The following is a 57671-nucleotide window of genomic DNA, read 5'->3' as shown; positions in this document are numbered from 1 at the left end:
GCGACTGCTCGCTACCTTTTGCTAGCCGCGCTTAATCCGGTTTCCTCCAGTTCGGATTGTTCCCCAATGTCGGATATCGCCTGACCAGCGTGTGCAGTGCGTCGGCCAATGCAACCGGGTCTTCGCGCAATGCCCTGACAATGTCAAGGAGTCCCCCTGGCAGGGCCGCTCCCTCCTTAAGCTTTTTAAGAAGATTCTGTATGCGTCGTCCATGCTCTTCCATGGGCGGGTCGTAGGTCTCCTCGACCCCGGACACCAGGTTCGCAACTTGCGCTACCAAGTCTGAATTGAGGCTCAGGCCCCCACTGAACTGCAAGAACTTTTCATCGCCCCCTGCCTGGGCCACCCGGATTTCGAGGTCGACATCCGCCGCGAGTTGCCGCATCTGTTTGAACATGGGGTGGCCTGCGTATTGCTCGATGCCATCGCCAGGCCGCGCGGCTGCGCCGGGTTCGCATAATGCGCCGCGATCCGGTTCTGGATCTGCTTAATTTCTTCAGCAATATCGTCGCTACCGCCAACCGCCCTTTTCCCGAGTGCACGCTCACTCATGCGCGTGAGCAACTTGAGTGCTGATTTATGCTCGGCATGGAGGGCTTCATTATTGAGAATGGGGCCAATGGTATCGAGCAATGTGTGCGCCATCCCCTGCATCTTCAACAGCATGCGAGTTTCCAGGCCCGATCGCTGTGGCCGCGTTGGCTGTGACGTCGTTGGCCGCGATGGGGTTGGCCGTGACGTTGGCCGTGATGGGGTTGACGGGCGCGACGGGCGAGGCTGCAGCCCCTGCAATGGCGACTGATTCGGCAAGGGTGTCGATGGGGCCGGCCGCTGCGGCGTGCTCTGGGGCGTGGGTTCGTGCTGCGTGTAGGTCACGTGCGTGTGGGTGCCACTGACATTGTTTGAAAGACAGTTTCCCATCGATTTTTCCCACTACTTCAATCATGGGCGGCGAGTACATCAGAGCCAATCCCGGCACTGCGCAAGCAAACGCGAATGGGCGGTTGTGGATCCGAAGCTACGCCCGGATGGTCAGCAATGCAGAAGAACCCCTTCGCAAAGCACGCGCCCAGCTGCCGTAGGCGGGCAGGCGATGCAGCGGCTGCGTAACGGGTGGGAGCAGGTGTCTGCGACTGCGGGTGGATGGCAGCGGTGTCAGGGTGGGTAGGTGGCTCAGGTTGGCAGACGTGAGGGCTTGGTGCATCTGCCCGGCTGTTCGTGATGTGCCGCTAAGGCGCACAAGCCGTGTGCTCCACCCGCTGCTCAAGAATCGCGCGCACCGCGTTGGCGGCGTCGAAGATGGCCTGGCCCAGGGTTGGCAGCGTCTGTGCGTGCAGGCACTGTGGGGCGCTCATGGCGATCACGTCGCCGTGGGCGGCGATGGTGCGCATCAGGCGCTCGAGTTGGTCGATCTGGTCCAGCGTGAGACAAAAGACGGCGGCATGCGGGTGCATTGCGTGATCCTCTGCGAGGCGGCGAGGCGCGTGCGCACGCGGCGTGGCATGCGCGCAGCGCGCCTGAAGGGTGGCCGTGCACCTGCGGTGCGGCACGCGCACGGTGGGGCCGGTCAGTCTGTGGGTGCCACACTCACCACCAGCTCGCCATCGCGCAGGCGGATGTGCAGCTTGCTGCCGATGGCAAAGCCCAGTTGTTCCAGCCAGCGGCCACGCAGGCGCAGCGTTGGCACGCGTAGGTCGCTGGCGGGGTAATAACCGTAGCCCACGGTGCAGTGTGTTGGGGCACGCGGGTGGCCGGGGCGTGGGGGGCGGGGTTCGGTGCGGGGTTGGGGGATGGGGGTGCGCTCGACGTAGGGCCGCGGCTTGATCGAGGGGTCGAGCGAGTGCCAGCCGATCTCGCGGGGCGGCGGCTCCGTGGCGCGCTTGCGTGCTGATGTGGAACGGGACGTGGATCGACGCATGGCAAAGCCCTCCTTGACGAACAGGCCCCGTTGCACAACGCAACGGGATGTCGGGAGGCTAGAAACCACAGACAGACTTCTGAATTGTTTTCCCAAACAACTTTGCATTAGCCGCACCCCGACATAGGCATCGCGTCGGCTGCACTCGTACAAAAAATTTAGGCACAAAAAACCCACCGGCTTGACGGAGGTGGGTACCGCTGTCTGAGGAGTTTCTAGGCTCCTTGCAGCCGAGATTGCTACCTGTTTGGCGATGTGTCAACTGGTAACTAGTGCGTCATTGCCGCCGCGCGTCTATTCGAAAAAATTACGTGCAAAGCCCCACATCTACACGCCGGGCACCGCTTCAACTTGACCCAACTCACCGCCACACGCACACTTCCGCTCGGAGCCTAGAAACTCCACACAGACAGCGGTGCCCACCTCCGTCAAGCCGGTGGGTTTTTTGTGCTCGGCCATTTGGCCTGGCACTGCTCGGCGTTCCTACGCCGGGAGGGCGGCGAATACAACACCCGCAAGGGGAATAAGCCCGCCGGCTGTCTGCGGTTTCTAGCCTCCCGGCATCCCGCTGCGTTGTGCAGCGGGAGCTGCCTCACGGCACGGAGAGCGGCATGCGCGACGAACCCGGCTACTGGATGTCCGAAGGCACGCAATACCAGCTGCTGCGCGTGCGCGATCAACTGCGCCTGCTCTCCACCCTAGCCACACCGCGCTCGCGCGACGAAGGCACGTTGAGTACACCGGCGATTCCACTGCAGCAATGGGCGCACTGCCTGCAACACCTGGCCGAGCAAGTGGACGATGTGCTTGGGGAATTAAGCACCGCCCCCTAAAGCTGCGCTTGTCTCGGTCAGCGTGTCGGCTCAGTAGCCGATGGGCTGGCCGGTTTGGACGTGGGCGAGTACCTTGGCTTGTATCAGCGCGCCGCACCGGCATACAAGACAACTATGACCAGCTTTCGCTCATTCATGCTGCTGCTTTGCTTGGCACTTACCTCGGTGCTTTCGATCGCGTGCACGCGGCCGTCTGAGAAAGCGAGCGATCTGCCTGCTGCTCCATCGCCCACACCCGCAGCACCTTCTGCGCCAACCACCGTAACGAAGAATGCCGCTCTCGACATCCAGCAGATTGAAGCCGGGCTTTTGAGATTTGCAGCGTCGCTGGAACAACCCGGCGACATGAGCCACAAGCGGGTGGAGGAAATGCTTGGCATCAAATTCGACCCGCCGAAGGATCTTGCGGTGTCACGGCGTGTGCTGAGAAGCCTTCCTCTGGCGAACGGCTATACGTTGTATGTGTCGCACAGCCCGGAGAAAAAGGGGTTTTCCTTTATCAACCTCCTGATCGGCTTACCAGACAAGCAAGACCCTACGCGGATCCCGGCTGCCACATGCATTTGGGATGCGGCTGATTTTTCTGCAAAGCTTGGGGCCATGGGTTACAAGCGCGGTGGGCAGCGCCCATTCCAGGGCGGCACTCTTCGGCAGCATTGGCGCGCCATCCAGAAGAGTGATCAAGGCTTCTCGGTTGCCTTGTTGATTTACGAGACCACTGCCGACGGCGCAAGGCGCGAGTGCGTGTATGGCGCACAAATTGACGGAGGTGATGCATGACGCCGGAGTCATATGGAATAGCGCCAGTTGCGTCAGTATCCAAAGGTATGGCCGATGATTTGCTAGATTACGACGGTCCCACTTCAGTGTATGGATTATGTCAATGAGGCCTACCAAAGCTGCAATGCTATTGCTTACCTCGCTATGCGGAACTACGCTCTGTGCTTGCGCGCACACAACGATCGAACCCACAAAGCCAATTTCGAAGGAATACGGCGCAATGACTACATCTGAGACCGACATGGTCAACCCCACGCTCGGTGCTGATGAAATCGGCAAGAGGTTCTTGAAGTTGCTGGAAGGCTTGGAATCTAGGAAGGATTTAACCGTTGATAGAGTGCGCGAAGTTACCGGCATCTCCCTCAAAGGAGTTACCTTCCCCTCCGAGAATCTTGAGTCCTATATCCATGGTCAAGCACTGAGCAATGGATGGAATTATTCTTTGGAGCTGACTCCCGAGTCTCGCTCTCTCAAACAGGGTATCAGCCTATCCTTCATCAATAACAACGATGAATATTCAAATTTGGAAGGCAATTGCATTGATTTCGAGAAGTACAAGAGTTCACTAGTCCAGATGGGATTTGTCGACTCGCCGGTGTACGGGGAAATTGGTCAATTGCAAAGCTGGCGGCTTGCTAAGTACGCAAAAGATGGCAGCGGTAAAGATATCGTGATCTCAATCGTTCCTCAGAATGAAGCGCCTGGTTCGCCTGGTCGGCTCTGCGTCAAATCAATTGGAACTTTGAACTGACCAAGGATGAAAGCTGATGGCCAACCCCAGCCCACAACTCGAAGCAGCTTTAGCCCGGTTTGCTGCGTCTGGAGGCAACCACGATCAGGTTGCGCAGCTTCGTGGTGCGCTGATAGCTGACCCTAAGCTACTGCAGCAGTTCGATCAGGAAGCACAAGCAGGTCATCTTCGAGGCTTTGCGTTGCAAGCAGCGAACAGTTCAGCGCCGAATCTCGCTGGAACTTACAACATACAAAGTGGTCTCGTTACGCTCCCTTCAACAAGCATCCAGCCGACGGGAACATTAGCAAGTAGCGACCTAAAAGCCACTCTGCAAGTTCAACAGATGTCGGTAGCGTTTGCACACAGCACTTACCAAGACTCTGCAAGAAGTAGTCATCCTGTTACACAAGATATGGTCGACAACCTGCAGTCAACCATCAATGGCTCACCGTTCTTAGCCGACGAGATCAAGAAGTCCGCGACTACGGTCGACCCTTCGGACAGGCAGCGCCCCCTGAGAGCACACCTCGAAGGTTTTGGCTTTTTGGGACCGGGCATAGCGGCTGGTGGTACGTACGACGGTAGCAACAAGATAATGAATTTGCCGCCGCTCGGCCTCCAGACAGGCTCGGCTGCTAACCCTCTCGGGACCTTTAACGATAGAGACATGACATTTGTGCTCGGACACGAGATCCAGCACAGTTTTAACCATGCATCTAAAAATCAGGCTACGAATAAATTTCTAGCGGATGTTGAAACCCAATCAAAGGCCCGAGGGCCTGTACATGACTACACGGACGAGCTTCGCAACTACATACAGGCTGGACGTGAGGACGAAGCCAAGGCGGAGATCGCCGGCTGGAATGCATTGCTCAGTAAGCAACAGCAACTCAATCCCAGTGCAGGCCTGAAGGAAATGCACGGAACGCAAATTGACAGGGTCAATGATTTTGTCAAAAAAGATCCATCCACAGGCCTTATCACCGGCAAGCCGGGTTTGACGTTCAACCAAGACGGTAGCCTCTCTCAGACGTCCGGAAATATTACGGCTATGGGGCACCATTATTTTGATAGACCCTCGCCGCTCTATTCGCAGCCTGGCCAACGCCCAGTTGGCATCGGCGAGCACCGCAATTCGGCGGGCGCGCTCCAACCGACGGCCGACTATCCCAATTACTACGGCACTTGGGGGGTGGAGCAGATCCTTCAGGCAGAAGATCGCGCAAACGTACTGCATCAGGGCGTCCGTCCACAGGTGACGATCGATATGGCCGCGTTGGGGCTGAAAGAACATCTGATCGAGAACGAGGGCCTGGACCGGGGGCCGAACAAAGCGCCATTTCCGTATCACGACAGCAGCACCGCGCCACCCTCGCTGCACCATTTCGACCACACCCAGGATGGCAGCGTGAATCGGGCGCACGACCATACCTACGTGCCGGTGGTACCCAGCGCTCCTGCAGCAGCGGGCCCGCGCGGCCCGGACGATCCTGCGCACCCCGACCACGCCATGCTCGAGCAGATTCGTGGTGGCGTGCGCAAGATCGATGAGAGTGTGGGCAAGCCCTATGACGACATGAGCGAACGGGTGAGCCGCAGCCTGCTGGCCGCGTGCAAGGACAACAGCGAGGCACATCCGCATGTCACCGGCTATGCGCTGGCCAGCAACGCGCTCAGCCGTGTTGACCATGTGGTGATGAGCAAGACCGGCAACGTGTTCGCGGTGGAAGGCCGGATGGACGATCCTGCGCATAAGCGCGCGCATGTGGAGATCGATCAGGCGATCCATATCCCCGTCGAACAGTCGGACCAGAAGTTGCTGGCCGCCAATCAAGCGATCGCGCAAGAAAGAACGTTGGCGCAGCAGCAAGAACTGGCGCGCGGCATGAACGAGCCGAGCCCAGGCGGCCCGGCTAGATAGGTCTCACGCTGACCAGGCGCGACGAAACTGCATACTCAATGGCGCGCGATACCACGCCGTTCAATTGCGACCAATACCGCACGCACCCACATCCGGGCATGGCTCGCTACTGCCAAGGCATCGAGAACATGACGTTGCGTAACGAAGCGCATCGGCAGGGGCGCGCGGCTCCGTCGGATTCCATCGTTGCGCTGCCTTGGCCTCGGCACGGCAGGCCAAGCAGCTGGGCGATGCATGCGTAGGCGGGCAGACGATGCAGCGGCAGCGTAACGGAAGGGAGCAGGTGTCTGCGGCTGCGGGTAGATGGCAGCGGTGTCAGCGTGGCTAGGTGGCTCAGGTTGGCAGGCGTGAGGGATTGGTGCGTCTGCCCGGCTGCTCGTGATGTGCCGCTAAGGCGCACAAGCCGTGTGCTCCACCCGTTGCTCAAGAATCGCGCGCACCGCGTTGGCGGCGTCGAAGATGGCCTGGCCCAGGGTTGGCAGCGTCTGTGCGTGCAGGCACTGTGGCGCGCTCAGGGCGATCACGTCGCCGTGGGCGGCGATGGTGCGCATCAGGCGGTCGAGTTGGTCGATCTGGTCCAGCGTGAGACAAAAGACGGCGGCATGCGGGTGCATTGCGTGATCCTCTGCGAGGCGTGGCGAGGCACATGCGCACTTCGCGCAGCATGCGCGCAGCGCGCCCGAAGGGTGGCCGTGTGTCGACTCCCCGTAATTCAATGCCAGCCAAAATTAGAGGTCTGCGGTTGATGTTGATCACGGAACTCGGCGGGCGTTAGCCCGCCCAGGCTGTCGTGCGGGATCTGCTGGTTGTAGTCGGCCAGCCAGTGTTCGGTCTGTTCGCGAACCTCGCTCAGCGTGCGGAAGAGATGCATGTCCAGCACGCCGCGCCGGTAGCTGCCGTTGAAGCGTTCGATAAAACCGTTTTGCATTGGACGCCCCGGCTCGATGAAGTCCAAGGCGATGCCTTTGCGCTCGGCCCACTCGGCCAAGGCCAATGCGACAAACTCCGGGCCATTGTCCAAGCGAAGTTTGGCGGGGTAGCCGCGCCAGGCTGCGATGCGTTCCAAGGTGCGGATGACGCGGGCGGCCGGGAGATTCAAGTCCACTTCGATCGCCAAGGCTTCCCGACTGAAATCGTCGATGACATTGAACGTGCGGAAGCGTCGACCATCCCACAACGCATCGGACATGAAGTCGATCGACCATCCAGCATTGGGTCGCTCTCCGCATGCCAGCGGTTGTGGATGACGCGTCGGGACCCGGCGCCTGCTGCGACGACGTTGATTGAGTTTCATCAGGCAATACACGCGCCACACCCTTTTGTGATTCCACACATGTCCGCGACGGCGGATGATCTGAAAGAGCTTTCCAAAACCACGCTCGGGAAAACGCTCGGCCAATTCGGACAACAGCGCAATGACCTCCTCGTCGCGATCGGGACGACGCCGATAGCGCACTGTCGAGCGAGCCACGCCAACGACCGCACAGGCCCGGCGCTCGCTCCAGCCATGCTGCTCGACGAGCCAGGCAAGAAGCGGGCGTTTGTGCGCCGGGTCTACAGCTTTTTTGCGATGACATCCTTCAATGCATGGTTTTCCATGGCGAGCTCGGCGTACATGCGTTTGAGCTTGCTGTGCTCGGTCTCCAGGTCGCGAAGGCGCTGCACATCGGCTGCCTCCATGCCACCGTACTTGGACTTCCAGACGTAGTACGTCGCATCGGAAATGCCCAGCTCACGGCACACATCCTTGACCTGGCGGCCGCCCTCAACCTGCTTCAGCGTGGCGACAATCTGGCTTTCGGTGAACTTGCTCTTGCGCATCGTTGGTCTCCTTGGTGGCTAGTGTGCCCGGAGACCTCTAGTTATGGATGGATCAATTTTACGGGGAGTCGACAGGACGGGACGTGGGTCGACGCATGGCAAAGCCCTCCTTGACGAACAGGCCCCGTCGCCGGCCGGCGACGGGATGTCGGGAGGTTAGAAACCGAAGACAGACGGCGGGCGTATTCCCCGAAGGGTGTTGTATTAGCCGCCCTCCCGACGCAGGCATCGCGTCGGTTGCACCTGCAAGAAACTACAGGCACAAAAACCCACCGGGATTTCGGAGGTGGGTACCGCTGTCTTAGGAGTTTCTACGCTCCTTGGAGAATAGATTGCTACGCGTTGGGTGGCGTGTCAACTGCTTGAGGCTGAGCTAGCATCGCTCTCACCCAGTTGCGACCTGCGTCATTTCGTCATAGTGTTTTTGTCAACTTCTTCCAGCCACTGGAGGATGCTTCCAATGACGCTGTGACTTTCTCCTGCTAGATTTTCCGACGATTCTTCCGTTATTTCGATAACATCACTGTGGGAATACTTATTGATGAATCTGTAAATCTTCTCTTTAAGCTCAGGTGTCGTAATGGTGCAGCCTTCTAGGCCAACGTCCATCAGAGCACTGATATCGCTTCTCCGCTTCGGATACTTAAAAGTAAAAAACGATTCAATCAGTTTTCTGGCGAGATTTGCAGTCAAAAAGGCTTCATCTCGATTAAGCGTCGTGTGCGCCCTATATCCATATAGCTTTTTGAATATGTAGTGATACTCTGACCCATAGTTTTTTAAAGAATCATCGGCGTCTACAAGCAGTGAATGTCGTGGGGAGCCTGGCGGCGCATCAAGTCGATAGAAGAAGCAATTTTGCGGCTTCTCCTTTTTTCCCTGTTTCTATTAGTGATAGTGAACCAATCTCTCACTAACTTGAAGTACGTAAAGTTGTGAGTCAGAACGAATAGTTGTCGGGCATTTGTACATTGGGTACGAAGAAACGAGTACGCGTGGAATAAGTGATTTGAGTCAAAGCTTGATACGGGGTCATCAACGACGACAATGGAGTCTTCAACCTTGTTGCCATTTTCTTTTAGCTTAGTGATGAAATAAACAAATGCAATCGCGGTCTTCTCGCCTTCACTCAGATTTCCATCGTGCTCCCCAACTCCGTTCCTGATGATCTCATAGCCCTTCTTCTTTTGATTGAAACTCAGGCAAAGCTCAGAGCGCCCAATGAAGCGATGCAAGGTGTCATTAAATTCCTTGGCTCCAACCGTTTCGTTCGAGAGCTGCACCTCTATCGCACTTACCTCTTGCCTTATCTTTTCAAGTTCTTTGAGATCATTGGTCGCTTGCGCTTCAAGGTCACCGCACTTCTTCTGGCTGCCTGCATAATTAAATTCCTGAACCTCCGCTGCAGCGAAGTGAAGCTCAAGTACAAGCTTGCTTTTCGATGTCTCAAATTTAAAGTTAGAAGTTTTATTGTTGTGCTTTTCGACTAACGCGGAGATCGACTCAAGCACCTCGTTGAATTTGATGACATCGTCTTCAACAACATCTAAAATAATAATATCGATCCTTTCCGGATCCGTTATCTTTGATTTCAATGCATATCGCCACCCATCTATCTGCTGCTCGATTTTATTGGCAACAGACTTGTATTCCTTCTCAAGCCTCTCTGCGTCAGCCAAAAATTCTTTATAGAAGCTAGTCTCCGGGGGCAGATGATTGGAAGGCGCACCTTGAGACTCTATCCAAATCGCCGCGCTCTGAAGACGAGATTGAAAGTCCGTGAATGCTTTGCTGAAGTGTGCGCCAAGTGCCTGAGCACGAGTCTGAGTAAATGGTGAGCCACAGAACTCGCAGGACTGGGATTCGTGATGCTGATGTATATCTAAGCCTGCCTGAACCCAGTCTCTGATGTCGGGATTGTCAGCTAGTCGCTGAATAGCTTGGTTGATCGCTGTAGTCGCTATCAAGTCTCTGATCCGCACTGCCGCCTTCTTAAAATAGTCCGACTCGATAGCGGTCCCGGCGAAACTTATGCTCGGAAGCTGGTCGGGCCTTGCAGCGTTAGTTAGGTCTATAACTCTATTATCTGAAAGAACTGAATCTTTCTTAATGATGGCTTCTGAATTCTTCTGAATGAAAGCAGAGAGCTTGCGGCGATCGTAATTTAGATAGTAATTGTCGCTTGTGTCAATCGCTTGCAGTCCAAGCTTCATCTTCTTTGCAGCTTGAGTCAGGAACCTGTCCAAGGCTTCTCGGCATTTTCGGATGTCGCTCCTCTTTTCGTCGTAGGACTTGCTTTTTGACTTAAGATCTGCCTTCAGCTTTTCCAACTTTTGCAAGTCATCGATTTTCTCTTTCGCAATTAGAAGTATGCTCTTTACGGATTTGTCCCAGTCGATGTTCTCGTGAACAAAATGCTGATTAAAAACATGTATATTTAGCTGTGATCCAGTAAGAGTTTCCTCCGTAATGGATGAACCATCCTCCAACTCGATTGAGAACTGAGCTGCACTGAAGCGGGGTATCATCGCGCGAAGCTCAAGGCACGAAAATAAATTAGAAAGAGTAGACTTTCCTGTTCCATTCCATCCATAGACAAGATTATACTTCCCAAACTTCTGAATTTTGGTGCCGTTGAAATCGTTAAATATTCCAAATTGCTTAAGGCGATTAATGCTAGTTATCACGAGGCCCCCTAATTCAATTTTTATAGAAAAATTTTCAGCCTAATCCTTAGCGTGGCCGACTCTAAGCACGTCAGCGAAAGAAAAAACCTGTAATAGCTTAACAATCAGGACTAAAGCGATGAGGGCTCATATCGGTACTATCGTGCCAACTCGTCGGCGTGCAGCATAAACCTGATCCGGCCTCATCACTTATGTTCGGCTGAGCGTTAGAACAGCTTCTTCCGAATATCTGCAGCAGCGTTTCGACCTGCACGCCAATCGCTACTTGTCCTAGAAAGGATAAACGGGAATCTCTCGTCCTTCCTGAAGATCAGTTTATAGTGCTTTCCATCTTCTCCCACATCGAAACCAAGACCTTCGAGTTCCTTTCTTACAGCAGGTGTCATTGAGTCGTATTGGCTGAGGACCTCTTTCAGTTTAGCGAGGATCATCTCCCGCTCGTCTTCATGCTGATTCTCAGCAATTAAGGTGTCCAGAAGATGGCGTCTCCTAGAGTTCTCTTCAGCGGACTCAGACGCGCGACCAAGCGCCTCAAGCACAACAGATAGGTGTTCCCCCTGATACAAGTCCTGCTCAGCGGTCACCAAGTCGACTGTCTTGCCGCCACCATCTTCCCGCTCTACGGCGTTCCATCTGGAAAACTTCACCTTATTGAGCTCAGCCTCGAGACGCCGGACTTCCTCTCGGTAATCAGCCAACTCTTTGTCGAAGTACGCGATGTAGTCCTCAACCTTGCCTGAACCAGACTGGCGAAGTTCTTCAAACTTTTGACGTGTGATGGTCTCCTGCAAAAATGCCCATGTGCACTCGCGCTGTACCTTCTGAAAAAGCAACGACGACCTAATTTTTCGAGCAATAGCGCCCTGAAGCGCAGCTGGGGTTTCCCAACGATCAGGCAGATAGAGCCAGCGTCCCACCCCGTCTGACCAAAATATCGCCACGGCTCCTCCGTAAGGATTCTCGCCATACACCTCACGGGACAGCTTGGTCGAGAACGTCCGCGATGGCTCCACGACAACATGCGCCATTGCAGACACCCACTCAGCCAATTGATCGGCGTCAACTGCTAAACTCCCATTCTCGTGACGACTCACGTATACAACTGGCATTACGCTGGAAACTTTTGCGCAGATAATGTCGGCCGCAAGGTCCTGCTGAGTCTCGGCAATGTGAATTGCTTTGTCGTGGACAGGCAGCGCACCATCCATCCCACCGCCCAACCTCTGCATAAGAAGTTTCACGATGTAAGGCCGACGTCCGCGCCCAAGGCTCTCCACAGGAAGTTCGGAATCAACACTAAGCTGGACCGCTACCAAGAAAGCGCCATCTGTTTTGCATGCGACGACGTCTGTAGACCAGTGGATGCCTTCCGAATCAGTTTTCTCGTAGCGAACGCCCCCAATGATCTGACCTTCTACCTGCGTTCGCAGGAGCTCTGCCTTCTCTCCTTCTACCTCGAAGACGCCCTCTGGGGGCTTGCCGGCAAGCAATGCTCCAAGCTGCGTATACGGACTGCCAGAAATCCACTCCTTGCAACACTCCAAAAAGCTCGACATCTCGAGCTCGCTGCGAATCGGAAATTGAGTTTTAAATGTAAGCATTACTTCCCCTGTTTTTCCTTAGCGATGCCATAAGCAGCTAGGCTTGTTTGCATCACTTATCAATTTAATCTGCTCGCCTTACGCAAACCGCTCCACCTATTTTGTTTAGGTGCCGACGCAAAAAAGCTTCACCCCATCCGTGCCACGGCGCGCGAGCAAGCCGTACATCTTGTGCGTGACGCTGACCTCCACTTGCTGACGTTCCATTGTTTGCATTGCACCAGGATGCGACCGATGTCTTTACGCAGAATCAGGTCGATGCCACCGTCTTCGCGGCCCAGATCGGTCTCTTTACGGTATAGCCTTGGCGGCTGAATGCCTTGCGCACCAGCAGTCGGAACTGTCGCCAGCTACTGGTGGCTAGGTCATCTAGTGTGGTGCGGGTATCCAGCAATTTGCGACGTTGATAACTGCCAACAAACGAAGCGAGCGCGGCCACGCAGCACATTCCAAGCACCATCCGTGCGATGGGCGCGATTACCGCGCTGATCCCTTGATTGAAACCTCGTGCGATTGAGCCGCTTTGCTGCGACAGCAGCCACGGCGCACCGTTGCGGATGGCGAAAAATCACCAACCCCCACAGCAAGCCCAAGCGGCCATGGTAATGACAGCACAGCCGTAAACCCGGTACTTCCCCGTCTGCTTCCCATGCATGAAACCCCCGTTCCAGTCTGCACCCTACCGTTATGTAGTGGTTTTGTCAGCGGGGTACCCGACATTTTGTGCCAGCGGTGTCATCCGTTGTGATTGCACGCATTAAATTGCATGGTGAGAGGCGCTCGTCTTTGTGCGAGCGCCTCTACCATTTATTGCAGCGTTCGCTTATTTCTTCTTGCCGCTTTTATCCGGCGTTTGACTTAAAGCGGACCCGGCCGCTGTTTTTGAATCCTTGCCGGTGCTGCCGCTACGCAAGACCTTGCTTGCGGCCTTGGCCGCTTTGAGGCCGGTTTTCTCGTTGGTCGCCATGCGTGTGACCTCCTCGCCACCCCAGTGGTGGCATGGCGAAACTAGGCCGATTATCTTGCCCGCACAAGTCTGGTTGCAGCGCGCGATACGGCAGAGACTGCAATACCGTCGGTGCGTTATCTGGGCCAGTTATCTGGCGATATGCGCGGTGCTGTGTGCCTGATGTTTTAAGGCCGGCGTGCCACAGCAGTGTGCCAAGCCATCACTGCGGCGAGGGTTTGGGCAACGGCTGCCGCGCCTGGCCCCAGGTAAGTATTGCGTCCAATGCGGGGCACAGGGCCTGGCCCCATGGCGTGAGGCGGTAGTCCACCTGCGGCGGTACCTGCGCGTAGACGGTGCGCAGCACCAGACCGTCGCGTTCTAGCTGGCGCAGCTGTTGGGCCAGCATCTTCTGCGAGATGGCGGGAATCAGCCGTTCCAGGTCCGAGTAGCGCTGCACCTTGCCGTCGAACAGGTGGAACAGCAGCAGCAGTTTCCAGCGGCCTTCGATGAGGTTGAGCAGGGCTTCGACATCGCACGCGGCGGTGTCCGGGGTGTGCGGCTTTCCCATGGGTGCGTGACTTACCTTTGCGTGCGTTCTTGCGGCAGGCGATGCCGCTGCCGATCATGGCATACACGTTTCGCACCGGAGATCGCTGCCATGTCGCTTGCCCTGCCCGCCGCCATTGCCTGCTTCTTTGCCGCCAGCAATGCCGGCGATGCCGCCGTGCTGCTGCCGCACCTGGCCGACGATGCGGTGGTGCACGACGAGCACCGCCAGCACCGTGGCGTTGCTGCGATTGCGGCGTGGCTGGCACAGACGCAAGCCACCACGCCGTATCGCGCGGTGCCGCTTGGCGTGCACACCCAGGGCGAGCAGGTGCGCGTTACAGCGCAGGTGTCGGGCGAGTTCCCGCAGAGCCCGCTGCAGCTGGAGCATGTGTTCCAGCTGGTGGGCGGCAAGATTGCGGCGTTGGAGATTCATTGACCGGGTGTGCCGGCGCCATGCTTCATCCACCAAGGCGTTGATCCTGGAAACATCCGCCTGACACGATCGCCGAAGAAGATGCCCGGCAGGCAACTACGCAGATGCGCTGTTACCGGTGGCGATGCTGTGAGCGGCATCGACATCGAAGTGATCGCGCCAGGCGACAGTGCAGTGGCTGTTCTTGCCAGTGCTTTCCAGACACGCTCACCCGTTGAGCGTGCGGCCGCCGTCGACGATGATTTCCGAGCCCACCGTCCACTTGGATTCGTCGGAAGCCAGGTACAGCACGGCCTTGGCCACTTCGTCCGGGGTGCCGAACCGGCCCAGCGGGATGGTGGCGGCAATGTCCTTGTTGACCTGGTCGCGGTAGGCGTCGGGGATGCCGAGCTTGTCGTACAGCGGGGTTTCCACCGGGCCGGGGCTCACCGCGTTGAGGCGGATGCCGCGCGCCAGCAGTTCGCTGGAGAGTGTCTTGGTCATGCTCAGGAAGGCCGCCTTGGTCGCGGCATATACCGACGAGCGGGCCGCGCCCACATGCGCATTGATGGAGGTGTTGAGCACCACCGAGGCGGGGTTGGCGAATACCGGCAGCAGCGACTGAATGAGGAAGTACGGGCCTTTGACGTTGATGGCGAAGGAGGCATCGAACGCCTGCTCGCTCCAGTCTTCGATCGGCGCCCATACCGAGACGCCGGCATTGAGGAAGGCGATATCGAGCTGGCCGTAGTGCGCCTGCACCGCCTGCGCGAGTTGCTGCTGCGCGGCGACGCTGGCCGAATCGGCGCGTAGCACCAGCACCTCGCTCCCCAACGCGGCCTTGGCGTTGGCGATGGACTCGGGGTTGTTGCCGGTGACGATGACGCGGGCGCCTTCGGCAAGAAACTGCCTGGCGGTTTCCAGGCCGATACCGCTGGTGCCGCCGGTGATGAGGGTGCGTTTGCCTGCTAAACGGGACATGGGGTGCTCCTGAGCGAGGCCCGCCGCGCGTGGCCGGCCTTCGAGGTGTGCAGCGTGCACCCATGCCGAATTTGCTAGAAGACCTTGGCGCCACATACCATTCATGCGACCTGCGCATGAATGAAGGGCTGGCAATGGACCGGTTTCTGCTGATGACCTGCTTTGCTCGTGCGGTGGAAACCGGGAGTTTTTCTGCGGCCGGGCGGGATCTGGGCTTGGGCCAGCCCAATGTCAGCCGCCACGTGGCAGCGCTGGAAGAGCACCTGCACACGCGGCTGCTCAACCGCTCCACCCGCAAGCTGGTGCTGACGCCGGAGGGAGAGCGCTACTACGCGGAGGTGCGCCGCATTCTGGATGCGGTGGGCGAATCGGAAATGTCGCTGCGCGATAACGTGCAACCTTCCGGGTTATTGCGGGTGGCCTGCCCCACGGCGTTGTCGCATCAGTATGTGATGCCGCTGGTGCCGGAGTTTTTGCGGCGCTTTCCGGGCCTGGAGCTGGATCTGCAGATCAATGGCCGCTTCGTCAATCTGCTCGATGAGGGTGCGGAGCTTGCCATCCGCATCGGCCACCTGGAAAACAGTGCGCTGCGTGCTAGGCGGATCGGGTCGTTCAAGCGCGTGTGCGTGGCAAGCAAGGACTATCTTGCCGAGCGCGGCATCCCCACCGTGCCCGACGACCTGCGCCAACACGATTGCGTGCTGTACACCTTGTTGGCATCCGGGGCGAGCTGGCGCTTCAAGGAGGTGGACGTGCCGGTCACCGGCAGGATCCGGGTCAATTCGCCGGAAGCCGCGCGCGAGGCGGTGAGCGCAGGCCTGGGCATCGGCCAGGGGCCGGAATGGTTGTTCGAACAAGGGCTCAACGCCGGGCATCTGCAGATCGTGCTCAGTGCGTTCTCTGGCCCTGCGGTGCCCATGCACATCATGTATGCCGCCAACCGCCTGGTGGCCAGGCGGGCGATTGTGTTTATGGATTTTATTGCCGAGGCGTTTGCGAAGATTCCGCAACTCAACGCCCCCTCCTGCTCGCAGCGATAGACGTTTATTCCAGCGGTCTTGGCGACGGGCGCTGGTATTTGGAAAACGTCTTGTGGAGTGAGGCGGCGCGCTCATCGGCAACGACGTTTTCCACACTGCTCAACCCACGCGATGCGATGACGGCCGAGGCTTTTGCATCGCCCAATAGGTAAGCCAGGCGCAGATACGCCAGACTGTCGACCAGGTTTTTGTTGTTGGAGTCGCTGGCGTACACATCCGACAGCCCGTAATAGGCATACAGATTTCCGGCCACTGCGGCGCGCCGCAATATATCGATCCCCTTATAAAAGGGCCCAGTGAGTGCGGTCTTTTTGCCGTAAATCACGGTGGCGGCCTTGTTGCCTGCTTGCGACTCCGCTTTGAGCTGGTCCAGGTTCAAGGTTTCCAACCGGGCGAGTTCGTTCTCTGTCGGGTAGCCGTGGGTCCACAGCCACTGCGCTTCTGCATCCGAGTTGGCAACCAATGGCCCACTGACCCTGCAGGCATTGGGACCTTGCGGGCATAGATAGCGTCTTGCTTCCTGGCTCACAGAAGGCGGCTTGATGTTGGCCGCGTGATCGGGCGGCATTGCTGCGGCGTTGCGGTCGTCAGTGGCAGTTGTGGGTGTAGCAAGGGCAGACGTTGACGCCTTGCCGGTTTGCGTTGGTTGGTCTGTTTTTCCGCAAGCGGCAAGTGCAATGCACAGTGCCGCCAGGGACAGGAACGTTTTTACGCGCATGGTGCCATCCGTTGCAGGCTGCAGTGGTCGAGCGTGATGGTGCTTGATGTTGGCCTGCGATGCGAATGCGTCCTTTGATTGCTGGCCTCTGATTGCAGGCCTGCGCTGGCAGTCAACACACACAGCCTCCTCCGTACCCTCACCCCCGGCCCCTCTCCCGATGGGGGAGGGGAGTGTTTGCCACGTCTGTTGGGCAAAGCAGACCGACTCCGCCGCCTTTGGCCTGCACTGCTCGCAGCCCGCACTTGGCGGGCTGCAGATGACGGCGGTTGAGGCCGCACAACGCAAGTGGCGCGTGGCCGGATGCGGCGTGTCGCTCCCTCCCCCGGTTGCACGTTTTGGCGTGCGGTTGGGGCCGCAGGCCGCACCCGCCCAGCTGTCCTGGCTGCTGGCGCAAGAGAGGGCAAAACAGGCCACACGGTGCGCCCCGCGCGTCGGGCCGCCATATGCCGCCGAAGGCCAGATCGCTTGCTGCGTAAGGCTTTCGAGCGAGTGACGCGATCTGATTTGCATGAAATTGGAGCGCCTGAGACGAAATGCATCCCTGGTCTGAATTTTCCGTATATCGTGCGTTACGTCACATTTAAATGTGACCAACGTCGCAATTAACCGGCGAGAAGGATCTGGGCATGACCGACAACACGATAGGGCTGCACCCGCAGCCATTGGGCGGGCGTGGTGTGGCAGGACAGGGATGGGCGGTCATGCCGCCGTCGTTGACGTCGTCGTTTGGTCATCGCCGCATGGCCGCGTTGCCACGCGTGCCGGTGCCGCCCGACATCGACGCCAACGCCAGCAATAGCGCCAGCGCCAGGGACACCCAGTCTCAAACGGCTGCTGCGCAAGGGCGCGCGCAGCCTGCTGAGAACACTGCCCTGGCGGCACCAGGACCGGCTCCACTTTCTGCATACGTTCGGGCGGCTGCCGGATCTGTACGCGCCGAAGTGCTTCAACGAAAAAATCCTTTACCGCAAATGCGTGCACGGCGATTACCCGCTTTACACACGTCTGGCAGACAAGTTTGCGGTGCGCTCCTATGTGGCGGCCAGGATCGGTGAGGCGCACCTGGTGCCGTTGCTGATGGACAGCACTGACCCACAGGCGTTGTTGCAGCTGCCACGCTGGCGGCAGACCGTGATCAAGGCCAACCACGGTGCGGCCATGGTGCAAGTGGTGCGCGACGAGCCGGATGCGGTGCAGAAGCGCCGCATCATCGAGCGCTGCGGCCAATGGCTGCGGATCGACTTCTCCAAGATGGTGCGCGAGATCCATTACCGCGATATCCCGCCGCGCATTCTGGTGGAGCGGTACATCGGCGAGGCGCAGCAGGTGCCGGTGGATTACAAGTTCCACATGTTCCGGCAGGCGGATGGCAATTTTCATTACGTGCTGCAGGTGATCTACGGCCGCTTCGACACACCGAAGCTGGCGATGACCTTCTTCGTCGACAACCTGCACACGGCCTTCCACCGCATCCGCGACGACGGGCGCACGCCGCCCTGCGCGCCGGCGCTGCTGGAGCAGGCACTGGAACTGAGCAAGGTGCTGGCAAGCGACTGCGATTACGTGCGGGTGGACTGGTATATCCAGCGCGGGCAGATCTATTTCGGCGAACTGACCTTCACCCCGGGCGCGGGGCTGGTCACCGGGCTGGACCGCGGGCTGGACCGGATGATGGGCGATATGTGGGTGCAGCGGCGCACGCCGGTGGAGCCGTGGTTTTCCGGGGAAGGCATCCGCGTGCGCGTGCCGGTGAGGTGATGTAGCGGCCGAAGCACGCTACCCTTGCACGCTCAAGCAAACGTCCAATCCAAACGGCACCCTCCGGGATGAAGTGGTGACGTTGCTTCACCGTCGATTCTTCCACTTAGTACAAGGACGTCACCGTTGTCGAACGTTTTCCTGCGCGCCTTCTTGCCGCTCACTCTCCTGTGTGTGCTGTCTGCCTGCAATGGCGGCGGCTCTGCCGCCACCAGCGCGCCGCGCCCGGAGGCCGAACACTTCAATCTTGCTGATCTGCAGCAGCTTGGCTGCACCGTCACCGCCACGCCCAAGCGCAACGTGAGCAAGATCCCGTTGATGGGCGAGGTGGATGGCTATGGCGTGACCAGCACCACCGCATGCGCGACCCAGTTGGTCAGCCTGCTGCAGCCGATCAAATACGAAGACGCGGTGTGGGAAGGCGCACGGACGGCAGCCGGCAACTTCGCCAAGAAGCAAGGCTTCGAACGCGAGAGTTTTGAAGGCCAGCTCGGCGAGTACAGCGAGATCGAGGTGTTCAGCCGCAGCGGCAAGCCGGTGGGCTTCGAGTACAGCGTGCAGGCCAAGGGCCAGCTGCATTCGGTGATCGTGGTCTCCGACAGCATCGCGCCGGATGCAGCGTTCGAAGCGGTGTTGAAGAAGAAGCTGTGAGGGCGGGCGCTGCTGTTTTGGGTTGAATGCGGTGGCACTGCGTCGAGGCTGGTCCGGTGCAGATCCTGTGCATCTACGTGCCGTTGTTGCCAGCCAGGCATCCCATCGTAGGGGCAGATGGTTACCTTGCCCGGCCACTGCGCAGCTGGGGCAGAACGGAACGGACAACCATTAGCCGGCAAACCGATTAATGGTAAAGTGAAGCCACTCACTTGTTAGCCGGAGAGCACGATGGCGAATCTGGTCAAGCTGGCGACCGCTCGCGCCCTGGTCGATGCCAGTGCGGTCAGACAGGCTTCGGTCGTCGGGGAGGCCGGTGCCTGGACCGTGCAGCTGCAGACCCATAACCAGACCCGTGTGCTGGCCACCAAGGCCAATGCGCCGCGCCGGTTTGGCAGCTTCGAAAGTGCGTTGAAGGTATTGCGCGAGATGGGCATGCCATTGGACGTGCTTCACGTGGATGCTGCGCAGTGGGACGCCGAAGGCGACACTGCGAAACGCCGGCCGGATCGCTCCGAAGCGATGAAAGTCAAGGAGATGGACGCGCGCTATGCGGTCTCGCTACGCACTCAGACCGAGCACGCCCTGGCCGACCCCCGCCCTGCGCTCTCCAGCGTGCAGGCGAAGCAGCAGATGGAGACACTCAAGGCGCAGCAGCGTGCAGTGCTTGATGCAGCACTGCGTGCAAAGGGCACGCGTGCGTGAGCGTGGCCTGGAAGCAGACCGCGCTGGATGCGCGCACCGCGTTGCTCGCTGCAGCATTGGCACGCGCGATCGAGATCCCCGACCCGCAGATGTATTTCGCAGCGTGTGAACAGGACGACCGGATCGAAGCCGAAGGCGACGCGCTGGATGGTGCCGCCATCTATCTCCCCGGGCCCACGCCGGGAACGCGTTTATACACGTGCCAGGACGGCAAGTATCTGTTGATCTACACACGCGACGGCGACGATGTGCTGATCCTTGCACTCGTCCCTGCGCGCTCCGATTGGAAGCCGACGTAGTAAAAGCGATCTACAGCTCCACGACGTGTCGATGCTACCGCGCGGAGAGGCGCGACCGGTCGACGACTCGACAGCGCGCCCTACACCCCACCCAACGGCTGCAGGCACAACCAGATCGCGCACCAGTGCGAGAGCGCACCGCCCAGCACGTGGGCGTGCCAGATGGCGCGGTTGTAGACCAGCGATTTGCGCACGTAGAAGGTGACGCCCACGGTGTAGAACGCGCCGCCGGCGGCGATCAGCCACAGCACGGTGCTGTCCAGGCCGGCGACGAACGGCTTGATCACCACGATGCCGGCCCACCCCAGCAGCAGGTAGATGGCCACCCAGAAGCCCTTGGCGATGCCGGGCAGGAACAGTTTGGCGAACACGCCGAACAAGGCCACGCTCCACACCGCCACGATCATTGCCCAACGCCAGGTGCCGTCGAGGGCGACCAGCAGGAAGGGTGTGTAGGAGCCGGCGATCATGACGAAGATGCCGGCGTGGTCGAACTTGCGCAGCATCGGTTGGCGCTGCGGCGGGGCGAAGTTGTAGGCCGCCGAACAGCCGAACATCACCAGCAGGCCCAGCGCGTACACGCAGGTGGCCAGCAGCATGGTCTGGCTGGCGTGCGCGCGCCAGACCATCCAGGCGCCGCCGACGATGGCCAGAAACAGGCCCGCGGCATGCACCGCGACATCGGCGCGGCGGGCGGAAGCGGTCTTGTAATGCGGAGCAATGGCGCTGGGGGGCACGGGCACGGCGGTTCTTCGAGGTGGGGGAGCCCACAGCGTGCAGAACAACGGTGACGCGGCGGGGGCAACAGGATACCCGGCTTGCTGAATCCGCTCAGTGACGCAGGGTCGCCGGTTTGGCGCTGGTGTCACGAACACTCAGTGTGCCCTGACCACCACGACGATGGACTTGGTCAAAGATGGGACTGCCCCCGCGGCCACGTTGCGTTGGCTCATCGGTATCAAAGGATGTTTTAACAACACGCCCGCTTATTAAGGCATCCTTTAATAGCCCGCATTGGTCGTAAAGGATCCTTGAATGACACGTGTCACCGGCGCATATGCCGTCATCAAGACGCACGACGAGACCGTGCGGGCATTCGTTCCGGCTCCACTGCCTCCGGCCGCTCCCGTGCTGGATCCGGCCGCCTACCTGGAGCGTAATCGCCTTGCAGAAGTTGCACTGGCGCGGCTGACGGGGATGGCGGGCCTGGTGGCGTCGAGCGAGTGGCTGATCTACAGCGCTGTTCGGCAAGAAGCGCTGCTGACTTCGCAACTCGAAGGCACCCAGGCAACCCTGACCGATGTCTTCGATGATGAGGCGGGGCTGGCGGTGACCAATGCTGACGATGTGGAAGAGGTCACCAACTACCTGCAGGCGTTCAAGTTTGTCCGCGAGCAGCTGCACGCGCCAACAGGACTGCCCATCTCGCTGCGCTTGCTTGCCGAGGCTCACAGAATTCTCTTGGCTGGCGTGCGTGGAGCTCACGCACTGCCGGGCAGCATGCGCACCAGTCAGAACTGGATCGGCGGGACCCGGCCGGGGAATGCCGCATTCGTGCCACCGCCGGCCGATCGCCTGGCCGAGGTGTTCGGTGATCTGGAGCGCTTCATCCATGACCCGCAGCCCACGCTGCCACCGCTGGTACGGATTGCGTTGGTGCACGCGCAGTTCGAAACCATCCATCCGTTTCTGGACGACAACGGCCGAATCGGGCGGTTGTTGATCGCGGCCCTGCTGGAAGACTGGCAACTGCTGTCAGAGCCGTTGTTGTATGTGTCCGGCTACCTCAAAGCGAACCAAAACGACTACTACCGGCACCTGTCAGCCATCCGCACGCATGGCGACTGGGAAGCGTGGGTTGGATTCTTTCTGGAGGCTGTGGAGGCTTCTGCCGAACAGGCACAGCGCAGCATTGTGGCAATCGCTGCATTGATCGCGGCCGATCGCAAACGCGTGCTGAGTACCGGCAGCAGTACCCTGCAAGCGCTACGACTGTTCGAGTTGTTGCCCACCATGCCCAAGCTCACCGTCGACCGTGCCCAGCAAGCGCTGGAGGTGTCCTATCCCACCGCGCGCGCAGCCGCGACGACCTTGCAGGACATCGGTGTGCTGGTGGAAACCACCGGCCGCGCACGCGGGCAGAGCTTCAGCTACCAAGCCTATGTGAACTTGCTGCGGGCTTAGAGCAACAGCGTACTGGCAATGACGGCACGCGTTACTGAATCCGCTCAGTGAGGCAGTGTCGCCGGTTCGGCGCTGGTCTCATACCCTGAGACACCTCCCCTGTCTCATGCCCCTCTTTGGGAGTTGCCGTATGCCTCCGTTTGCCCTCGCTCCCCGCACCGAAACCGCCGAACGCGCGCTGGCCACCACCGATGGCCGGCCCAGCCGCGACGGCGCGCTGCTGACCGAACGCCTGGAACGGCGTTACCACGACCGCATCACCGGCAGCTTCACCCTGCCCGGGCGCGAGGGCCGCTATGCGCCGATCCCGGACGATGTGCCCAGCGCGCTGCGTGATGCCTTGCATGCGCGCGGCATCACGCAGCTTTACAGCCACCAGGCCGAGGCCTGGGCGGCAAGCCAGCGCGGCGAGCATGTGGCGATCGTGACGCCCACGGCCTCGGGCAAATCGCTGTGCTACACGCTGCCGGTGGTGAGCGCGGCGATGAGCTCCGGGGCCAAGGCGCTGTACCTGTTCCCCACCAAGGCGCTGGCGCAGGATCAGGTGGCCGAGCTGCTGGAACTCAACCGCGCCGGCGAGCTGGGAGTGAAGGCCTTCACCTTCGACGGCGATACGCCCGGCGATGCGCGCCAGGCGATCCGCCTGCATGGCGACATCGTGGTGAGCAACCCGGACATGCTGCACCAGGCGATCCTGCCGCATCACACCAAGTGGGCGCAGTTCTTCGAGAACCTGCGCTATGTGGTGATCGACGAGATCCACACCTATCGCGGCGTGTTCGGCAGCCACGTCACCAATGTGCTGCGCCGGCTCAAGCGCATCTGTGCGTTCTATGGCGCCAACCCGCAGTTCATCCTGTGCTCGGCCACCATCGGCAACCCGCACGCGCATGCGCAGGCCCTGATCGAAAAACAGGTGCATGCCATTACCGAATCGGGCGCGCCCACCGGCGACAAGCACGTGCTGCTGTGGAACCCGCCGGTGGTCAATGCAGACCTGGGGCTGCGTGCGTCGGCACGCTCGCAGAGCAACCGCATTGCGCGCATTGCGATCAAGAGCGGGCTGAAGACGCTGGTATTTGCGCAGACACGCCTGATGGTGGAAGTGCTGACCAAATACCTGAAGGACATCTTCGACCACGACCCGCGAAAGCCGCCACGCATCCGCGCGTATCGCGGCGGCTATCTGCCCACCGAGCGGCGCGAAGTGGAGCGTGCGATGCGGGCCGGCAACATCGACGGCATCGTCTCCACCTCGGCGCTGGAGCTGGGCGTGGATATCGGCGCGCTGGATGTGGTGATCCTCAATGGTTACCCCGGCAGCGTGGCGGCGACCTGGCAGCGCTTCGGCCGCGCCGGGCGGCGCCAGCAACCGGCGCTGGGCGTGCTGGTGGCCAGCTCGCAACCGCTGGATCAATACGTGGTGCGGCATCCGGATTTCTTCGCCGATGCCTCGCCCGAGCATGCGCGTATCGCGCCGGACCAGCCGCTGATCCTGTTCGATCACATTCGCTGCGCCGCATTCGAATTGCCGTTCATTGCCAGCGAACCGTTCGGGCCGATCGACCCGCTGGTGTTTCTGGAAGCGCTGGCCGAGAGCGAAGTGATTCACCAGGAAGGCGACCGCTGGGAGTGGATCGCCGACAGCTACCCGGCCAATGCGGTGAGCCTGCGCTCGGTGGCCGATGGCAACTTTGTGGTGGTGGACAAGACCGACGGCAAGCAGCAGATCATCGCCGAGGTGGATTATTCGGCCGCAGCACTCACGCTTTACGAAGGTGCCATCCACATGGTGCAGAGCACGCCGTACCAGGTGGAGCGGCTGGACTGGGAAGGCCGCAAGGCCTACGTGACCCGCACGCACGTGGACTACTACACCGACAGCATCGACTACACCAAGCTGAAGGTACTGGACCGCTTCGATGGCGGCGTGGCCGGGCGCGGCGATTCGCATCACGGCGAGGTGCATGTGGTGCGGCGCGTCTCCGGCTACAAGAAGATCCGCTATTACACGCATGAAAACATCGGCTACGGCCCGGTCAATTTGCCTGATCAGGAGTTGCACACCACGGCGGTGTGGTGGCAGTTGCCGCAGGCCACCCTGGGCAAGGCGTTTGCGTCCAAACAGGATGCGCTGGACGGATTTCTGGGTGCGGCCTACGCGCTGCACGTGGTGGCCACCGTGGCAGTGATGGCCGATGCACGCGACCTGCAAAAGGCCGTGGGCAACGGCGATGGCGCGTGGTTTGCGGTGGCCGACCAGACCGGGCGCGGGCAACTGCGCGGCGTGGAGGAAGGCGAAGAAGGCGCGGTGGAATTGCAGCAGGCGTTCGTGCCCACGGTGTATCTGTACGACAACTTCCCCGGCGGCGTGGGCCTGAGCGAGCCGCTATGGCTGCGCCAGGCCGAGTTGCTGCAGCGCGCCGATGAGTTGGTACGGCGTTGCGATTGCAGCGCCGGCTGCCCGGCCTGCGTGGGCCCGGTGCTGGCCGCGCACGAAGAAGGCAAGGGCGAGTCGCCCAAGTCGTTGGCATTGACGGTGCTGGCGCTGTTGTTCGATGCGGATGCGCCGTTGCGCCACGCCACCCAGGTGGACGAGGACCTGGCGCTGGACGTGCTTGCATGAGTGTGAGTGCGGACCGGCTGCGCTTGCTGCGCCGGCAGGCGGGGCATGCGGATATGCGTGCGCCGGTGACGATTGCAGACGGCGATGCACCGGATGGCGCGCAGGCAGCGGCTGCGGTTGATACGAATGCCGGACCTGTTGCTGGAGTGCCCCGACTGCATTCCAATGCAGGCGCGCGTGTTGCGCCGCATGCAGCGATGGCACGCGCGGTCGTGGATGCTGCTCCTACTGGCGACGTTGCCGCACGTGAGGTGCGTCGTGGTGCATCTTCGCCCTGCGATGCGCCGGCGATCGCGCAAGCCGGCGTGGACGATGAAACCTCAGCGTTCGCGACCGAATGCATGATGCTTTCGCCTGCACAACAGATGCACTCCGCAGTGGTCGGACGAACATCTGGTGAAGCAGTTGTTGTGGGTGTTGTTGTGAGCGATGCGCGCACGCGTGCCGCAAGTGAAATGTCTGCAGCGGCACAGCCGACGCGTGACCCGGCAACACCGGTCGCTGGTAGCGGCCCTGGTGTCAGCGCAGAACGTCTGCGCTTGCTGCGCCGTCAGGTCGGCGGGCTGACGCCTGCAGCGCGCAGGGACGATGCGGTGATGCCCACGCGCGCGCAGCGTCAGCCTGTGCCAGGTGCCACCTCGCAGGGGTGGCGCTTGGCGCCACGCGATGCTGCTGCGCCAAGCGCGCAGGCAGGCAACGTGGACGCTGGCAGTGACCGGCGTGCCCAGGCACAGACACTGGCAATGACGCGCCGTCCCTTGCAGGCACCGGGTGCTGCAACGCCAGCGCGCGATACCTCCGTGTTTGCCTGGGTGGAGCACGACGTGCGCCACCGGCCGGTATCTCCGTTGCAGTCGCCATCGCAATCGACTGCACATGCCGATGCCGATACAAATGTCGCTGCCGCTGCTGCGAAGCATCTGCCTGCATCGCATGAAGCGTCCATCGCACCGGCGCCCCTTTCGCAGCGACGCACCGATATCGCCGGCTTGCGCAAGATGATCGGCCTGCGCGAGCGCGCTGTATCGGCGCACACGCCGGTGCGTGCAGCGTCCACCGATCGCCATCTGCCCGGCAACGAGATCGCGCCCGGCCTGCATCTGATCGAAGACTTTCTGCCGCAGCCGATTCCGCACGAAGCCTTGTCGCTGGCGTTCGCCAAACGCGAGGACGCAGTAGACCCGATGGATCTGCTGTTCTTCGATACCGAAACCACCGGCCTTGCCGGCGGCACCGGCACGCGCGCCTTCATGATCGGGGTGGCCGATTGGTACATGGACGATGCGCACGGCAGCGGCCTGCGCGTGCGTCAGTTGATGATGTCCACGATGGCGGCCGAGAGCGCGATGCTGGATCTGTTCCGCAGCTGGCTGTCGCCGCAGACGGTGCTGTCCAGCTACAACGGCCGCTGCTACGACGCACCGTTGTTGAAGACGCGCTATCGGCTGGCACGCCGCGGCGACCCGATCTCCGCGCTGGATCATGTGGACCTGCTCTTTCCCACCCGCCGCCGGTATCGCGGCACCTGGGAAAACTGCAAGCTGGCCACCATCGAACGACAGCTGCTGCGCGTGGTGCGTGAGGACGACCTGCCCGGCTCCGAAGCCCCGGCCGCCTGGTTGAGTTACCTGCGCGGCGGCAGCGCGCGCAACCTGCGCCGCGTGGCCGAGCACAATCATCAGGACGTGGTGACCTTGTCGCTGTTGCTGCAACGCCTGGTGGCGGTGGACGCGCAGGACCGCGAGGTGATTCCGATGCTGGAGATGCCGTAACGCTGGACCAGGCGCTGCGCCAGTGTCACTGCTCCGGCTCGATCTGTTTGGCTTGCTCGTTGAGGTAGTGGGTCACCGGTGCGCCGCGGTACTGATCGGTCAATCGCCCCAGCGATTCGGCGCGTGCATCCGCCGCCTGCCTTGCTGCGGCGGCGTGCGGACCTTGTGGCGCACGATCCAGACGGCGGCCTTCGCGCACTGCCGCTACATGGGCCGGGTCGGCTGGCTTGGACGCGGCGCGGAACTCGTTGGTGCGCTGCTCCACGATCGCCGCATCGCGTGCGGTGTCGATGGGGGTTTCCGGCGGCAGGTCCAGTTCCATGCCGGTATGGCCACGCGCCAGCGTGCGGTTTTCCAGCAGCGCGAGCAGTTCTTCTTCGGGCTGGTCGGTCAACAGGCTTTCACCGGCGTCGCGAAAGGCACCGGCGGTGGTGCGCTGGATCCCAAAGGCTTCGCCGCTGAGCTTTTGCATCTCGCCGAAGTTGCGCCAGACGTAATAGTCCTTGTCGTGGTTGGCGCGCGGCAGGGAGAAATCCTCATACCGGTAACCGGACGAAAATGCCGCCTGCGCGTAAGCCGAGTCCGGCTGACGCAAGCGTGTGCGTGTCAGTTCCATGGCCTTGCCCGCAGCGCTTTGCTGATCGGTGGCCACCGCCTCCACGATGACCGGGCGCATCTTGTTCCAGCTTTCCAGCCATTGCACTGCGGTCTCGGCCAGCCCCTCGGGGCCATCGTTCTTGCCCGGGAAGAAATCGCGCAGCTGCGGGTCGGCCAGCATGCCCTGGCTGAAGACCGGCACCACATTGATCTTGGCCAGCAGGCGATCGAGCGCGGCACGGCGGGGCGCGTCCTGCGAGTGCATCGGATTGATCTGGTAGTGCTTGTACAGATTGGACACAAATTGATCGAAGCCGCCCGTGTAGTACTTGGCATACAGCTTGATCGCGGCCCCCTGGCGCAGATCCGGCCGGCGCATCAGCAGCATCGCCACCGCCTCGGCGGTGTCTTCCTTGCAATCCAGCGCCACCGACATCGCCTCCGGCTTTTGCAACGCGTGCTCCAGCGCCTGCTCCACGGCGGCAATGGTCTGATCGGTCTTGATGAAGTTGCCATCGACCGGGTTGCGGATCACCAGCGGCATGTCGCGCAACTGGGCGAACGGCACCTGCGAGACCAGCTTGTTCTGCGGGTCGTCGGTCATGCGGCCAATGCTGAAGTCGTGCATCAAGACCGGCACGCCGTCGGCACTGACTTCGACATCCAGCTCCAGGTTGCGATACCCCTGTGCGTAGGCGCGATCGATGGCGGCAAGCGAGTTCTCCGGAATGCCGGCGTGGTTGTCGAACAAGCCCCGGTGCACCATCACGTCCTTGCCCAGCGCGCGCGTGCTCGGCGCCTGGAAATACGTGTCGTGAACCAGCTCCTTGCGGTGCTTGCGCAGCAGCGCGTCCTTGCCGGCCACCAGATGATGGTCGTTGGCCTTGAAGAACGCTGCACCGCCGTCGCGCGCCGGCACCTCGTGGCCGTGGTAGCGCGCGGCTTGCTGCAACTTGCGGCGCGGCTGCTTGGAGGCGGCGGGCTGCAGCCAGTGTGGCGTTGTCAGCCCGTGGCCGGGCAGATCCAGCGCCTTGCGCAATGCGGTGTGAGCTGCGTCGCTGAAGGTGTCGCCAGGCGCAAACGCGCGCTGCAGATCGAAGATGATGCGGCCTTGCTGCGCATCGACCAGCACCGGGCCTGCCGCTGCACTGGCGCAATCGGGTAGCGCCTTGGCCATGGCTTTGAACGCGGCTCTATCCAGATACACCGGCTGCAGCGCTCCAGCTGCAAGCTTTGCTGCAATGCTGTCCTTCTCGGGCGCGATGCCGGCCTGCGCGAGGTGGGTAGCCAGCTTGCTTTGCAGCGCTTGCACCGTGATCTGCCTTGCCTGCACTTCAGCCAGCCGCTGCTCCGAAAACTCGCTGTCCAGCGCCACCAACGCCTGCTTGCCGGTCATGGCGCTGTCGTTCAATGGCACCAGCGGTGGTTGCATGAGGGCCTGGCGACGAGGCCGTGCACGCAAGGGCAGATTGCCGTCTGGCGCGTGCGGCACCTCCATCGGGGTGATGGCACTGGTGTGCGTGGGTGTTGCCAGCGCGGTGGTGTGCGTGGCGGCTGGTTGCAAAGGACCAATACGCATGACGACCTCAAGAGCACTGCGAGCGGCCAGTAAAGCGCGTGGCATATGACAGTTCGCAACCGAGGCGAAGTCTGCCGCCGCAATGCGAAACGATGCCCCCGGCGCACCGCATCACGTGGTCCCGCGCCTGCTTTAGAACAGCGTTTCCTTGAACGGCAGCATGGCCGCGCCCAGCACCGTGGCGTGTGCCTGCACCTGCCCGACCAGCAATGCCGGATACGGCGATGCGACGCCGCGCCGTGGTGCGGATTCGAAGGCGATACGGGCGATCAGCCGTTGCGCAAGATCTGCCGGCAGGCGCGCGCCGAAGACGATGACGCGCGGGTCGATCAACGCGATGATCGCCGCCACCGCCAGCGTCACGGTGGGTTGCACCGCATCCAGCCAGGCCTCGATCTGCGGCCAGGCCGGATCGTAGTGCTGCAGCATGGTGTGCAGGTCCGGCAGCGCATGGCCATCGGCGACCAGCGCCTGGCGCAGGCTTTCCAGCGTTGGCCGTGCCATGCCGGTGATGGCCGAAATGCGCCCCAGCTCGCCCACGTTGCCGTGCGCGCCGCGGTGCACCTTACCGGCGGCGATCACGCCCGCGGCGAAGCCGTCGGCGATCGTCAGATAGACCAGATCCGGCGATTGGCGGCCGACCCCGTACAAGGCCTCGGCCAGGGCGGCGCAATGGGCGTCGTTGTCCATCCAGACCGGCAACTGCAGGCGCTCGGCGATGAACCGGTCCAGCTCCACCTGCATCCATTCGGCCGCCAGCGAGAGCGGCGGATTGACCCGTGTACCGTCGCCGATGCGCGGGCCGGTCATGCTGACGCCCACCCCGAACAGCTGCTGCCGGTCCACCCCGGCCGCCTGCAACAACTGCTCCAGCAATTCCGGCAAGCGCGCCGCGAGCAGATCCAGCGTCAGCGGGAAGGCCGTGAGCTGGCGCATGCCGCGGACCTGCCCGGCGAAGTCGATCAGCACCACCGCGATGCCATCGACCATCACCGAGACCCCCACGCTGAACGCGTAGCCGGGCACCAGACTGAGCTGCACGCTCGGTTGGCCGCGACCACGCCGCAGCGACGGGCCGAGCTGGAGCAGGCCCTGTGCGACCAGCGGGTCGATGATGCCCTTGGTGCCGGGAACGCTGAGCCCGCTGGCGCGAGGCAGATCGGCACGCGCCAGCTGGCCGTTACTGCGGATCAGATCCAGCAACGCGCGCTCGCTGGAACCGGCGGCCTGCCCGTCGCTACGACGGCGGTAATGCGAACGAATGGCCGCGTGGGCGAAGAAGGAAGACATAGGGGGCAAAAGGGCAGTGGTTGTCACATAAAATTAAATTAAGCAGATTAATTTAATCCGCCTGCGGCACCACGTTGGGGCCGCCCGACATCGCGGATCGTGCCATGCGTCTGTTTCATCCCTCTTCCTCTGGCCCTGTGTGTCTGCCCGGTCCGGCCTGCGGCCCGCAGCGTCGCATATTGTCGCTCGCGCTGGGCATGGCCGTGGTGGGCTGGATGCACGCGCCGGCGCAGGCTGCCGAGGCGCCCGCCGATGCCGCGGCGCAGACCCTGGATGCGGTGCAGGTGCGCACCTCGTTCCAGTCGCAGAACACGCGTGCCATCGCCACCAAACAGGCCGCGCCCACCATCGTGGACTCGGTCGCCGCCGACAGCATCGGGCAACTGGCGGACTTCAACGTGGGCGATGCGCTGCGCCGGGTCACCGGCGTCAGCACCGTGGAGTACCAGGGCGAGCCGCGCTACGTGACGGTGCGCGGCCTCAACGGCAACTACAACAGCATGCTGATCGACGGCTTTGCGTTCGCCAGCAACGACATCGGCAGCCGCCAGGCGATGATGGATGTGCTGCCGGCCAACTTTGTCGACCGCATCGATGTGGTGAAGTCGTTCCTGCCGGAAAACGACGGCGGCGCGATCGGCGGCGTCACCAACCTGGTCACCGCCACCGGCTTCGGCCGCCCGGACGGCCTGCTCACCTTCTCGGCCAAGGGCGGCGCCAACCTGATGGGCAGCCGCTATGGCGGCAGGACGCCGGTTGGCGAGGGCGACCTGAAGTGGGGCAAGCGCTTCGGTCGCGACGGGCAGTTCGCCTTTTTGGGCGCTGCCAGCCAATGGCGGCGCGAGATCTCGGTGCCGCAGCAGGAAAACGGCGGCGGCTTGAACTGGTACGCAGCCAATGGCACGCGCGATCCGGTGGCCTATGGCGGCACCGGCGATGCGGTGCCCAGCGAGCGGCGCTGGTACAACTACGACAACACCCGCGAACGGCGCAGCCTCACCGCGCGCGTGGACTGGCAGCCGGAGGGCCCGCTCAGCGGCCATGTGTCCGGTTACAGCTTCCGCCAGCGCGAGGCCTCGGACCGCTATACCCAGAACGCCCAGGTGCAGAACAGCGCGCGCCTGAGCCGCACCGGCCCGCAGAGCGGCACGCTCGACAACGTGAATCAGTACGTTGAGTTAGGGCAGTTGCGCTGGAAGCGCGCGCTGTCGGGCATCAACGGCGAACTGCTGGCCGAGTTGCCGGCGCAGTGGCGCGCCGCGCTGCGCGCCAGCACCTCGCGCGCCACGGTGGACAACCCGCAGACCTGGGACCGCTTCCAGCAAAATCGCCTGGCCTACGGCTTCGACTGGAGCGGCACGCTGCCCGCCTTCACGCCCCTGGCCCCGGCCCTGGCCGACGACCCGGGGCGCTACGCAAACCTCTATCACCAGCAGGAACGCACCGGCTACGCCGAACGGGTCGGGGACCTGCAGCTGGAGCTACGTCGCAACATGGACGAGGACAGCCGTGGGCTGGGGCTGGCCGTTGGCGCGCGGCAGGTGCGCACGCACATGCGCACCGACGTGCAGCGCACCACCTGGAACGGCTTGCCTGACACCTTGGCCGACGTGCTGGGCAGCCCCACCTGCGCGCTGGGCTGCAACAGGCAGATGATGACCATCGACCCGGCATTGGCGGATGCGCGCTGGGATGCGCTCGCCGGCCAGGCGCGCGGTGTGGTGGACACCACCGCGCAGAACAGCGGCAGCTACAGCGTCGACGAGCAGGTGCGCGCCGGCTTTGCCCAGGCGCAATGGCGCGGCGAGCGCTGGCTGCTGGCCGGCGGCATCCGTCTGGAACAGACCCGCTTTGCCAGCGCCGGCCAGCAGCTGAGCGGAACCACCTGGACGCCGGTCAGCGCGGTGCGCACCTACCGCAACTGGTTGCCATCGCTCAGCGGGCAACTGCAGACCAGCGCCAACGGCACGCTGCGCTTTGGTGCCTCGCGCTCGATCGGCCGCCCGCGCCTGGACCAGATGGCACTGAACGGCGGCGTGCTGCAGCTGGGCAGCACACCGCCCACGCTCAACCAGGGCAACCCGGACCTGCAGCCACGCCACTCGCAGAACCTGGACCTTGGCCACGACTGGAGCTTCGACGACGGCGGCAGCCTGCTGTCGATCGCGCTGTTCCACAAGACCATCGACGACGAAATCTTCCGCTACGGCCAGATGGACAGCATCGACGGCGAGCAGGTGCTGGTCACCCAGCCACGCAATGTGGACCGGCCGGTGCGCCTACGTGGCGCCGAGCTGGGAGCCATCAAGGAGCTGGGGCCGTTGCTGCCTGCGCTGGACGGCTTGTCGGTGTCGGCCAATGTCACGTTCCTGGACGTGGAGTACCCGGTGGTGCTCGGCGATGGCACCCGCACCACCCTGGACGTGCTGCCGCAGCAGCCCAGGCAGCTGTGGAATCTGACCCTGAATTACGCCCGTGGGCCGCTGCGCACCACGCTGGCCTGGAGCCGCACCGGCGAGCTGTGGGATGACCGCTTTCCCAATTACAGCAGCCTGCCCGAGTTCTATCGCAACCGTTACCAGCAACCGCTGGACCGCATCGATCTGAAACTGGGCTGGGATGTGTCGCCGGCGGTGTCGCTGAGCCTGGACGTGCTCAATCTGGCCGGCCAGGGCTACCAGTACCGCATCGGCCGCGATCAGGAATATGTGCAATCGGCCTGGAAGATGGCCCCCACCGTGATGGTCGGCGTCAATGTCAAACTTTGAGGAGCTGTATATGTCGCCATGTCTGGATACCACCTTCAGCCGCCGCCGGCTGCTGGCCGCTGCTGCCGGCGCCTCGCTGTTGTCCACCGCGTTGCCGGTGCTCGCCGATCTCGCCGATAAAGCGCCGCCGCCGGATGTGGGCCGCAAATTCCTGCGCTCGAAACGGCCGATGCCGTTTGCCGGCAATACGTTTGTAGGCCATCTCGAACAGCAGGGCGATGGCTACCACAGTTTCGACCGGGTGCTGGAGATCTACCGCGAATTGCCCGAGCAACGCTTCGCCAACAAGCTGGCCGTGTTGCCGCCGAGCAGCTATCACGTGACCTTGCTGGGCGGGGTCAATGAAACCGACCGCGCGCACGGGCCATGGCCGAGCGATCTGGCGCGCGATGTGGCGTTGGCCGACATCAACGCCAGCTTCCTGTCGCGGTTGCAGCAGCGCGATGCTCCACCGCTCGGCGCGTGCCGGTTTCTGGTCGACCCCACCGCGGCCAGGACCGGCAGCCACGACAATCTGCTGATTCCGTTGCTGCCTGCCGATGCGGCCACCGCGCAGCGGTTGGAGACGGCGCGTCAGGCATTGATGACGTTGACCAACTTGCAGCGCCCGGATTACACCAATTTCCGTTTCCACATCTCGTTGGCTTACCTGTGCGAGACACTCGATGCGGCCGAGCAGGTGGCCTATCGCCTTGCGGTGGGCGATTGGTTGAAGCGGCTTGCGGCGGCAGGCCCGATCACGGTGCCGCGTTTCCACTTTTGTACCTTCAAGGACATGGACGCGTTTCGTGAGGCGTATGAGGTTTGAAGTTGGGCTTATATGGCGAATACAGAAGCCCTCTCCCTCCGGGGCGATAAGGCACGGCTTGCGTGCCACTGGCGCGCGTGCCTTGGAGCGCCCGCGCCGCAAGCGCGGGCCGGGGCGCGGAGCAGGGGTTGGGGTGAGGGTACGCAATCTCACCAACTCACAATCGCCGGCGTATTTGCCCTATCGAAAGACCGAATATTTCGTTTAAGCAGGCGTTTGCAGCACGTTGAATTTTGTGTGTGATGGCGACACCTGTGTGCGTGGTTGATGCCTGTTGCACAGTATCGGCGAGCAGACAGGCACCAGCGTATCCAGCTTGTCCGCGCACGATGGCGACACGATGCGACTAACCGGAGACCCGTGTCACCAGACCACGGTCCAACGCCTCGCGCAGCACCTTCAGCGCTTCGCGCGTGGCGAGCTTGGAGGCACCGGCCTGCTTGGTCGCCAACGCGGCCTGCCTGTCGGCCAATGCACGTTGCTCCCTGGCCAATGCCTGCAGCGCCTCGGGCATCGCGCCCTGTTGCGAGGATGCAGATGCAGCGGCTGACGGCGTGCGTGTCGAGGCCTGGAGCGCACGCGGCTCGGTCTGCGCAGAGAGCTGTGCGGCCAGTGCGGCTTGGCGCTCGCTCAGCGCATGCTGACGTGCCGCCAAGATGGCCTGGGCGTCGGCCAGTTGCTGGCTGCGGACATGCGCCGCGCTCAGCCGATGCATCAGCGTCGGATTACGCACCAGGTATTGCACGCCATCGGCGCGGAACCACAACACGCGCTGTCCATTGCCGGCATAGGCGCGAGCGGTCTGCAGATCGCTGCGCGAGCCATGCATCACCTGATGGTCGCCGTGCACCAACACATAGGCATCGCCTTCGTCCTGAGTGATTGCGGTGGCTTTGCCGCACGCTGCGTTTGCTCTGGCTCGCGGTGTTATCTGGGCTGCTGCTGCAGTAGGTGCCACGGGCGCGGTGGGAGCCAAAGGCGCTGTTGGCGCAATCGCGGTTGGCGCGACGGGAGAAACCGCAGGTGCGGGCAGCGCCGGTATGGCAGGCGATGCGGGCACGGCAGCCAGCACAAGCGGATGCAATGCAGATGCGGTTGCAGTTGCCGTTGCTTGCGATCAGCAAGGGACCAGCGAGTGCGGCGGTAGCCAGCAGCAACGCGGTGCGTAGGCACAGCAGTGGGGAAGCGGTCTGGATCGCGAGAGATCTCCACGAAGGTCACAGCTCGGTAGGTGCCGCCTGCGCAGCACACGCAGACGGGTTGGAACACAGCGATCACGCGGCCACGGCGTTGCCGACGCTGCGCAGCGTCGTCACGCAGGAAGTGCCGGGCTGTGGCGAGCCCGTGTCGATGCAGGTGCTGCCTGGCGCGATGCGATCGCACGATGCCGGCAGGTGCCTGGCAGGCAGGAAGTGCTTACCGCTGCCACAGGTCTGCCGGCCGTGCACGGCCAGGAGCGGATCGGTGACTGCACGCCACACGTTGCCGAGGCGTGGCCGCTAGAGACGATGCTGACGCGACGTGCGGCCTGCAGCGAGCCCGCGAGTGCTGGCTCGCTGTGTTCGACAATCTGGGGTCGCCGGCATGAGGGAGCGAGCGGCCGTCAGCTGGGTGCGGATGCTGCGCTCAGAACCAGTGCGTGCGCGTGGTCAATGACGACTCCGCGCAGCGGCCGTGCTCACGTGGCGGTGAGCGCAGCCGTGGCGTTGCTGGCTCCTAGTTGTTCTGTGCGTCTTCGGCGTCTGCCTGCGCTTGCGCCGCTTCCTGTTGCCCGCGTGCAGCCTCGATGCGGGCCTGACGTGCGGCCTGCTTGTCCATTTCGGCCTGATGCCGGGTCAGCTCGGCCGCTTGGCGCACCGCCGCGGCATAGGCGTATTGCGCCTGGCGATGCTGCTGCGCCACCTCGCGAATCTGTTGTTCGGCTTCGCGCGCCTGCTGTTGCGCGTCCTGTTTGGCCTGCGCCAGTTCCGGGCCTAATGACGCCAGCTGTTCGCGCGCTTCCTGCAGCGCGTCCTGCGCGTCCTGCATCTGTTCCTGTCGACGTTCAAGCTCAGGGTTGTCGGCACCCAGCACATCCTGCATGGCGCTCTGCGCATCACGCATGGCGGTGGCGGCGGCCTCGCGGCTGACGCGGTCCAGCTCCACATCCCAGCGGCTTTGCGTTGCATCCCCATCTGCACCAGGCGGTGGCTCGGCGCCCAGCACATCGGCGATGACACCGTGCGACGCCGGGGCAGCCGGTGCCGCAGGCAGTGCTGGCAGCGCCGGTGCAGGCAGTGCGCTCATCGGCGCTGCGGCATCCACCAACGACGCACCGCCGGGCATACCGGGCGTGCGTTGCGCTGCCGGGGCGGTCACCACGATGGGCCGCATGCTGGTGGACGTTGCCGGCACCGGCATTGCGACCAGGCGCAGCGGCATCACGCCGGCGACGGCCACCGTCGCCAGGATCACCGCCGCGGCCAGCCGCGGAAAGGCGCTGGTGTCCTGCAACATCACCAGCCTGCGCTTCAAGCTGAGGAACGACGGCGAGGCACTTGCCACGCCACCGAGCGGACGTGGCGATACCCCGAACTGCAGCAGCAGGCGCCCATAGTCATGACGGCAATGGCGATGCCCGGCGACCACGGCCGCATCGCAGGCCGCTTCGCGGGCGATGGCGTATTCACGGGCGGCCAGGTGCACCAGCGGATGGAAGAAGAACAGATGCTGGGCCAGCGACGGCAGCAGCCCCCACCACAGGTCGCGGCGGCGCAGGTGGATCAACTCGTGGGTCAGCGCCATGTCCAGGTCGTCGTCGGCCATCTGCGCCAGGCGCTTGGCCGGGAGCAGCAACACCGGCCGCCACGGGCCGATCAACTGCGGCGAATCGATCTGCGAAGACAGCCGCAACGCGGGTGGGTGCGACAAGCCATGCGCCTCGGCCGCCATCTGCAGTGCCTGCACCAACGCCTTGTCGGTGCACGGCTGGGCCGCGCGCACCAACGCACGGCTGCGCCAATACGCGCGGACCGTGCCGGCCGAGATCACCAGCACGCCGGCCGCCCACACCGCAAACAACCACGTGGCCCACGACGACCAGACCGCGACATCCATGGCGTGCGCCGTCGCGCTGGCAGCGGCGGCTGTCGATGCGGCGGCAGTGGCCGTGGCCATCGGCACCAACGTGTCGGCGCTGCCAAGCGCAGATGCAAACGTGTGCGCCGGCAACACCGGCAACTGCAGCGGCGCGCTCCACAGCAGGCCAACCACGGCCTGCACGCCTACCAACCACCACAGCCAGGTTTGCGTGGTGGCCGGCAAGCGCTTCACCCCGCGACACAGCGCCCACACCGCAAGTGTCAGCACCGCGGTCTGCACACTGGTGGCGCCGAGTTTCCATAACAGCGATTCGATCAGGGGCGACATGGCTCAATCCTCCTTGCGTTGCGATTGCAGCTTGGCGACCAGGGCTTCGAGTTCGGCCAGCTCGGTATCGCTGACTTCGGCGCGCTGCGACATCCACGCCACGAACGGCGACACCGAGCCCTGCAAGGTCTTTTCCACGAACTGCCCCACAGCCGAGCGCACCACATCGTCCTGGCCGGTGGTGGCGCTGTAGCGGTACATGCCATCCACCTGCTTGCGGCGCAAAAAGCCCTTCGCGCGCAGCCGCTCCATCATGGTCAGCACGGTGGAGCGCGCCAGCCCGCGCGGCTCACCGAACGCAGCCGCAACTTCGCCGACACTGGCATGCCGTTGTTCTTCGATGTGTTGCAGCAGGGCCAGCTCCTGGTCCCCGATGGTCTTGCCGCGCATGCCGTTCTCCATGACTACAGTTGTCGCTACTGTAAGCCTGGCGACAGGTGTAGTCAATAGGTCGGATGGCAGGGGTAGCGAGTGGCGCTGCGATAGCTCAGGCGTGTGGCTGGAATCAGCCAGAAGCTGCAATGCATGGCACAGCCAATAAAAAGCGAGGCATAGGCTACGATAGAAAATATGCCCGAGGCGACTTTCGCGCGAGCTTGTTACTAAACAGAACCGCAGAGTCGGGCAGAGGCATAATGGGTGCAGGGCCCGCGCTGCCGCGCATCTTTTTGAGATAGCTTTTATTCGTTTCCGAGTACTACCTTCCACCGAATCTTCCAGCACATTGCCACTGTAAGGGTTACCTAATGGAAGTGCACTCAGGTGAGTCAACTTACCGACTCACGCGCTGTGAAAAATGCAGCTGCGGTGTGAAAATATTCTATTCAGCACTTACCGGACGAACACGATGAGTAAAGATGGAAAGGTTCATATCCAACGGCAATTTTCGCTCCAGCCGGATCAACTCATCCCGCTGCGCTTCGCTGCTTCGATCCGCTACCAAAAGCATGATCCAACCTCCCTTGACGTTGAGATCCTGTTTCTAGGAGGCGAAGAAGAACGTGCCGAGGCATATCGTGCAACCAGGGCCATCGACATCAACCTAGTAAAGCTACACGCCATAAACGAGAGTGAAGACTCGATCAACCTGCTTGGACTGACTCGATGGCGATCAAGCATCACTGGCATGACGCTTGAGGTTGGCGCTATTGAGATTGGCATTGATCGTGATGATGACGATCAGCCTCTAGAGGTGAGTTTCACGGTTGAACTACAACCGAGCGGGATCCTCTCCGGCTTTGGCTCGATCGAGCTTCACTGTAACGGCGACATCAATACACTACATGGAGATGAGGGGCAGATTCTCGTGCAGACAAGCCTCGGCCAAATCGAGGCAATGGAGGCCTACGACTATCTGGATGGAAAGGCATTCGGTGACAAGGTCGTACATCGTATTCAACGCATCCGCCTGATCGGTGAGTTCAAGCTTGAAGTGGGCGATACTTTGAGATCACTGCATGACCGATTGCTGGAAGAAATTTTCCCGATCTGTAGCGCACTTTCCCTTTGTTACAGGCAACCGGTCGACGCATACGAGATTGAGTATCTTTGGAAAGTAACATCAGAGAATCCAATCAAACGCGCTTTTTATAGGCGAAAGTGGCACAAGAGCAGGGAAAGGACTAATGATAACGAACTTATCGACTCCTCAAACCTTCGAGATGGCGGCCTCTCGATCCTCGTCCAAACACTGAAAGACCATCCTGAGTCCAAGTCACTTGATCGAGGAATCGGATTTTTATCGCACTCCTATGTCAGCTTCCTGGAAACTGCTTACTTTATGGCTTTTTCTGCTATGGAGACCATCGTCAATGCCGTTTCTGAGGATCCAGACGGCTTGCAAATCGGATCCTCAGCCTGGAGAAAAGTCCAAAAGCACTGCGAAAGTCCATTTCCGACTGCGCAGAAGGTGGATCCATTTCTCTAGATACCGCCAAGCACATGCAAGAAAAGCTCCCGGAACTGCGCCGAGCATCGCTCGCATCAAGAATCGACAGGGTCGTCGAGGTTTATTCGGTCAAAACATCGGATCTATGGACTGCTGAAGGTTTCGCGGCTGGACTCAAGCGAGCATCGGAGTTCAGACATGACCTCTTCCATGCCGCACACACTTCAGACCTCGATCTTATGAGCGTAGATCTGACGAGGATAAGGGCCTTCTCCGAGAGGCTTCTCCTTGCCGCGCTGTCTTGGCCTGAAGATCGCAGATGGGCTTGGCGAGACGATAAGGTTCACCGGATCATTCAGCCCGCAGATCCAGAAGCAGTAGTCAATGACTAACAATGTTTTTTCACCTACGTTATTTCACGAATTTTATCCTTACGACGCCGACTCCATTGGTGCTTTCAATCTGCAAGGATATTTAGTGTACGAGTTTAAGCCCTTCGCAATAAGTACCTGCGAGGCACGCACCAAGTCTTCGCATACCGCGACTGATTATCCACCCGGAAATAATGGACCATTCTCGCCTTTCGAGATCCAAGATCCTTTTGGGCTTCGCAACGCGATCGTGCCCGTTCTTTGCCAGCACGTCGACGGTCGAATGTACGGTGTGGGGACCGCTTTCCACGTCGATGGCTTTGGGAGTTTCCTGAGCGCACACCATGTCGTCGACTTCGTACACCAGCATCTCGCTGGCCGTCCCATCCTTTTTCTCGGCATGCATGCACTGGTGTTTGGCACAGTTCACGTTCCAGACGATTGTTTCGTGCCAGTGGAAGAAGTCGTTGTGCCAATGAGGGAGAAGGACGATCCGATGGCCGCCCTGCGCGGCGCTTCTTCTCAGCAGCCAGCCATCGACGCAGCGCTTATGAAACCCGCCCCGGTAGGTCCAGGTGCCCGCCTTCCGCAGACCTTGCCGGTCCGGACAAGAGGCTTGATGCCTAAGGTCGGCGATATCGTACTTGCCATTGGTTTTCCTGAGCTGGATCTATCCGAGGTAGACGTCGAAAGGCAATTGGCGCTGATCACCGAGGGGATGTACGGCGCGTATGGGCGAGTCGTCGCGATCCACCCACAAGGAGTTAGCCAGCCAAACCCAACGCCGGTGTTCGAAATAGAAAGCGATTGGCCAAGCGGCATGAGCGGTGGGCCGGTGTTCAACCGTGAAGGGGAAGTCATCGGCATGGTGAGCCGCTCGCTACGTGCCGAATCTGATCAACACGGGATAGGGTATGCCGTGCATTTTGGTCTGGCCCGCGAAATCGAACCGCTAGTTCCAAACCTGGACACGTTCAATCCAGGATGGCGCAGGTGCTGGGGCCTTTTCACGTCAAAGGGTTCCGCGCCGGTCAGCTTCCATGCCACACAGGTTGAAGCACAGGAAGCAGCAGCAATGATTACCGCGGCCACCAAGATCCTATCGATCGCCAACCGGATTGGTACGACGGATTTCGTGAAACTGTAGTAGGAGCTCGTGCCTCTTGAACGCATGCATGTCGGATCGAATGAACGAACACAATTGATGCGTATGTGGCTGCTGTATCAAACGTACTGCTATCTCGCACAGTGTGTGCGTGCTTGTTTCATCAAGCGCACGTGTGCTGCGCTGTATCGAATCCACACAGTACATTGGATGCATACCGAAGACAAAGCGACAGCACATCTGCATCGCCTTCGATGCCATACGCGCTTCAAGCACTGCGCTATTGCGCTTGCGCCGGCACCAGATCCACGACCTGCTCGGTCGCCGCGTCGACCGCCGCACGCGTGTACAGCAACGGAAAATAGCGGCCCTGCAGCCACATCGGTGCGAGATCGCGATAGTGCAGGCTGGCCGGGTCGCCGGATTGGCCGGGGTAGTTCATGGCGCGCGAGTTGTCCCAGTTGCCCAGGTCGATGATCAGCCGTGCAGATGGGCCGATGGTCTGGCGGAAAGTGGTGGGGTCGTAGCTGGATTGATTGGGCGTATACGGGCTGCCGCCCTTGGCGAACGGGCCCACGTCCAGCAGCGCATGATCGGTGCCGAGCGCTGCGCTCATCGCGTGCGTGACCTTGTTGGTATGCAGCTTGCCCCACGGCCATTGCGCAGGATCCGGCCCGTGCAGCTCGACCAGCGATTGATAGGCGCTGCGTAGCGACTCCAGCAGCAGTTGATCGCGGCGTGCGGCCGGTGCGGGGCCGAACGCGGCGCCGGGGTGTTCCAGTGCCTCCATCAATACCGCCGCATCCGGCATGCCGAAGGTGGCCGCCTCGGAGGGGCGCAGCACCAGCGCCTTGTAGGCATCGCCGAGATAGCGGCTGAACCACACTTCTTCCAACGCGGCGGCGGCGGAGGTGGCGCTCACCGTGCCGTCCCAGGGTTTGAGCAACGCGAGCGCCGCCGTGGTGGCGGCATCTTGCGCGTGCAGCGGCTGGAGTAGCGCGACCAGCCGCTGCGCCAGCAACGACACCTGATCGTTCTGCAGTTTTTCCGAATCCTGCACGCTCACCGTTGGCAGCTGCGACAGCACCTGGGTGATGCGCGCATGCCGCGCCTCGTTGGCCCATTCGAAACCGATCTTGCGCTGCGCATACGGGTAGCCGGCAGGCAGATTCATTTCGTTGGAGGTGGTGATGAAACCTGCTGCGGGATTCTTCGATGACGGCAGGACATTGGCGTTCCAGAAACCGTTCCACTCGTCGCGGCCGTCGCCAGGCACCGGCAGCAAGCCGTCGGACTGCACGCGGCGCGGCGTCATGCCGGCAGTGGCCCAACCGATGTTGCCCTTGACGTCTGCGTAGACCTGATTCACCGACGGCGCGCCCCAATGTGCGAGCGCGTCCTTGAATTGCTCGAACGAGCCCGCCCTGAGATAGCGCAAGGACCCCAGGTAAGGTGCTGCGCCTGGTTGGCTCCACACCGAGCGGATCGCATAGGCGATGTGCTTGTCTGCATCGATGTAGATCACCGGCCCGTGGCGGGTGAATTGCAGCTGCGCGTCGGCCGCTGCGCCATCGCGCACCGCGATGGAGGCGTGTTCGGTGTGCAGCGGCTCCCACGTGCCGTTGTACCAATACGACGCGTTATCGGCCGGATTCAGGCGATAGACGTACAGGTCTTCCTGATCGATGTTGAAGATGGTCAGCCCGAATGCACTGCGCTGGTTGTGGCCGATGGCGATACCGGGTGCAGTCGGCTCGCCGGCACCGATGATGTCCAGCCCCGGGCTGTTGAGATGCACGAAGTAGCGCAGGCTGGGAACGCTGTACGCGCGATGCGGGTCGTCGGCCAGCACCGCATGGCCGGTGGCCGATTTTTGCGGTGCGATGACCCAGTTGTTGCTGCCTTCGGCAAAGGCGTCCTCGCCTGGACGCAGTGGCGTTGTCTGCGCGTCGGCCACGTGCGTGTCGGCGCTGAGCCTGGGGCTTTGGGTCGCCAGTTCGTAGACCTTCAAGACGTCCTCGGGCAGACAAGGATCGAGTCCCTCGGGCACACGGGTTGTCCAGGCCGGTTGCAATTTTTGGCGCACTGCGTCGACGGCAAGCGAGGCCTTGCACGCAACCTTTGCACGCGCCACTTCGCTTTTGATGTTACGGCTCAAGCCGGTGGTGCGGATGCGCAGCACATCGTCCGGCGCCCATTTTTCCGGGCGATACGCGAACGTGCGGAATTCATACGGCAGCGCGTGTGGATCGGCGCCCAACCAATCGATGTAGGCATTGATGCCGGCAACGAAGCGCGTCACATCGCGCTGCGCGTCGGGTCCGTAACTGTTCCACTCCTCGGCCATGCTGCCGCGATACAGAAACAGCCGCGCGGCGCGATCCTGCTGCACATACGCAGGCCCGAACGCCGCCGACAGGTGACCAAGCCCTTTGCGGCGCAGCAGATCCAGCTGAAACAGGCGGTCGCGTGCCACGTTGAAGCCCTGCACGAAAAACGCATCGTTGTCGGTCCTGGCATAGATGTGCGCCACGCCCCAGCGATCCACACGGATCTGCGCCGGCTGCTCCAATCCCGCAACGGTCAGCGTGGCGTGCGTCGGTTGGGCCGCCGCTGCGCTGTTGAGCATCAGCTGGCACACCACCAGACACCACAGCACCGTTTTGCGCATCGAGGTCGTGCGCTTCGAGAGCGTGCTCATCAAAATCGTGCGTGTCGAGACCATGCGTGTCGCAACCGTACGTATCGAAATCATGCGTGGCCCACGTTGCAAGCGAAAAGAGCGTTGCTCCGCGACATGCCCTTTATCCAATCAACAGCCGCGCAGGGTGCCGCATTTATAGCGTGTTGCGTGGGGTTGCCACAGAACCACCGGCGCGAAAAACGAATCGCAGCTGCAGCACTGGCCGCATCTTCAACCGGCGATCATCGTCGCCAATACCAGGCTTTTTGCACCGCCTGGGTAGTCGCGGGCGTGCAGTCTTCCATCACCCATCTCGGCGCGCAGCGTGCGTCGATCAGCGAACGACTGCAACGCGTCCGCATTGCTGCCTTCACATGCCACACAGGCCAAGCGCGCATGATCGTCGCCTCTAGCGGCTCTTATGCTGCACAGGTTATGTCTCCATGCCGCCACAGCGGAAGGCTTCTGCGTTCTCTCTCTGGTGGCAGTCGATTACCCAACCAGCAGCAACCCTGCAGCATCCGTCGGTGCGGGATGCAGTGCCTGAAGGCGCCGCCTTGTTTGGCGACGAGCAGATGGAGGCGCTGGGGCACAGCCTGGCACAGGCGCATGTGCTCTACACCGGGCCAACCCGCGAACTGCTGTTGTCGCAACTCAAGTTCAACGAACGCGCACTCGGCACGGCCGCAGCGCGATTGACCGAAATGTCGGCCGATGGCTTGCGCCTGCATCCGGCCGGCGAGTGGTTGCTGGACAACTATTATCTGGTCGAAGAACAGATACGCCTGGCGCGTCAGCATCTTCCGCCCGGTTACAGCCGGCAATTGCCGCGTCTGCGCACGTCCACCTCGGTTGGCCTGCCGCGCGTCTACGAGCTGGGCCTGGAAGTGGTGGCGCATGGCGACGGGCGCGTGGATACGATCACGCTGAGCCGTTTCATTGCAGCCTATCAACAGGTGGCGCCACTCAAACTCGGCGAGCTGTGGGCGATACCGATCATGTTGCGGCTGGCGCTGATCGACAACCTGCGCCGCATTGCCGAAGACATCATGCACGATGGCCGCGACACCCGCCTGGCCGCGCATTGGGCCGCGTTGCTCAACGCCACGGCGGCGGCGCAACCCAAGGATGTGGTGGTGGTGGTGGCCGATATGGCGCGCTCGCAGCCGCCGGCCACCGGCGCGTTCGTGGCCGAGTTGACGCGCGGCATCCAGGGCCGCGGGCCGGTGTTGTCGATGGCCAGCGCCTGGGTGGAGCAGTGGCTGGCAAGCGAAGGCCACAGTGTGGAAGGCCTGGTGCACGCCGAGAGCCAACGCCAGGCGGCCGAACAGGTGGCGATCAGCAACAGCATCGGCAGCCTGCGGTTTCTGGACCAGATGGATTGGCGCGACTTCGTCGAGGCCATGAGCGTGGTCGAGCAGATCCTGCGCAAGGATCCGGCCGATGTCTACGCACGCATGGATTTCCACACCCGCGATAGCTACCGGCATGTGGTGGAGCATCTGGCGCAGCGCCTGGACCGCGACGAGCCGGCGGTGGCCGAGTGCGTCCTGCGCCTGGCCGCGCAGCCGGGCTCCGATGCACCGGTGGCCAGCCACGTGGGCTATTACCTGGTGGATACGGGATTGCCGCTGCTGCGAGCGCGCTGCGCGACCCAGCCGCACCCGGCACACCGAAACCACCGAAACCACCGCGCCCACGCGCGCGACGCGTTGCGCTGCCGGTGTACCTGCTGCCGATCGCCGTGATCGCCGTGCTGTGGAGCGGCGTATTGCTGCAGGGCGTGAGCGCATTGCCACCGGCGCTGTGGTGGATCACCGCCGGCATCGCGCTGCTGGCCGCCAGCGAGTTGGGCATCGCCCTGGTCAACTGGGTGGCCACGCTGTGGGTGCGTCCGCATCCGTTGCCGCGCATGGACCTGAGCCTGGGCATTCCACCCGATTGCCGCACGCTGGTGGTGATGCCGAGCATGCTGGCCAGCCCCGAGGCCATCGACGAGCTGGTCGACGCGTTGGAGGTGCATTACCTGGCCAACCGCGACGAGCAGCTGTACTTCGCGCTGCTCACCGATTTTCTCGATGCCGCGCAAGCGCTGTTGCCTGGCGACATGGCATTGGTGGCGCATGCGGCGCAGCACATCGACCGGCTCAACGCGGCCTATGCCGATGCGCACGGCGATCGCTTCTTCCTGCTGCATCGCGCACGCCAGTGGAACGCGGGCGAAGGCTGCTGGATGGGCGCAGAGCGCAAGCGCGGCAAGCTGGAAGCGCTCAACCGGCTGTTGTGCGCGGACGATGCGCCGTTGCAGGCAGCCCACGAGTTCCTGCAGGTGCAAGGCGATGTCGCCGCGCTGGTGCAGGTGCGCTATGTGATCACGCTCGATAGCGACACCCACCTGCCGCGCGATGCGGCACGCGCGCTGGTCGGGGCGATGTCGCATCCGTTGAATGTGCCGCGCATGGATGCGGCCGGGCAGATCGTCGAGGCCGGTTACGGCATTCTGCAGCCCGGCCTGGGCACCGGCATGAGCGAGGGCGGCGAATCGCGGTTTGCGCGCATGTTCGGCATCGAGCCGGGCATCGACCCGTACACCCGCGTGGTGTCGGACGTGTATCAGGACCTGTTCGGCGAAGGCTCCTTCATCGGCAAGGGCATCTATGCGGTGGCCACCTTCGAGCAGGTGCTGGCCGGCCGCTTCCCCGACAACCGCGTGCTCAGCCATGACCTGCTGGAAGGCTGCTATGTGCGCGCCGGGTTGCTCAGCGACGTGCGTCTGTACGAGCGCCATCCGCAGCGCTACGCCACCGATGCCAAGCGCCGCGCGCGCTGGGTGCGTGGCGACTGGCAGTTGCTGCCATGGCTGCTGCCGTGGGTGCCCGACCGCGGTGGCCGGCGCGCGCGCAATCCGTTGTCGTGGTTGTCACGCGGCAAGCTGCTGGACAACCTGCGCCGCAGCCTGGTGGCACCGGCGGCGTTTGCATTGTTGCTGATCGGCTGGCTGTGCTCGCCCACTCCCTTACGCTGGACACTATGGCTGCTGGTGTTGTGGCTGCTGCCGGGTCTGTGTTCGGCGGTGTATGCGCTGGCGCACCCGCCCGAGGGTTTGGGGTTGCGTCATCACGCGCGCCAGGTCGGGATGGGGCTGCGTCAGCACCTGCTGCGCACCGGCGTGGTGCTGGCCTGCCTGCCGTTCGAGGCGGGGCTGCAGCTGGCGGCCATCGCCCGCACGCTGGTGCGGATGACGATCACCCAGCGCCATCTGCTGCAGTGGGCGCCGTCCAGCGAAGTGGAGCGCAGCGCGCGCAGCGGCAATGCCGAACAACAGCTGATGGCCGGTGCCGCCTGCAGTGCGGCGCTGGTAATCGCCGCAGTGGCATGGTGGGCGCCGTTGGCGTTGTGGACGGCGCTGCCGCTGGGGCTGGCATGGATGGGCGCGCCGTGGCTGATGGCCTGGCTGGGCGAGCAGCCCGCCGCGCCGGTGGCGCAGTTGTCGCAGGAACAACGCGATTTCCTCGGCGGATTGTCGCGGCGCACCTGGGCGTTTTTCGAAAGCCATTGCACTGCGCAACACCACTGGCTGCCGCCGGACAACGTGCAGGAATACCCGGTCACGGTGGTGGCCAACCGCACCTCGCCGACCAATATCGGGCTAGGCCTGCTGGCCAATCTGGCGGCCTACGATCTGGGCTACCTGACGGTGGCCGGCGTGATGAGCCGCGTAGCCAATACGCTGACCACGCTGGAAGCGCTGCCGCGTTATCGCGGCCATTTCTACAACTGGTACGACACCGAAACGCTGGTGCCGCTGTTGCCGCGTTACGTCTCCACCGTCGACAGCGGCAACCTGGTCGGGCATCTGTTGACGCTGCGGCAAGGGCTGCTGGCGCTGGTGGATGCGCCTGCGGTCTCGATGGCGGTGTTCGATGGGCTGGCCGACACCCTGAGCGTGCTCACCCTGCAGGCGCAGCCGCGCAGCGACGCCGCCACCGCCGCACTGAGCGCGATGACGCACAGCGTGCAGGCGATCCGCAACCAACCCACGCCAACCCTGCACCAGGCCGATGAAGCGCTGCGCCTGCTGCTGGCGCAGAGCCAGTTGATCCTGGCCTCGATGCCGAGCGGTGGCGAGGACGAGCAACCGTGGCCGCAACGCCTGGTGAGCAGTTGCAAGGCGGCGTTGGCCGAGTTGGGCCATTGCGCAGCGGCGCTTGCCAGCACCGATCCGCACGCGGCGCAAACCCCCGGCGATGCAGTCGCCACGCTACGGCAGCTCGCCAACGGCAGCCACGCACCGAGCGTGCAGACCTGGGCCGCCAAGCGCGTGCTGGAGCTGCAACGGCTTGCGCATATCGCCGGGCAACTGGCACAGATGGATTACGACTTCCTCTACAGCCCCGCCCAGCAGTTGCTCTCGATCGGCTACAACGTCGACGACCATCGTCTGGATAGCGGCCGTTACGATCTGCTCGCTTCCGAGGCACGGCTGGGCATCTTCGTGGCGATCGCCCAGGGCAAGCTACCGCAGGAGAGCTGGTTCGCCCTCGGGCGCACGCTCACCGATACCGGCGCCGAGCCGACGCTGCTGTCGTGGAGCGGCTCGATGTTCGAATACCTGATGCCGGATCTGGTGATGCCCAGCTACCCGCAGACGCTGCTGAGCCGCTCGATGCGCGGCGCGGTGCAGGCGCAGATCCGCTATGGCACTGCACGCGCGGTGCCGTGGGGCGTCTCCGAATCGGGCTACAACACGGTCGATACGCGGCGCAATTATCAGTACCGCGCCTTCGGTGTGCCCGGACTCGGGCTCAAGCGCGGCCTGGGCCAGGATCTGGTGATCGCCCCGTATGCCAGCGCGATGGCGCTGATGGTCGAACCGGATGCCGCCTGCCGCAATCTGCAGCAGCTGCAGGCGCTGGGATTCGACGGGCGTTTCGGTTTGTACGAAGCGATCGACTACACGCCCTCGCGCGTGCCGCGTGGCGAACAACACGCACTGGTGCGCTCGTTCATGTCGCATCACCAGGGCATGGCGCTGCTGGCGCTGGACCACGTGTTGCGCGATGCGCCGATGCAAAGACGCTTTGTCGCCGACCCGCAATTCCAGGCCACGTTATTGCTGTTGCAGGAGCGCGCACCGCGTGCCGGCGTCTACGTCAAAGGCCTGGTCGAAGCAGCCGAGCGCCCGGTGGCCACCGAGGCGGGTATGGCGTTGCGCATCCATCGCGACCCCAACCTACCGCAGCCGGCGTTGCAACTGCTCTCCAACGGGCGTTACCACGGCATGCTGACCTCGGCCGGTGGCGGCTACAGCCGCGCACGCGACATGGCGGTGACGCGTTGGCGCGAAGACGGCACCCGCGACCACTGGGGCACGTTCTGCTATCTGCGCGATGTGGACAGCGGCGCGGTGTGGTCGGCCACACATCAACCGACCTGCGTGCCGGTGGAGCGTTACGAAGCGATCTTTTCCGACGCCAAGGCCGAGTTCAAGGGCAGCCACCAGCGCTACGACAGCCATCTGGAAATCGCCATTTCCGCCGAGGACGATGTGGAGCTGCGCCGGTTGCGCATCCGCAACCGGTCGCGGCAGACGCGCGTGATCGAAATCACCACTTATGCCGAAGTGGTGCTGGCGCCGGCGCAGGCCGACGAGGCGCATCCGGCTTTCAGCAATCTGTTCGTGCAGACCGAAATCCTGGCCGACAAGCAGGCGCTGTTGTGCACGCGTCGCCCGCGCGGGCACGACGAAGCGCAGCCGTGGATGCTGCATTTGGTGGCGGTGCACGATGCCGATGTGGCGACGATCTCCTACGAGACCGACCGCGCCGCGTTCGTCGGGCGCGGACGCAGCACCCGCAACCCGCTGGCCTTGCGCGAGCACGCCAGCTTGTCCGGCACCGCCGGCTCGGTGCTGGACCCGATCGTGGCGATTCGCTGCCGTATTTCGCTGGCACCGGATCAACAGGCGCAGGTGGACATGGTCTACGGCGTGGGCACCCAACGCGCAGCCTGCACCGCCTTGATCGACAAATACCGCGACCGCCGTCTGGCCGATCGCGTGTTCGATCTGGCGCTGACCCAGAGCCAGGTCACCCGCCGGCAGATCAACGCCTCGCTGGAAGATGCCATGCTCTACGAGCGGTTGGCCGCACGCGTGCTGTTCGTCGACCCGCAACTGCGCGCCGACAACGAAGTGTTGCTGCACAACCATCGTGGCCAGTCGGCGCTGTGGAGTCATGCCATCTCCGGCGACCTGCCGATCGTGCTGTTGCGCATCACCGACCCGGACAATCTGGACCTGGTGCGCCAGCTGGTGCAGGCGCACGCGTACTGGCGCCTGAAAGGCCTGCGTGCGGATCTGGTGATCTGGAACGAAAGCCAGGCCGGCTATCGCCAGCAATTGCAGGACGCCATCCTGGGCCTGATCGCCGCCGACCCCGAGGCCAATGTGCTCGACCGCCCCGGCGGTATCTTCGTGCGCGCCATCGAACACATCTCGCAGGAAGACCGCGTGCTGCTGCAGACCGTGGCACGGGCGATTCTGAGCGATGCCAACGGCACGCTGGATGCGCAACTGCAGCGCCACCCCAGCGCGCGTGCGCACCCGCCGTTGCTGGAGCCGATCCGGCAACCGGACAGCGCCGATGAATTGGCCAGCACGCATGCCGCCTACCTGGACAAGACCCTGCAGGCCGCCGCCGAGGAGCCGGTGCTGTTCGACAACGGCCTGGGCGCCTTCGCCGCCGACGGCCGCGAATACCGCATCACCCTGGACGAAGGCATCGCCACACCGGCGCCGTGGTGCAACGTGATGGCCAATGCGCAGTTCGGCAGCGTGGTCAGCGACAGCAGCCCCGGCTATAGCTGGGCCGAAAACGCGCACGAATTCCGGCTCACCCCATGGCATAACGACCCGGTCGGCGATGCCTCCAGCGAAGCGTTCTACCTGCGCGACGAAGACACTGGCCAGGTGTGGTCGCCGATGGCGCTGCCGTGCCGCGGCAGTGGCCGCTATACGGTGCGCCACGGCTTCGGCTACAGCGTCTACAGCCATATCGAACACGGCATCGGCAGCGAGCTATGGGTGTTCGTGGATGTGGAACGGCCGATCAAGTACAGCCATCTGCGGCTGAAGAATCTCTCGGGCCGCCCGCGCCGGCTCAGCGTCACCGGGTATGTGGAATGGGTGCTGGGCGACATCCGCACGCGCTCGCAGCTGCATGTGGTGAGCGAGGTGGATCTGGGCAGCAGCGTGCTGACCGCGCGCAACCCGTACAACACCGAGTTCGACGGGCGCGTGGCGTTCTTCGATGCCGATGCACCCAGCCGCAGCATCACTGCCGACCGCAATGAATTTCTCGGGCGCAATGGCAGCCTGGCCGCGCCCGCCGCGCTCACTCGGCAGCGGTTGTCCGGGCGCGTGGGTACCGGCCTGGACCCGTGCGCGGCGATCCAACTCCCGGTCACGCTGGCAGCCGAACAGAGCTTCGAAACCGTGTTCCGCCTGGGCGCGGCGGTTGACCGCGAGAGCGCACTGACGCTGGCACGCCAGAGCCGTGGCGTTGCCGCAGCGCACACCGCATTGCTGGCAGTGCGCGCGCACTGGCAGCAGATTCTGGGCACCGTGCAGGTGACCACGCCCGACCCGGCAGTGGATCTGCTGGCCAATGGCTGGCTGCTCTACCAGACCATCGCCTGCCGCTTCCTGGCACGCAGCGGCTACTACCAGTCCGGTGGCGCGTACGGCTTCCGCGACCAGCTGCAAGACAGCATGGCGATGGTGCACGCGCAGCCGGCGCTCACCCGCGCCCACCTGCTGCGCTGCGCCGCGCATCAGTTCGTGCAGGGCGATGTGCAGCATTGGTGGCACCCGCCGCAAGACCGCGGTGTGCGCACGCAGTGCTCGGACGATTTTCTGTGGTTGCCGCAGGCGCTGTGCCGCTATCTGGACGTCACTGCAGATGTCAGCGTACTGGACGAACGCGTGAGCTTTATCGACGGGCGCGCACTCAAGCCCGACGAAGAATCGTATTACGACCTGCCGCACATCACCGGCAACGTGCAGTCGCTGTACGCGCACGGCGTGCTCGCATTGCAACGCGGCATGGCACGCCTTGGCGAACGCGGCCTGCCGCTGATCGGCAGCGGCGACTGGAACGACGGCATGAACCGGGTCGGCAAGGACGGCAAGGGCGAGAGCGTGTGGCTGGGCTTTTTCCTCTACAACACGCTGCTGCGGTTCGCAGACGTCGCCGTGCAGCGCGACGATGCGGTATTCGCAGCGACCTGCCGTGCGCATGCACACGCCTTGCGTACCGCGCTGGAACAGCATGCCTGGGACGGGCGCTGGTACCGGCGTGCCTGGTTCGACGACGGCACACCGCTGGGCTCGAGCGATTCGGACGAATGCCGCATCGATTCGCTATCGCAAAGTTGGGCAGTGTTGTCCGGTGCGATGGACCCGGCGCGCAGTGCACAAGCGATGGAGGCGATGCGCCAGCAACTGGTCGATGTCGAGACCGGCATCGTCAAGCTGCTGGTGCCGCCGTTCGATCACACCGAACACGATCCCGGCTATATCCGTGGTTATGTGCCCGGCGTGCGCGAAAACGGCGGCCAGTACACGCATGCCGCAGTGTGGGCGACGATGGCCTTCGCGCATCTGGGCGACAGCGCGCGGGCCTGGCAACTGGCCGGCATGATCAACCCGATCCACCACGCCCGCGACGCGGCGGGCGTGCAGCGCTACAAGGCCGAACCCTATGTGCTGGCGGCCGATGTCTATGCGGTGGCGCCGCACGCCGGCCGCGGCGGCTGGAGCTGGTACACCGGCGCGGCCGGCTGGATGTACCGGCTGCTGACCGAATCGCTGCTCGGCCTGCAACGCCATGGCGAGCGCATGCACATCGTGCCGTGCATCCCGGCCAGCTGGCCGGAGTACCAGCTGCGCTATCGCTTCGGCAGCAGTACCTACGTCATCGACGTCACCCAGCGCCCCGGTGTCGAAGCCCGGCTGGAGATCGATGGGGTGATGCAAGCCGAGCTTGCTTTCACTCTGATTGACGACGGTGCGGTCCACGCTGTCGCCCTGGACTGGCCGGGAGACGCGACATGAGCATGCGCACACGCACCCACACCAATCACCAGCTCTCCGACCTGGGCAAGATGTTGTCGGTGTGGCCGCAGCGAGTACGCGACCCCAGCCAGTTCTGGCCGCAATTCGATGCCTTGGCCAAAGACATTCTCGATGAAGCGGCTGACGCCGATCTGCAGCGCGTGCAGCGTCGCTTGCGGCAGCTGCTGCATCGCCACGGGCTGACGCGCACGCAATAAGCCCGCAAGTGGCAAGGACACCGCACCAGAAAGTTTGTAGGTTGCTTTGTTCAAAGCATGCCCACCGACCATCTCAACTGGTCCTTGCCCGCTCACCGTCGCGGGACCTTATGCGGCATGGATGCCGCGTAAGAGCTTACAAGGACGTACTTGCAGCGTGTCCCGCGATGGTGAGCGGGCAAGGGCCCTGCAACCAAGCTGCAGATCATTCGCTCTGCATCTGATCTATCCGAAATGTCTAATTGCATCGAGACACAAGATGCAAAAGCGGCCAAGGATTTGAGTCGTAGAGGCGTCTGGATACAGTCAAAAGCTGAGCTAGTCGAGGGCGCGGTGCCCTCACCGCTCGCGGGACACGCCGTGAATCCGTCCCTGGAGGCTCAGTGGCGGCATCCATGCCGCCACATGGTCCCGCAATCGGCGAGGACACCGCACCAGAAAGTTGGTCGGCTGCTTGAAAACATGCACACCGACTATCTCCACTGGTCCTTGCCCGCCCACCGTCGCGGGACCTTACGCGGCATGGATGCCGCGTAAGAGCCTACACGGACGTACTTGCGGCGTGTCCCGCGACGGTGGGCGGGCAAGGGCCCTGCAGCAAACCAGCAGCAAACCAGCAGCACCAATGCTCTACGACTGACCCACTCCACCGTTTCACCACTTCTGAGCAGGCAAGATTTTGCAACTTGGCTTCGTCAGACGCAGCGTCAAAAGCTAAGTCAACCGAGCGCGCGCAGCAACGCATCACGCGCTTTACTGCTAGTGCACCTGAGCTGCCGCAGACAGCACGCGACGCCGCCATGATCGACGACGCGCAGTCGCCACGCTTAGACTCCGCGTTTACACGCGCCAAGGCCGCCGGTGATCGATCTCAATGACATCGCGTTGTATGTGCAGGTCGTGCGTAGCGGCAGCTTTGCCGAAGCCGCGCGCAGGCTGGGCACTGCACCCAACAGCGTGAGCCGGCGCGTGCAGCAGTTGGAAGCGCAACTGGACACGCGTCTGATGCAGCGCTCCACCCGCAAGCTCACCCTCACCGACGCCGGGCAAGCGTTCTTTGAACGTTGCGCCGATGCGGTAGACGGGCTGACCTCGGCCGGGCAGAGCCTGGTAGCCGGTGGCGATGAAGCAGCCGGTTTGGTGCGGGTGGCGGCGCCAGCAGATTTTCTGGATTTTTCTCGCGTCGAATGGGTCGGCGAATTTCTCGCCGCGCATCCGCGCGTGCGCCTGGAATTCGTGCTCAGCGATGGCAAGGCCGACCTGATCGCCGAGCGCATCGATGTGGCCTTTCGTGGTGGTGTGATGACGGACCTGGGCTATGTCGGCCGCCAGATCCTGGCCGACACCAACGATGTGCTGGTGGCCAGCCCCGGCTACCTGCAGGCGCGCGGCAGGCCGTTGCGTCTGGACGACTTGCCGCAGCACGACTGCATCAGTTTTCCGCATCCAAGCGGCTATGCCACCTGGACGCTGGTCGGCCCGTCCGGGCTTGCCGAAGACGTCCACGTGCAGGCGCGCATGGCCGCCACCACCGCCCGCGCACTGCGGCTTGCGGCGGTGGCCGGGCTCGGAATCGCATTGTTGCCGCAGGCACTCACCTGGCCGGATATCGACGAAGGCCGCCTGACCGTGGTGCTGCCGGATTTTCAGCGCAAGGGCCAGAGCCTGTACGCGCTCTACCCGAGCCGACACCATCAGCCACGTGCGGTCTCGGCGTTTATCCGGGCCGTGACGACGCGATTGAATGGGCCTGAATGCAAAGAGGTGGCTGGCTTGGCAAATAGCGCCGCGATACCCGGCGTGCGGTGATTGTCATGCTGCGGAGGAAGGCGGTTGCAACGCCCGCATCGAAGCACCATCAGCGCTGAGCACGCGCACGCAGCCTGGCGCCGACATCCTTTGAAGCACTGTTGGCACCGTGCCACGCGGGCAACGCAGTGCATCGAGCGGCACGCTGTCCGCTCGATGCAGTGTCGGCACGTTTGAAAGATCGGGACCGGGCGAACCGGTGGCACGATCGCCAGCGCAGGTCATGCCGCTGGACACACCTCAGCCGCGACACCACTCAGGCAGCAAGCGCATCGATCTGCTGCTGGGCGCTGGCGATACCCGCCTGGCGGGCGTCTGCGCCGGTGGCCAGGCCTTCGGCCACGATCACTTCCGGCGTGTGCACGCCAACAAAGCCCAGCGCGGTGCGCATGTAGGTTTCGGCATGCTCCAGCGATGCCATCGGCGAGCCGGCGCCATAGAAGCCGCCACGTGCCACCAACAGAATCACCCGCTTGTTGCCGGCCAGCCCCTCGGGCACGCCTTGCGCGTTGTAGCGGAAGGTCTTGCCGGCCACCAGCACGCGATCGATCCACGCCTTGAGCTGGGTCGGGATGGTGAAGTTGTACAGCGCCACACCGATCACCACGGTGTCGGCGTCCAGAAATTCCTGCAGCACCGTTGCACTGGTGGCCAGTTCGGCCGCCAGTTCCGGGCTCTGGTCGCCGCTGGGATTCTGCTGGGCCGCCAGGTGCGCGCCGGACAGATGCGCCAGCGGCTCGGCGGCCAGATCGCGGTAAGTCACTGCGACATCGCTGTGGCCGGACTGCAACTTGGCGACCGTGGCCGCCGACAGCTGACGGCTGGCCGAATAACCACCGAGGATGCTGGAATCGAGATGGAGCAGTTTCATGATGAAGCCTCTGATTGTGTGGGGTTGCGTGGCACTGCCACGACGTTGAAGATGCGACCGAGCACGCACACGTGTGCGTGTCGGCGGGTGAAATACAGGCTGGTGCGCTGCCGGTTGCCCTGCTACCGGTCTGCGCGTGTGCGTTGCGCTTGTCGGTGCTGTAGTGCTTCTCGGTACTGCATCGCGCAGACAGGCAGACAAGGCGCAGGCGAAAAACACCGGGCGGGCGTGTGCAGCGCCCGCCGCAGACTCAGGCCAGACGGCCCCGGCCGCGCAGCTGCTCGCCGATGCGGCGAATCTCCGCCTCGCCCTGCGCCAGTGCGGCCTTGCTGGTGTGTACCGAGTAGTGGCCCATCACCAACTCATGCGGATGCTTGACCGCCGAGCCCAGCACGAAGGAGCTCGCACCCACCGACACCACCTCGATGGCCTGCTCGGCATCCTTGAACACCGCTATCTGGCCGCTGCCGATGGTCTCGGCCGCTTCCAGCTGGCCGCCGTGCACCGCGATCCAGGCCACGGTGTGGCCGGCCGGCGGCACATAGCGCCAGCGCTCGCCATCCTGCAGCTGCACGCTCAGGTAGGTCATGTCGGCCGGTGCCGGGATCCTGCTTTCCAGCGTGCCGTAGCGGCCCAGCAGCACCCCGCACCGGGCCGGCCACCGGCACATCGTCGGGCGACAGATACAGGCTCTGCGCCGGGGCGTTTTCTTCGGCCGCCGGCAGCGCAACCCACAGCTGAAAGCCCTTGGCCGAGGACTGGCCCACCGGCACACCGTCGTGCCAGACGCCATTGCCGGCGCGCATCCATTCCACACCGCCGGTGGGCAGGGTGCCCTGCTTGCCGGTGCTGTCTTCGTAGCCGACTTCGCCTTCCATCAGATAGGTCAGCGTGGCGATGCCCGAATGCGGATGCATGCCCATCGGCGCGCCGCCGATCGACGGCTTGACGGTGAACAGGTCCAGGAACACGAACGGCTTGACCAATTGGCCCAGGTCGCCCGGGCTCATCAGCCGGGTGATCGGACCGCGGGTGGTGCCGCGGGTGCGGAACACCACCGGACGCGGCGAAGTAATGGCCTGCACGCCGGGCTCGCGCTGCGGCTGCTGGTCGGCGTAGACGGTGGCCAGTTGTGCGTTCATGACGGATCCCTTTGCGGTGGTGGAGCAAGCTGCCCCGGTGATGCAAAGAGTAGAGACGCACCCATTGATCGACTAGCCGGAAGATTTGTAGTGGAGTCGTCCATATTTAGAAGTAATCGCAAGCTACTGAACCATCGGCGTCACGCGAGAGGGCCTCAGCCCAGCGTCCCGGACCGCGGCAGGGCATGCCACGCCTGGCATCGCGATGCGTGCGGCCAGCAGTCTTCATGCCACGCCAACAACGCTTTCTTCACGCTTGCGGCATTCTTCCGCTGGAGCTCCTCGATGATCCGCACCCTCGCCCCGCTCGCTGCCGTGTTGCTGCTCTCGGCCTGTGCCTCCAATCAGCTCGTGCAGGTGCAGCCCATCGACGGGGTCATCTCCGGCCAGTGCCATATCGACAAGGTGCGTGGCGCGGTGGGCCTGGCCGCGGCAGCGCAGACCATCGAACGTGCGCGCGTGGACAGCGACAGCCTGCAGGTCAGCGTGCGTCGCGGCGAACGCGCCACCGGCGGCACCACCGCCAGCGGCCTGGCCGATCCGGCCCAGGGCGCCAGCGAAAGCGGTGGCGATCACCTCACCGTCGAGACCGGCCCGAACAACAACATCACCGCGATTTATTGCGGCTGAGCGTTGCCGTTGCCTTAGGCGCATCCGCATTGCCGTGCATATGACAGCGACCGGAACGGGCACATGTAGGGTTGCTTGCATGTGCAGCGTCCAGTGCTAGAACACTTAGAGCGGCTAACAAAACTACTGCGCACCGGCCAGGCGCGCGTGGCCGGTGCTCGGATTCGGCATGTACCACTTTTACGTTCCGGCTCCTCCGAGCCGTCCACGCACACCTGACGACTGCCCGCTACGTTTTGCTAGCCGCTCTTAGTCAGCGCCAGCGTCTTGCTCAACCCATCCCGCCAAGATCTGCGCTCACCGTGACATCGCTGTCGATGGTGGCGGCTTATTTCGCTCGGGCCGCTTTCCAGCGCCCACACCGCAATGCTCGATAACGGCACCAGACCATCGCGCAATTGCATGTGCACACGAATAATCATTACCGGTTGTCCAGAGTGCGCTAGAC

The 57671-nt window shown here is 62.7% G+C and carries 42 protein-coding genes, 1 other RNA gene and 3 pseudogenes; 22 read left to right on the top strand and 24 right to left on the bottom strand.

Features of this window, described 5'->3' with window-relative positions; all coding sequences use genetic code 11:
- Positions 1 to 294 precede the first annotated feature (294 nt).
- The 3 genes from NDY25_RS11060 to NDY25_RS11050 form a co-directional block, all read right to left on the bottom strand.
- Positions 295 to 666 carry a hypothetical protein gene (locus NDY25_RS11060; RefSeq protein WP_256627945.1) on the bottom strand — a complete coding sequence of 124 codons (372 nt, stop codon included), beginning with the start codon at positions 664 to 666 and terminating at the stop codon, positions 295 to 297.
- A 563-nt stretch (positions 667 to 1229) separates the two neighbouring features.
- The gene (locus tag NDY25_RS11055; protein ID WP_168959155.1) at positions 1230 to 1454 is read right to left on the bottom strand and encodes a hypothetical protein; all 225 of its coding nucleotides are present in this window, start codon (positions 1452 to 1454) and stop codon (positions 1230 to 1232) included.
- A 113-nt stretch (positions 1455 to 1567) separates the two neighbouring features.
- The gene (locus NDY25_RS11050) at positions 1568 to 1918 is read right to left on the bottom strand and encodes a SymE family type I addiction module toxin (protein ID WP_168959154.1); all 351 of its coding nucleotides are present in this window, start codon (positions 1916 to 1918) and stop codon (positions 1568 to 1570) included.
- A 611-nt stretch (positions 1919 to 2529) separates the two neighbouring features.
- Here NDY25_RS11050 and NDY25_RS11045 point away from each other — a divergent pair.
- From NDY25_RS11045 to NDY25_RS11030, 4 genes are all read left to right on the top strand, one after another.
- Positions 2530 to 2751, top strand: a complete 222-nt coding sequence (locus NDY25_RS11045) for an XAC0095 family protein (RefSeq protein WP_168959153.1) — start codon at positions 2530 to 2532, stop codon at positions 2749 to 2751.
- A 60-nt stretch (positions 2752 to 2811) separates the two neighbouring features.
- Positions 2812 to 3531: a hypothetical protein gene (locus tag NDY25_RS11040; RefSeq protein WP_343243424.1), complete on the top strand. Its 720-nt coding sequence runs from the start codon at positions 2812 to 2814 to the stop codon at positions 3529 to 3531.
- Positions 3532 to 3751: 220 nt separating this feature from the next.
- Complete coding sequence (locus NDY25_RS11035) at positions 3752 to 4282, top strand: hypothetical protein (protein WP_256627944.1); 531 nt, start codon at positions 3752 to 3754, stop codon at positions 4280 to 4282.
- A gap of 16 nt (positions 4283 to 4298) precedes the next feature.
- Positions 4299 to 6185 carry an XVIPCD domain-containing protein gene (locus NDY25_RS11030; RefSeq protein WP_256627943.1) on the top strand — a complete coding sequence of 629 codons (1887 nt, stop codon included), beginning with the start codon at positions 4299 to 4301 and terminating at the stop codon, positions 6183 to 6185.
- Between the two features lie 389 nt (positions 6186 to 6574).
- Here the strand turns inward: NDY25_RS11030 and NDY25_RS11020 are convergent, their stop codons facing one another.
- The 9 genes and pseudogenes from NDY25_RS11020 to NDY25_RS10985 all read right to left on the bottom strand — a co-directional run bounded on the left by NDY25_RS11020 (position 6575) and on the right by NDY25_RS10985 (position 13811).
- Positions 6575 to 6799: a hypothetical protein gene (locus NDY25_RS11020; RefSeq protein WP_006449194.1), complete on the bottom strand. Its 225-nt coding sequence runs from the start codon at positions 6797 to 6799 to the stop codon at positions 6575 to 6577.
- Between the two features lie 98 nt (positions 6800 to 6897).
- Positions 6898 to 8006, bottom strand: a protein-coding gene (locus tag NDY25_RS11015) for an IS3 family transposase (protein WP_256627460.1) whose coding sequence is annotated in 2 segments (ribosomal slippage) — positions 6898 to 7745 and positions 7745 to 8006 — 1110 coding nt in all. Because the reading frame shifts where the segments join, the coding sequence is not laid out codon by codon here.
- Between the two features lie 405 nt (positions 8007 to 8411).
- A pseudogene (locus tag NDY25_RS11010) lies at positions 8412 to 8819 on the bottom strand (AAA family ATPase); the annotation flags it as partial.
- Entirely contained in the window at positions 8804 to 10693 is a 1890-nt protein-coding gene (locus NDY25_RS11005) for an AAA family ATPase (RefSeq protein WP_256627942.1), read from the bottom strand. The gene NDY25_RS11005 and the pseudogene NDY25_RS11010, both read right to left, overlap by 16 nt.
- Positions 10694 to 10899: 206 nt before the next feature.
- Positions 10900 to 12249 carry a hypothetical protein gene (locus NDY25_RS11000; RefSeq protein WP_233366589.1) on the bottom strand — a complete coding sequence of 450 codons (1350 nt, stop codon included), beginning with the start codon at positions 12247 to 12249 and terminating at the stop codon, positions 10900 to 10902.
- A gap of 173 nt (positions 12250 to 12422) precedes the next feature.
- Complete coding sequence (locus tag NDY25_RS23155; protein ID WP_425510780.1) at positions 12423 to 12542, bottom strand: hypothetical protein; 120 nt, start codon at positions 12540 to 12542, stop codon at positions 12423 to 12425.
- A gap of 2 nt (positions 12543 to 12544) precedes the next feature.
- Entirely contained in the window at positions 12545 to 12733 is a 189-nt protein-coding gene (locus NDY25_RS10995) for a hypothetical protein (protein ID WP_256627941.1), read from the bottom strand.
- Between the two features lie 384 nt (positions 12734 to 13117).
- On the bottom strand, positions 13118 to 13261 hold the full coding sequence (locus tag NDY25_RS10990; protein WP_168959237.1) for a hypothetical protein: 144 nt from the start codon (positions 13259 to 13261) through the stop codon (positions 13118 to 13120).
- A gap of 202 nt (positions 13262 to 13463) precedes the next feature.
- Positions 13464 to 13811 carry a winged helix-turn-helix transcriptional regulator gene (locus NDY25_RS10985; protein ID WP_168959238.1) on the bottom strand — a complete coding sequence of 116 codons (348 nt, stop codon included), beginning with the start codon at positions 13809 to 13811 and terminating at the stop codon, positions 13464 to 13466.
- Positions 13812 to 13901: 90 nt separating this feature from the next.
- Here NDY25_RS10985 and NDY25_RS10980 point away from each other — a divergent pair, with 90 nt between their 5' ends.
- Positions 13902 to 14228, top strand: coding sequence for a nuclear transport factor 2 family protein (locus NDY25_RS10980; protein WP_168959239.1), 327 nt, complete (start codon positions 13902 to 13904; stop codon positions 14226 to 14228).
- A gap of 204 nt (positions 14229 to 14432) precedes the next feature.
- Here NDY25_RS10980 and NDY25_RS10975 read toward each other — a convergent pair whose 3' ends face one another.
- The gene (locus tag NDY25_RS10975) at positions 14433 to 15185 is read right to left on the bottom strand and encodes an SDR family oxidoreductase (RefSeq protein WP_168959240.1); all 753 of its coding nucleotides are present in this window, start codon (positions 15183 to 15185) and stop codon (positions 14433 to 14435) included.
- A 116-nt stretch (positions 15186 to 15301) separates the two neighbouring features.
- Here NDY25_RS10975 and NDY25_RS10970 point away from each other — a divergent pair, with 116 nt between their 5' ends.
- Positions 15302 to 16225 (top strand): LysR family transcriptional regulator, encoded by a 924-nt coding sequence (locus tag NDY25_RS10970; RefSeq protein ID WP_256627940.1) that lies wholly within the window; start codon positions 15302 to 15304, stop codon positions 16223 to 16225.
- A 4-nt stretch (positions 16226 to 16229) separates the two neighbouring features.
- Here NDY25_RS10970 and NDY25_RS10965 read toward each other — a convergent pair whose 3' ends face one another.
- Positions 16230 to 16943: a hypothetical protein gene (locus tag NDY25_RS10965; protein ID WP_168959242.1), complete on the bottom strand. Its 714-nt coding sequence runs from the start codon at positions 16941 to 16943 to the stop codon at positions 16230 to 16232.
- Between the two features lie 644 nt (positions 16944 to 17587).
- Between NDY25_RS10965 and NDY25_RS10960 the strand changes: the two are divergent.
- The 4 genes and pseudogenes from NDY25_RS10960 to NDY25_RS10945 all read left to right on the top strand — a co-directional run bounded on the left by NDY25_RS10960 (position 17588) and on the right by NDY25_RS10945 (position 20359).
- Positions 17588 to 18704, top strand: a pseudogene (locus NDY25_RS10960) (ATP-grasp fold amidoligase family protein).
- A 126-nt stretch (positions 18705 to 18830) separates the two neighbouring features.
- The gene (locus tag NDY25_RS10955; RefSeq protein WP_233366588.1) at positions 18831 to 19355 is read left to right on the top strand and encodes a hypothetical protein; all 525 of its coding nucleotides are present in this window, start codon (positions 18831 to 18833) and stop codon (positions 19353 to 19355) included.
- Between the two features lie 231 nt (positions 19356 to 19586).
- Positions 19587 to 20060 carry a hypothetical protein gene (locus tag NDY25_RS10950; protein ID WP_233366587.1) on the top strand — a complete coding sequence of 158 codons (474 nt, stop codon included), beginning with the start codon at positions 19587 to 19589 and terminating at the stop codon, positions 20058 to 20060.
- Positions 20057 to 20359 (top strand): hypothetical protein, encoded by a 303-nt coding sequence (locus NDY25_RS10945; protein WP_006452061.1) that lies wholly within the window; start codon positions 20057 to 20059, stop codon positions 20357 to 20359. The genes NDY25_RS10950 and NDY25_RS10945 overlap by 4 nt, the downstream gene beginning before the upstream one ends.
- A gap of 80 nt (positions 20360 to 20439) precedes the next feature.
- On the opposite strand, the gene trhA is transcribed toward NDY25_RS10945, so the two are convergent.
- Entirely contained in the window at positions 20440 to 21102 is a 663-nt protein-coding gene (gene trhA / locus NDY25_RS10940; protein ID WP_043910170.1) for a PAQR family membrane homeostasis protein TrhA, read from the bottom strand.
- A 292-nt stretch (positions 21103 to 21394) separates the two neighbouring features.
- Here trhA and NDY25_RS10935 point away from each other — a divergent pair, with 292 nt between their 5' ends.
- The 3 genes from NDY25_RS10935 to NDY25_RS10925 all read left to right on the top strand — a co-directional run bounded on the left by NDY25_RS10935 (position 21395) and on the right by NDY25_RS10925 (position 26941).
- Positions 21395 to 22543 carry a Fic family protein gene (locus NDY25_RS10935; RefSeq protein ID WP_256627939.1) on the top strand — a complete coding sequence of 383 codons (1149 nt, stop codon included), beginning with the start codon at positions 21395 to 21397 and terminating at the stop codon, positions 22541 to 22543.
- Between the two features lie 130 nt (positions 22544 to 22673).
- Entirely contained in the window at positions 22674 to 25169 is a 2496-nt protein-coding gene (locus tag NDY25_RS10930) for a DEAD/DEAH box helicase (RefSeq protein WP_168959245.1), read from the top strand.
- Positions 25166 to 26941: a ribonuclease H-like domain-containing protein gene (locus NDY25_RS10925; protein WP_180336576.1), complete on the top strand. Its 1776-nt coding sequence runs from the start codon at positions 25166 to 25168 to the stop codon at positions 26939 to 26941. The genes NDY25_RS10930 and NDY25_RS10925 overlap by 4 nt, the downstream gene beginning before the upstream one ends.
- 25 nt (positions 26942 to 26966) lie before the next feature.
- On the opposite strand, the gene avrBs2 is transcribed toward NDY25_RS10925, so the two are convergent.
- Entirely contained in the window at positions 26967 to 29117 is a 2151-nt protein-coding gene (gene avrBs2 / locus NDY25_RS10920; protein WP_168959246.1) for a type III secretion system effector avirulence protein AvrBs2, read from the bottom strand.
- 132 nt (positions 29118 to 29249) lie between these two features.
- On the bottom strand, positions 29250 to 30407 hold the full coding sequence (locus NDY25_RS10915; protein WP_168959247.1) for an ROK family protein: 1158 nt from the start codon (positions 30405 to 30407) through the stop codon (positions 29250 to 29252).
- 104 nt (positions 30408 to 30511) lie between these two features.
- Between NDY25_RS10915 and NDY25_RS10910 the strand changes: the two genes are divergently transcribed.
- Positions 30512 to 33175, top strand: a complete 2664-nt coding sequence (locus tag NDY25_RS10910; protein ID WP_180336577.1) for a TonB-dependent receptor — start codon at positions 30512 to 30514, stop codon at positions 33173 to 33175.
- Between the two features lie 10 nt (positions 33176 to 33185).
- Positions 33186 to 33983 carry a DUF1868 domain-containing protein gene (locus tag NDY25_RS10905; RefSeq protein ID WP_256627938.1) on the top strand — a complete coding sequence of 266 codons (798 nt, stop codon included), beginning with the start codon at positions 33186 to 33188 and terminating at the stop codon, positions 33981 to 33983.
- A gap of 346 nt (positions 33984 to 34329) precedes the next feature.
- Here NDY25_RS10905 and NDY25_RS10900 read toward each other — a convergent pair whose 3' ends face one another.
- From NDY25_RS10900 to NDY25_RS10890, 3 genes are all read right to left on the bottom strand, one after another.
- The gene (locus NDY25_RS10900) at positions 34330 to 34836 is read right to left on the bottom strand and encodes a hypothetical protein (RefSeq protein WP_218974102.1); all 507 of its coding nucleotides are present in this window, start codon (positions 34834 to 34836) and stop codon (positions 34330 to 34332) included.
- 863 nt (positions 34837 to 35699) lie between these two features.
- Positions 35700 to 37391, bottom strand: a complete 1692-nt coding sequence (locus tag NDY25_RS10895; RefSeq protein WP_256627937.1) for a M56 family metallopeptidase — start codon at positions 37389 to 37391, stop codon at positions 35700 to 35702.
- Between the two features lie 3 nt (positions 37392 to 37394).
- Positions 37395 to 37793 (bottom strand): BlaI/MecI/CopY family transcriptional regulator, encoded by a 399-nt coding sequence (locus tag NDY25_RS10890; protein ID WP_180336578.1) that lies wholly within the window; start codon positions 37791 to 37793, stop codon positions 37395 to 37397.
- A 445-nt stretch (positions 37794 to 38238) separates the two neighbouring features.
- Here NDY25_RS10890 and NDY25_RS10885 point away from each other — a divergent pair, with 445 nt between their 5' ends.
- Both NDY25_RS10885 and NDY25_RS10880 read left to right on the top strand, forming a co-directional pair.
- A complete protein-coding gene (locus NDY25_RS10885) occupies positions 38239 to 39318 on the top strand; it encodes a hypothetical protein (protein ID WP_256627936.1) in 1080 nt (359 codons plus the stop codon).
- A gap of 345 nt (positions 39319 to 39663) precedes the next feature.
- Positions 39664 to 40797, top strand: a complete 1134-nt coding sequence (locus NDY25_RS10880; protein WP_256627935.1) for a S1 family peptidase — start codon at positions 39664 to 39666, stop codon at positions 40795 to 40797.
- A gap of 238 nt (positions 40798 to 41035) precedes the next feature.
- On the opposite strand, the gene NDY25_RS10875 is transcribed toward NDY25_RS10880, so the two are convergent.
- Entirely contained in the window at positions 41036 to 43426 is a 2391-nt protein-coding gene (locus NDY25_RS10875) for a penicillin acylase family protein (RefSeq protein ID WP_425510808.1), read from the bottom strand.
- A 455-nt stretch (positions 43427 to 43881) separates the two neighbouring features.
- On the opposite strand from NDY25_RS10875, the pseudogene NDY25_RS10865 reads away from it, so the two are divergent.
- The 3 genes and pseudogenes from NDY25_RS10865 to NDY25_RS10855 all read left to right on the top strand — a co-directional run bounded on the left by NDY25_RS10865 (position 43882) and on the right by NDY25_RS10855 (position 54580).
- A pseudogene (locus NDY25_RS10865) lies at positions 43882 to 52553 on the top strand (glycoside hydrolase family 94 protein).
- Positions 52550 to 52771 carry a hypothetical protein gene (locus NDY25_RS10860; RefSeq protein ID WP_006450685.1) on the top strand — a complete coding sequence of 74 codons (222 nt, stop codon included), beginning with the start codon at positions 52550 to 52552 and terminating at the stop codon, positions 52769 to 52771. Before NDY25_RS10865 ends, NDY25_RS10860 begins: the two are co-directional and overlap by 4 nt.
- Before the next feature lie 861 nt (positions 52772 to 53632).
- Positions 53633 to 54580: a LysR family transcriptional regulator gene (locus tag NDY25_RS10855; RefSeq protein WP_256627932.1), complete on the top strand. Its 948-nt coding sequence runs from the start codon at positions 53633 to 53635 to the stop codon at positions 54578 to 54580.
- 256 nt (positions 54581 to 54836) lie between these two features.
- On the opposite strand, the gene NDY25_RS10850 is transcribed toward NDY25_RS10855, so the two are convergent.
- The 3 genes from NDY25_RS10850 to NDY25_RS10840 form a co-directional block, all read right to left on the bottom strand.
- Entirely contained in the window at positions 54837 to 55451 is a 615-nt protein-coding gene (locus tag NDY25_RS10850) for an FMN-dependent NADH-azoreductase (protein WP_168959254.1), read from the bottom strand.
- A gap of 250 nt (positions 55452 to 55701) precedes the next feature.
- Complete coding sequence (locus NDY25_RS10845) at positions 55702 to 55863, bottom strand: hypothetical protein (RefSeq protein ID WP_256627931.1); 162 nt, start codon at positions 55861 to 55863, stop codon at positions 55702 to 55704.
- On the bottom strand, positions 55814 to 56593 hold the full coding sequence (locus tag NDY25_RS10840; RefSeq protein ID WP_256627930.1) for a pirin family protein: 780 nt from the start codon (positions 56591 to 56593) through the stop codon (positions 55814 to 55816). The genes NDY25_RS10845 and NDY25_RS10840 overlap by 50 nt, the downstream gene beginning before the upstream one ends.
- A gap of 285 nt (positions 56594 to 56878) precedes the next feature.
- On the opposite strand from NDY25_RS10840, the gene NDY25_RS10835 reads away from it, so the two are divergent.
- Positions 56879 to 57223 (top strand): hypothetical protein, encoded by a 345-nt coding sequence (locus NDY25_RS10835; RefSeq protein ID WP_006452222.1) that lies wholly within the window; start codon positions 56879 to 56881, stop codon positions 57221 to 57223.
- A 169-nt stretch (positions 57224 to 57392) separates the two neighbouring features.
- Positions 57393 to 57468, top strand: a non-coding RNA gene (locus NDY25_RS10830) — sX9 sRNA.
- Positions 57469 to 57671: the final 203 nt, after the last annotated feature.

This window comes from Xanthomonas hortorum pv. pelargonii, from assembly GCF_024499015.1.
GTDB classification, from domain to species: Bacteria; Pseudomonadota; Gammaproteobacteria; order Xanthomonadales; family Xanthomonadaceae; genus Xanthomonas; species Xanthomonas hortorum_B.
The sequence above is the reverse complement of the archived record's forward strand: the minus strand, read 5'-3'. Positions and strand labels throughout refer to the sequence as shown.

Coding starts and splice junctions, on each gene's coding strand:
- NDY25_RS10970 (WP_256627940.1), top strand. CDS start 15,302: ATGAATGAAGGGCTGGCAATGGACCGGTTTCTGCTGATGACCTGCTTT.
- NDY25_RS10985 (WP_168959238.1), bottom strand. CDS start 13,811: ATGGGAAAGCCGCACACCCCGGACACCGCCGCGTGCGATGTCGAAGCC.
- NDY25_RS10915 (WP_168959247.1), bottom strand. CDS start 30,407: ATGTCTTCCTTCTTCGCCCACGCGGCCATTCGTTCGCATTACCGCCGT.
- NDY25_RS10980 (WP_168959239.1), top strand. CDS start 13,902: ATGTCGCTTGCCCTGCCCGCCGCCATTGCCTGCTTCTTTGCCGCCAGC.
- NDY25_RS10965 (WP_168959242.1), bottom strand. CDS start 16,943: ATGCGCGTAAAAACGTTCCTGTCCCTGGCGGCACTGTGCATTGCACTT.
- NDY25_RS10925 (WP_180336576.1), top strand. CDS start 25,166: ATGAGTGTGAGTGCGGACCGGCTGCGCTTGCTGCGCCGGCAGGCGGGG.
- NDY25_RS11055 (WP_168959155.1), bottom strand. CDS start 1,454: ATGCACCCGCATGCCGCCGTCTTTTGTCTCACGCTGGACCAGATCGAC.
- NDY25_RS11045 (WP_168959153.1), top strand. CDS start 2,530: ATGCGCGACGAACCCGGCTACTGGATGTCCGAAGGCACGCAATACCAG.
- NDY25_RS10880 (WP_256627935.1), top strand. CDS start 39,664: ATGACTAACAATGTTTTTTCACCTACGTTATTTCACGAATTTTATCCT.
- NDY25_RS10910 (WP_180336577.1), top strand. CDS start 30,512: ATGCGTCTGTTTCATCCCTCTTCCTCTGGCCCTGTGTGTCTGCCCGGT.
- NDY25_RS10990 (WP_168959237.1), bottom strand. CDS start 13,261: ATGGCGACCAACGAGAAAACCGGCCTCAAAGCGGCCAAGGCCGCAAGC.
- NDY25_RS11060 (WP_256627945.1), bottom strand. CDS start 666: ATGCTGTTGAAGATGCAGGGGATGGCGCACACATTGCTCGATACCATT.
- NDY25_RS10860 (WP_006450685.1), top strand. CDS start 52,550: ATGAGCATGCGCACACGCACCCACACCAATCACCAGCTCTCCGACCTG.
- NDY25_RS11050 (WP_168959154.1), bottom strand. CDS start 1,918: ATGCGTCGATCCACGTCCCGTTCCACATCAGCACGCAAGCGCGCCACG.
- NDY25_RS10840 (WP_256627930.1), bottom strand. CDS start 56,593: ATGAACGCACAACTGGCCACCGTCTACGCCGACCAGCAGCCGCAGCGC.
- NDY25_RS11000 (WP_233366589.1), bottom strand. CDS start 12,249: ATGTCGAGCTTTTTGGAGTGTTGCAAGGAGTGGATTTCTGGCAGTCCG.
- NDY25_RS10885 (WP_256627936.1), top strand. CDS start 38,239: ATGAGTAAAGATGGAAAGGTTCATATCCAACGGCAATTTTCGCTCCAG.
- NDY25_RS10895 (WP_256627937.1), bottom strand. CDS start 37,391: ATGTCGCCCCTGATCGAATCGCTGTTATGGAAACTCGGCGCCACCAGT.
- NDY25_RS10905 (WP_256627938.1), top strand. CDS start 33,186: ATGTCGCCATGTCTGGATACCACCTTCAGCCGCCGCCGGCTGCTGGCC.
- NDY25_RS10935 (WP_256627939.1), top strand. CDS start 21,395: ATGACACGTGTCACCGGCGCATATGCCGTCATCAAGACGCACGACGAG.
- avrBs2 (WP_168959246.1), bottom strand. CDS start 29,117: ATGCGTATTGGTCCTTTGCAACCAGCCGCCACGCACACCACCGCGCTG.
- NDY25_RS11030 (WP_256627943.1), top strand. CDS start 4,299: ATGGCCAACCCCAGCCCACAACTCGAAGCAGCTTTAGCCCGGTTTGCT.
- NDY25_RS10950 (WP_233366587.1), top strand. CDS start 19,587: ATGGCGAATCTGGTCAAGCTGGCGACCGCTCGCGCCCTGGTCGATGCC.
- NDY25_RS10875 (WP_425510808.1), bottom strand. CDS start 43,426: ATGCGCAAAACGGTGCTGTGGTGTCTGGTGGTGTGCCAGCTGATGCTC.
- NDY25_RS11020 (WP_006449194.1), bottom strand. CDS start 6,799: ATGCACCCGCATGCCGCCGTCTTTTGTCTCACGCTGGACCAGATCGAC.
- NDY25_RS10835 (WP_006452222.1), top strand. CDS start 56,879: ATGATCCGCACCCTCGCCCCGCTCGCTGCCGTGTTGCTGCTCTCGGCC.
- NDY25_RS11035 (WP_256627944.1), top strand. CDS start 3,752: ATGACTACATCTGAGACCGACATGGTCAACCCCACGCTCGGTGCTGAT.
- NDY25_RS10930 (WP_168959245.1), top strand. CDS start 22,674: ATGCCTCCGTTTGCCCTCGCTCCCCGCACCGAAACCGCCGAACGCGCG.
- NDY25_RS10850 (WP_168959254.1), bottom strand. CDS start 55,451: ATGAAACTGCTCCATCTCGATTCCAGCATCCTCGGTGGTTATTCGGCC.
- NDY25_RS10975 (WP_168959240.1), bottom strand. CDS start 15,185: ATGTCCCGTTTAGCAGGCAAACGCACCCTCATCACCGGCGGCACCAGC.
- NDY25_RS10890 (WP_180336578.1), bottom strand. CDS start 37,793: ATGGAGAACGGCATGCGCGGCAAGACCATCGGGGACCAGGAGCTGGCC.